At 41.4% G+C, this 57,671-nt stretch carries 48 protein-coding genes (1 of these 48 running past the window's edge); 16 read left to right on the top strand and 32 right to left on the bottom strand.

Annotated features, from left to right (window positions below; genetic code table 11):
• The 6 genes from BGP78_RS19010 to BGP78_RS18985 form a co-directional block, all read right to left on the bottom strand.
• Positions 1-26: the beginning of a hypothetical protein gene (locus BGP78_RS19010; RefSeq protein ID WP_119862866.1), read on the bottom strand. The gene continues 238 nt to the left of window position 1, outside the view; the window shows 26 of its 264 coding nt (coding positions 1-26); its start codon is at positions 24-26; its stop codon lies off the left edge, out of view.
• A 162-nt stretch (positions 27-188) separates the two neighbouring features.
• Positions 189-440, bottom strand: a complete 252-nt coding sequence (locus tag BGP78_RS19005; RefSeq protein WP_119862865.1) for a hypothetical protein — start codon at positions 438-440, stop codon at positions 189-191.
• Between the two features lie 4 nt (positions 441-444).
• Positions 445-849 carry a DUF1761 domain-containing protein gene (locus BGP78_RS19000; RefSeq protein ID WP_119862864.1) on the bottom strand — a complete coding sequence of 135 codons (405 nt, stop codon included), beginning with the start codon at positions 847-849 and terminating at the stop codon, positions 445-447.
• 85 nt (positions 850-934) lie between these two features.
• The gene (locus BGP78_RS18995; protein WP_119862863.1) at positions 935-1,456 is read right to left on the bottom strand and encodes a response regulator transcription factor; all 522 of its coding nucleotides are present in this window, start codon (positions 1,454-1,456) and stop codon (positions 935-937) included.
• A gap of 4 nt (positions 1,457-1,460) precedes the next feature.
• Complete coding sequence (locus BGP78_RS18990; RefSeq protein WP_119862862.1) at positions 1,461-2,684, bottom strand: sensor histidine kinase KdpD; 1,224 nt, start codon at positions 2,682-2,684, stop codon at positions 1,461-1,463.
• Between the two features lie 100 nt (positions 2,685-2,784).
• A complete protein-coding gene (locus tag BGP78_RS18985) occupies positions 2,785-3,186 on the bottom strand; it encodes a DUF4440 domain-containing protein (protein ID WP_119862861.1) in 402 nt (133 codons plus the stop codon).
• A 144-nt stretch (positions 3,187-3,330) separates the two neighbouring features.
• Between BGP78_RS18985 and BGP78_RS18980 the strand changes: the two genes are divergently transcribed.
• Entirely contained in the window at positions 3,331-4,395 is a 1,065-nt protein-coding gene (locus BGP78_RS18980; RefSeq protein ID WP_119862860.1) for a ketoacyl-ACP synthase III, read from the top strand.
• A 65-nt stretch (positions 4,396-4,460) separates the two neighbouring features.
• Complete coding sequence (locus BGP78_RS18975) at positions 4,461-5,930, top strand: aminoacyl-histidine dipeptidase (protein WP_119862859.1); 1,470 nt, start codon at positions 4,461-4,463, stop codon at positions 5,928-5,930.
• A gap of 84 nt (positions 5,931-6,014) precedes the next feature.
• On the opposite strand, the gene BGP78_RS18970 is transcribed toward BGP78_RS18975, so the two are convergent.
• The 3 genes from BGP78_RS18970 to BGP78_RS18960 all read right to left on the bottom strand — a co-directional run bounded on the left by BGP78_RS18970 (position 6,015) and on the right by BGP78_RS18960 (position 8,413).
• The gene (locus tag BGP78_RS18970) at positions 6,015-6,452 is read right to left on the bottom strand and encodes a BLUF domain-containing protein (RefSeq protein ID WP_119862858.1); all 438 of its coding nucleotides are present in this window, start codon (positions 6,450-6,452) and stop codon (positions 6,015-6,017) included.
• Positions 6,453-6,614: 162 nt separating this feature from the next.
• Complete coding sequence (locus BGP78_RS18965) at positions 6,615-7,982, bottom strand: M17 family metallopeptidase (protein ID WP_119862857.1); 1,368 nt, start codon at positions 7,980-7,982, stop codon at positions 6,615-6,617.
• Positions 7,983-8,041: 59 nt separating this feature from the next.
• The gene (locus tag BGP78_RS18960) at positions 8,042-8,413 is read right to left on the bottom strand and encodes a hypothetical protein (protein WP_119862856.1); all 372 of its coding nucleotides are present in this window, start codon (positions 8,411-8,413) and stop codon (positions 8,042-8,044) included.
• A gap of 88 nt (positions 8,414-8,501) precedes the next feature.
• On the opposite strand from BGP78_RS18960, the gene BGP78_RS18955 reads away from it, so the two are divergent.
• The 3 genes from BGP78_RS18955 (at position 8,502) to BGP78_RS18945 (ending at position 13,134) form a co-directional block, all read left to right on the top strand.
• Positions 8,502-8,672 carry an oxidoreductase-like domain-containing protein gene (locus BGP78_RS18955; protein ID WP_404936059.1) on the top strand — a complete coding sequence of 57 codons (171 nt, stop codon included), beginning with the start codon at positions 8,502-8,504 and terminating at the stop codon, positions 8,670-8,672.
• A 252-nt stretch (positions 8,673-8,924) separates the two neighbouring features.
• Entirely contained in the window at positions 8,925-11,570 is a 2,646-nt protein-coding gene (locus BGP78_RS18950; RefSeq protein WP_119862854.1) for a TonB-dependent siderophore receptor, read from the top strand.
• 97 nt (positions 11,571-11,667) lie between these two features.
• The gene (locus BGP78_RS18945; protein ID WP_119862853.1) at positions 11,668-13,134 is read left to right on the top strand and encodes a sulfotransferase; all 1,467 of its coding nucleotides are present in this window, start codon (positions 11,668-11,670) and stop codon (positions 13,132-13,134) included.
• Here the strand turns inward: BGP78_RS18945 and BGP78_RS18940 are convergent.
• On the bottom strand, positions 13,076-13,996 hold the full coding sequence (locus BGP78_RS18940) for an alpha/beta fold hydrolase (RefSeq protein WP_119862852.1): 921 nt from the start codon (positions 13,994-13,996) through the stop codon (positions 13,076-13,078). The two genes, BGP78_RS18945 and BGP78_RS18940, sit on opposite strands and share 59 nt — an antisense overlap.
• A gap of 146 nt (positions 13,997-14,142) precedes the next feature.
• Between BGP78_RS18940 and rlmF the strand changes: the two genes are divergently transcribed.
• Complete coding sequence (gene rlmF, locus BGP78_RS18935) at positions 14,143-15,030, top strand: 23S rRNA (adenine(1618)-N(6))-methyltransferase RlmF (protein ID WP_119862851.1); 888 nt, start codon at positions 14,143-14,145, stop codon at positions 15,028-15,030.
• A 113-nt stretch (positions 15,031-15,143) separates the two neighbouring features.
• Here rlmF and BGP78_RS18930 read toward each other — a convergent pair whose 3' ends face one another.
• The 12 genes from BGP78_RS18930 to BGP78_RS18875 all read right to left on the bottom strand — a co-directional run bounded on the left by BGP78_RS18930 (position 15,144) and on the right by BGP78_RS18875 (position 30,138).
• The gene (locus BGP78_RS18930) at positions 15,144-16,544 is read right to left on the bottom strand and encodes an ATP-binding protein (protein ID WP_119862850.1); all 1,401 of its coding nucleotides are present in this window, start codon (positions 16,542-16,544) and stop codon (positions 15,144-15,146) included.
• Between the two features lie 57 nt (positions 16,545-16,601).
• The gene (locus BGP78_RS18925; RefSeq protein WP_119862849.1) at positions 16,602-17,183 is read right to left on the bottom strand and encodes a thymidine kinase; all 582 of its coding nucleotides are present in this window, start codon (positions 17,181-17,183) and stop codon (positions 16,602-16,604) included.
• Between the two features lie 94 nt (positions 17,184-17,277).
• The gene (locus BGP78_RS18920; RefSeq protein ID WP_182912336.1) at positions 17,278-18,057 is read right to left on the bottom strand and encodes an amino acid ABC transporter substrate-binding protein; all 780 of its coding nucleotides are present in this window, start codon (positions 18,055-18,057) and stop codon (positions 17,278-17,280) included.
• An 86-nt stretch (positions 18,058-18,143) separates the two neighbouring features.
• Positions 18,144-19,508, bottom strand: a complete 1,365-nt coding sequence (locus BGP78_RS18915; protein WP_119862847.1) for a DNA-3-methyladenine glycosylase 2 family protein — start codon at positions 19,506-19,508, stop codon at positions 18,144-18,146.
• A gap of 115 nt (positions 19,509-19,623) precedes the next feature.
• Positions 19,624-20,232 (bottom strand): superoxide dismutase, encoded by a 609-nt coding sequence (locus BGP78_RS18910; protein WP_119862846.1) that lies wholly within the window; start codon positions 20,230-20,232, stop codon positions 19,624-19,626.
• A gap of 21 nt (positions 20,233-20,253) precedes the next feature.
• Positions 20,254-20,760: a hypothetical protein gene (locus BGP78_RS18905; protein WP_119862845.1), complete on the bottom strand. Its 507-nt coding sequence runs from the start codon at positions 20,758-20,760 to the stop codon at positions 20,254-20,256.
• 187 nt (positions 20,761-20,947) lie between these two features.
• A complete protein-coding gene (locus BGP78_RS18900) occupies positions 20,948-24,043 on the bottom strand; it encodes an efflux RND transporter permease subunit (protein WP_119862844.1) in 3,096 nt (1,031 codons plus the stop codon).
• 10 nt (positions 24,044-24,053) lie between these two features.
• Positions 24,054-25,181, bottom strand: a complete 1,128-nt coding sequence (locus BGP78_RS18895; RefSeq protein ID WP_119862843.1) for an efflux RND transporter periplasmic adaptor subunit — start codon at positions 25,179-25,181, stop codon at positions 24,054-24,056.
• A gap of 51 nt (positions 25,182-25,232) precedes the next feature.
• The gene (locus tag BGP78_RS18890) at positions 25,233-25,598 is read right to left on the bottom strand and encodes a hypothetical protein (protein WP_119862842.1); all 366 of its coding nucleotides are present in this window, start codon (positions 25,596-25,598) and stop codon (positions 25,233-25,235) included.
• A gap of 325 nt (positions 25,599-25,923) precedes the next feature.
• A complete protein-coding gene (locus BGP78_RS18885) occupies positions 25,924-26,118 on the bottom strand; it encodes a bacterioferritin-associated ferredoxin (protein WP_119862841.1) in 195 nt (64 codons plus the stop codon).
• A 271-nt stretch (positions 26,119-26,389) separates the two neighbouring features.
• Positions 26,390-29,158: a hybrid sensor histidine kinase/response regulator gene (locus BGP78_RS18880; protein ID WP_119862840.1), complete on the bottom strand. Its 2,769-nt coding sequence runs from the start codon at positions 29,156-29,158 to the stop codon at positions 26,390-26,392.
• Positions 29,159-29,247: 89 nt separating this feature from the next.
• Complete coding sequence (locus tag BGP78_RS18875) at positions 29,248-30,138, bottom strand: cation diffusion facilitator family transporter (protein ID WP_119862839.1); 891 nt, start codon at positions 30,136-30,138, stop codon at positions 29,248-29,250.
• 347 nt (positions 30,139-30,485) lie between these two features.
• Between BGP78_RS18875 and BGP78_RS18870 the strand changes: the two genes are divergently transcribed.
• The 3 genes from BGP78_RS18870 to BGP78_RS18860 are packed head-to-tail and all read left to right on the top strand — an operon-like array spanning position 30,486 to position 34,799.
• Positions 30,486-31,670 (top strand): response regulator, encoded by a 1,185-nt coding sequence (locus BGP78_RS18870; protein ID WP_119862838.1) that lies wholly within the window; start codon positions 30,486-30,488, stop codon positions 31,668-31,670.
• A gap of 17 nt (positions 31,671-31,687) precedes the next feature.
• Positions 31,688-34,456 carry an ATP-binding protein gene (locus BGP78_RS18865; protein ID WP_119862837.1) on the top strand — a complete coding sequence of 923 codons (2,769 nt, stop codon included), beginning with the start codon at positions 31,688-31,690 and terminating at the stop codon, positions 34,454-34,456.
• Positions 34,449-34,799: an Hpt domain-containing protein gene (locus BGP78_RS18860; RefSeq protein WP_119862836.1), complete on the top strand. Its 351-nt coding sequence runs from the start codon at positions 34,449-34,451 to the stop codon at positions 34,797-34,799. The genes BGP78_RS18865 and BGP78_RS18860 overlap by 8 nt, the downstream gene beginning before the upstream one ends.
• On the opposite strand, the gene BGP78_RS18855 is transcribed toward BGP78_RS18860, so the two are convergent.
• Complete coding sequence (locus BGP78_RS18855; RefSeq protein ID WP_119862835.1) at positions 34,796-36,628, bottom strand: diguanylate cyclase; 1,833 nt, start codon at positions 36,626-36,628, stop codon at positions 34,796-34,798. The two genes, BGP78_RS18860 and BGP78_RS18855, sit on opposite strands and share 4 nt — an antisense overlap.
• A gap of 244 nt (positions 36,629-36,872) precedes the next feature.
• On the opposite strand from BGP78_RS18855, the gene BGP78_RS18850 reads away from it, so the two are divergent.
• Entirely contained in the window at positions 36,873-37,742 is an 870-nt protein-coding gene (locus BGP78_RS18850) for a GyrI-like domain-containing protein (RefSeq protein ID WP_119862834.1), read from the top strand.
• Positions 37,743-37,871: 129 nt separating this feature from the next.
• On the opposite strand, the gene BGP78_RS18845 is transcribed toward BGP78_RS18850, so the two are convergent.
• The 6 genes from BGP78_RS18845 to BGP78_RS18820 all read right to left on the bottom strand — a co-directional run bounded on the left by BGP78_RS18845 (position 37,872) and on the right by BGP78_RS18820 (position 45,856).
• Positions 37,872-40,325: a TonB-dependent siderophore receptor gene (locus tag BGP78_RS18845; RefSeq protein WP_119862833.1), complete on the bottom strand. Its 2,454-nt coding sequence runs from the start codon at positions 40,323-40,325 to the stop codon at positions 37,872-37,874.
• Between the two features lie 244 nt (positions 40,326-40,569).
• The gene (locus BGP78_RS18840) at positions 40,570-41,700 is read right to left on the bottom strand and encodes a PepSY domain-containing protein (RefSeq protein WP_119862832.1); all 1,131 of its coding nucleotides are present in this window, start codon (positions 41,698-41,700) and stop codon (positions 40,570-40,572) included.
• A gap of 145 nt (positions 41,701-41,845) precedes the next feature.
• On the bottom strand, positions 41,846-43,171 hold the full coding sequence (locus BGP78_RS18835) for a hypothetical protein (protein ID WP_119862831.1): 1,326 nt from the start codon (positions 43,169-43,171) through the stop codon (positions 41,846-41,848).
• A gap of 96 nt (positions 43,172-43,267) precedes the next feature.
• Complete coding sequence (locus BGP78_RS18830; RefSeq protein WP_119862830.1) at positions 43,268-44,263, bottom strand: WD40 repeat domain-containing protein; 996 nt, start codon at positions 44,261-44,263, stop codon at positions 43,268-43,270.
• Between the two features lie 3 nt (positions 44,264-44,266).
• Complete coding sequence (locus BGP78_RS18825; protein WP_119862829.1) at positions 44,267-45,256, bottom strand: WD40 repeat domain-containing protein; 990 nt, start codon at positions 45,254-45,256, stop codon at positions 44,267-44,269.
• A 147-nt stretch (positions 45,257-45,403) separates the two neighbouring features.
• A complete protein-coding gene (locus BGP78_RS18820; RefSeq protein WP_119862828.1) occupies positions 45,404-45,856 on the bottom strand; it encodes a DUF4920 domain-containing protein in 453 nt (150 codons plus the stop codon).
• Between the two features lie 213 nt (positions 45,857-46,069).
• Between BGP78_RS18820 and BGP78_RS18815 the strand changes: the two genes are divergently transcribed.
• Complete coding sequence (locus BGP78_RS18815; RefSeq protein ID WP_119862827.1) at positions 46,070-48,274, top strand: TonB-dependent receptor; 2,205 nt, start codon at positions 46,070-46,072, stop codon at positions 48,272-48,274.
• Between the two features lie 106 nt (positions 48,275-48,380).
• Here BGP78_RS18815 and BGP78_RS18810 read toward each other — a convergent pair whose 3' ends face one another.
• Positions 48,381-49,553: an AraC family transcriptional regulator gene (locus tag BGP78_RS18810; protein WP_119862826.1), complete on the bottom strand. Its 1,173-nt coding sequence runs from the start codon at positions 49,551-49,553 to the stop codon at positions 48,381-48,383.
• Positions 49,554-49,730: 177 nt separating this feature from the next.
• Here BGP78_RS18810 and BGP78_RS18805 point away from each other — a divergent pair, with 177 nt between their 5' ends.
• Positions 49,731-50,444, top strand: coding sequence for a DUF2306 domain-containing protein (locus tag BGP78_RS18805; RefSeq protein WP_119862825.1), 714 nt, complete (start codon positions 49,731-49,733; stop codon positions 50,442-50,444).
• Positions 50,445-50,541: 97 nt separating this feature from the next.
• Positions 50,542-51,423, top strand: a complete 882-nt coding sequence (locus BGP78_RS18800; RefSeq protein ID WP_119862824.1) for a DUF3859 domain-containing protein — start codon at positions 50,542-50,544, stop codon at positions 51,421-51,423.
• Between the two features lie 64 nt (positions 51,424-51,487).
• Here the strand turns inward: BGP78_RS18800 and BGP78_RS18795 are convergent, their stop codons facing one another.
• Positions 51,488-52,372, bottom strand: coding sequence for a LysR substrate-binding domain-containing protein (locus BGP78_RS18795; protein ID WP_119862823.1), 885 nt, complete (start codon positions 52,370-52,372; stop codon positions 51,488-51,490).
• 107 nt (positions 52,373-52,479) lie between these two features.
• Between BGP78_RS18795 and BGP78_RS18790 the strand changes: the two genes are divergently transcribed.
• Positions 52,480-52,800 (top strand): hypothetical protein, encoded by a 321-nt coding sequence (locus BGP78_RS18790; RefSeq protein WP_119862822.1) that lies wholly within the window; start codon positions 52,480-52,482, stop codon positions 52,798-52,800.
• A 22-nt stretch (positions 52,801-52,822) separates the two neighbouring features.
• Here the strand turns inward: BGP78_RS18790 and BGP78_RS18785 are convergent, their stop codons facing one another.
• Complete coding sequence (locus BGP78_RS18785; RefSeq protein WP_119862821.1) at positions 52,823-53,863, bottom strand: hypothetical protein; 1,041 nt, start codon at positions 53,861-53,863, stop codon at positions 52,823-52,825.
• 513 nt (positions 53,864-54,376) lie between these two features.
• On the opposite strand from BGP78_RS18785, the gene BGP78_RS18780 reads away from it, so the two are divergent.
• The gene (locus BGP78_RS18780) at positions 54,377-55,348 is read left to right on the top strand and encodes a hypothetical protein (RefSeq protein ID WP_119862820.1); all 972 of its coding nucleotides are present in this window, start codon (positions 54,377-54,379) and stop codon (positions 55,346-55,348) included.
• A gap of 58 nt (positions 55,349-55,406) precedes the next feature.
• A complete protein-coding gene (locus BGP78_RS18775) occupies positions 55,407-56,957 on the top strand; it encodes a hypothetical protein (RefSeq protein ID WP_119862819.1) in 1,551 nt (516 codons plus the stop codon).
• The last annotated feature ends 714 nt before the right edge of the window (positions 56,958-57,671 follow it).

Below are 57,671 nucleotides of genomic sequence, written 5' to 3'. Positions count from 1 at the left end.
ATTACATCAAACAATATGTCGATCATGTTTTTTCCATCTGTGCAGTCGATAATATGTCGTATCGACTAAAAAAGTCACCCAAACTGACTGGCCCACTCCATGGGAAGGGTTGTTTTCAATCGTTGAAACAGCACAAAACCGCGCAATCGTAACATTGAGGGCACTGAAAGAAAGGTCAAATGTCCGCTCTACTTAAATGTGACTTTACCACCAATTATTTTAAGTGCAGGTGTTCCCCGTATTAGTGTTTGCCGTGAAAAAAGTGTATCGCATTCAGGGCAATGAGTTTGGTTGTGTGTAAAGTCTTTGCTGATCCGTTCAATAAAGCATTTTACCAAAGCACCTTTCCCGCCTTTACGATATTTAAACAACGCAGCTCGACATTTAGCACATGCGATATCAACGGTACGCGTTGGGCCTACTTTGTTTGGCTTCGCCATTTCATTACCCTGTTAAACTTAATACAACGGCATTTAGTATAAACTGAACCACATGGTAACCGCCATTGACTAAAAATAACTTTAATGGCTTTTGTTCAAAAATGTAGCTGATACCAAACGCTGCACAGACAAAACCCAACCCTGTGAGTAGTCCTAACAATATGGCCTCAACTAACGTTGGGTCTTGACCTAACAATACAGCCATGGAAAAAGCTATAAGCAAAGACAGCAGCAGTACCACCCCGTAAATCATTTTGGGATCGCTATTTTTTAAGTCTAAGTCGGTTAAACCGCAGCCTTCCATCCACACCCGCCCAAATAACCAAGGAGAGTACCAGATGCCTCCCAGCATGAATGAAGAAAGTGCGGCCAATAGCACTGCCCAATAATTTAGTTCTAATATTTCCATGGCCCATATCTCTCACTGTTCATTATTCCAATTTAGTTAATAAACAGACCGTATGCAACCATACAAATGTTCAAGTATTTGGTAATTACCTTTGCGCAGGTTTTTTTTGTAATTTACGTTGTAACGTGCGCCGATGCATATTGAGCTGTCTGGCTGTTTGCGAGACATTGCCCTCATTATGTTTTAAAACTTGTTGGATGTGCTCCCATTCTAGTCGCTCAGGAGACATTACCGTATCTGGTAATTGTGTGACAGCACTCTTACCTATCAGCGCCTGTAAAATCACCTGCGTATCAGCAGGTTTAGTCAGATAATCATCCGCGCCTAACTTAACTGCTTCTACCGCCGTTGCAATACTGGCAAATCCAGTCAATAACACTAACTTACTATTGGGGCAAATCGCTTTAAGCGGTTCAATAAAGTGTAAACCTGATTGTGTCGTAAGTTTCATATCCAACAATATGTATTGCGGTAAAAATGACGAGCAAACCATTAATATATCATGCTCATCGTTTACAACTTTGCAGTCAAACCCATACTTGTCCATTCGCCTTGACAAGGTATTTGAAAACGCAATGTCATCTTCTATTATGAGTAATTTTTTCATATCTTTATATTTTGGTAGGAAGGTGTAAATGTGTTTGCGCCCCTAAACTAGGGTGATTTTTAATGGTTAAACTGCCATTAAGTCTCTCAAATGTAGCGTGTGATAACAGTAGCGCTATACCCATTCCTTTATCACTTTGCACTATTTCATGGCCCAGTTCACTTAATTGCATAGGGTCGATCCCTTTGCCGTAGTCAATAATTGTTAAAGACCAGAATTCTTGTTCAGCCTTACTGCACAACTGTATAATATTGGAATGATTTTGCTGATTAGCACGTGCTGCATTATTTAAAATATTCAATAATGCCGGCAACAACATCGGATCTCCGCTCACTTGTAAATTAGGCGACTCATCCGTTATCTCAATCTTTTGATCTGGGTATTGTAATGCCATAAGTGTTGCCAATTCCTGTAGCACATCCGACACGGCTTTCCCGTGTTCCGTATGGCCTGATTTTAAATTTTCAGTTTGTGTTCTAAACCCTGCAAGCTGTCGCTTACATTGCTCAAGTGCTATCTCTATATCTGGAATTGCAGGGTGCTCAGGGCAATCTTCTGCTATTTCTTCAAATAATAAATTTAAGTTAGCAATGGGTGTTGCCAGTTGATGTGTCGCTTGGGCTGCGGCACTGCCTAGCGCCATTATTTGCTCACTTTTTAATTGCTGCTCTCTCGCTTGCGCCAATTTATGCTCTTTACGCTGAATCTGATTTACCAGCGCCATAACAACCGCAACAATCACAATGACGCTAAAAACAAAATTGACCAACATACCGGTTAAGTGCTGGTGCATGTCCATATGATGCACGTGATGGCTAGGCAGTGTAAAAAATAAATAGCCGTAGCTTGCCAGTGCACACAGCGCCACGATCACAACGTAGTTTTTAGGCACAGTTACGGCTGCTATAACAATGGGTAACAATAATAATGAAACAAACGCATTACTTGCGCCGCCTGATAATGATAATAAAACAGTCAAAAATAATAAGTCAGCTAAGAGCTGCAATAACATCCCAGAAGGGGCAGCTTCACTTGTATGGCGGTACGCGTAGACACTCATTAATTGGAATAACGATTCAACACCAATAACAAGAAAAACAGGGAATAAATTAATGTCTTCTTCAAATAAGTAAGCACCGCTGCACACCATAACCAATTGCAGCACGATAGCGATAGTACGAAGTAATAATAGCCTCCCAATGGATGAGGTAGGAGAAAATACCAACATAAAACCCTAATAGACCGAACGTGATTGTTGCTGCACACTCTAACGCCATTTCTATAAATGGCAAGTACCAGCGGGAGGGTTACCGTGTTATACCAATGTATTATTCTTCAAATAGTAACTCAAATTCAGGACAAGGTGTTCCTTGATGATAAATAAGCTCCCAATGATTTTGTGTGCGCTTCCAAATCGACATACGAATAGAGTAATGCAGTGGCGCTTTAGCACTGTGCCGATACGCAGCATGATAAGTTAATTGTGCAAGGTCGTCGCTTAACATCTGACCTTTAAAAGATTGATTGTAAAATTGCGGTACCTTTTCATTTGGTAGCCGTGACATTACATGGGCCTTGTTAAACATCATACCATTGGCCGATATTTCATGAAAATATGGGCTTAGTAATTTATCTAAACTCGATGATGATTGTCTGATACTCGGCTCTAACAGTACCCTCTCCTGCTCAATTAAATGCCCAAGTAAAGATTCAGAGATTTTTATCGTCATGATAAATAGTCATAATAATTTGAACAATCGTTATTAACAGCGTAGTCGAGAGCGAGCGGCATAACAATAGCTGCTGGCTTTGAAATACAATTTTTGCTATAAATGCCTGCAAGGCCAGCTGGTCAGACAAGAATAGAGAACCTTATGATTTATGCCAAAATTACTGGTTGGGGTAAATGTATCCCACCAGCCACACTTACAAATGACGATATTAGCCAAGTTGTAGACACAACTGACGAATGGATAAGTACCCGTACAGGTATTAAAGCGCGCCGTGTTAGCCATGTCAGCACCGCAGAGTTAGCCACTGTTGCAAGTAAACATGCCCTCGCGTGTGCCGGCCTTGATGGCAAAGAGATTGATTTAGTTTTATTGGCAACCTGTACTCCGTCAACCATGGTGGCAAACACCGCATCACTGGTGCAAAAGAACATCGGTGCAGAAGGTGCCGCTGCGTGTGATACAAATGCGGCATGTTCTGGCTTTTTATACGCACTACAAAATGCCACAGCACAAATTCAAGCAGGCATGATCAAGCGAGCTGTCGTTGTTGCTGCCGAACGTATGACTTGGTATGTAAATTGGTCAAAACGAGATAGCGCCGTACTATTTGGCGATGGAGCAGGCGCAGTTATACTCGAAGCGAGTGATGAACCTTGTGGTCTGCTAAGTACTAAAACGGGCTGTGATAGTACTGATCGTAAAATACTGCATATAGAAAACTATGGCACTGATTTAAGTAGGTACGAGCCTCCGGGGCCATCCGAGCTGCTCTTTGAAGGTCGAGAGATATTCAAGCGCGCTGTAAAAGGGATGAGTGATGCATGTGATGACGTACTTAACCATGCTCAGCTTTCTCTCAGAGACATTGACGTCCTTATTCCACACCAAGCAAACTTACGTATAATCCAAGCGATACAACAACGCTTAGATATCGATGATAATAAAGTTATGGTCAACATTGATAAGTATGGTAATACGTCTGCAGCAACTATCGCGATTGCCCTATGCGAAGCCGTTGAACAAGGGATCATAAAGCCCAACGATAATATCATGTCTGCAGCCTTTGGGGCAGGACTAACATGGGCTGCAAGTTATATAAAGTGGGGTGAACGCGTTACACCGATTAATATCAGCGATGCCACATTACCAGCCACAGATAAAACAGGCTTAGAGCTCATCTCAGGATCAGTGAACGCATGCCAATAAAATGATTCCTTGTCCCCTATTACGATGATAAAATAACAACAATTTTACTTATCTAGGGGACTGTTTTGTTCACCCAATACTCTGATATCGCTCAACTAGAACCAAAAGAAATTTGGCAGTTTTTTGACCAAATCTGTGCCATTCCCCACCCATCTAAACATGAAGAAGCCTTGGCACAATTCATTATAAATTGGGCAACCGAACAAGGGTTGGCCGTTCGTCGTGATCCAACGGGTAACGTCTTCATTAAAAAGCCTGCCACAGATGGCATGGCGCATATCACACCTGTAGTGCTGCAAGCGCACATTGATATGGTGCCGCAAAAAAATGACGATACAGTACACGATTTTACAAAAGATTCTATACGCCCTTATGTCGATGGTGACTGGGTAACAGCAACAGGCACAACGCTCGGTGCCGATAATGGCATGGGTATGGCGTCTTGCCTCGCAGTACTTGCTGCTAACGACATAAAACACGGCCCTCTTGAAGTACTACTCACAATTGATGAAGAAGCAGGCATGACTGGCGCTTTTGGCTTAGAAGCAGGTTACCTAGAAGGCGAAATATTGCTCAACACTGACTCTGAGCAAGAAGGTGAGATCTATATGGGCTGTGCCGGTGGGGTAGATGCAACAATGTCACTCCCTATCCAACGTACTCAAGAAAATCAAAACCATATTGCCTTTAACCTAACATTAAAAGGCCTCAAAGGCGGACATTCTGGTGTAGATATACACACAGGTCGAGCAAACGCCAATAAGCTATTGTCACGCTTTTTAAAAAACCACCTTAATGACATCCCATTTCAACTTATCAACTTTAAAGGTGGCTCATTACGCAACGCTATTCCGAGGGAAGCATATGCGCAAATTTCAGTCGCACCAGAGCATGAGCCGCTATTAGCAACACACATCAGCGACTACCTTAAGTTAGTGTCGGCAGAACTCGCTTCAATAGAAACCACCATCACATTTGAAGCGACCCCTGCGACTTTAGACGATAAGCCAATGACAAGCGACTCAGCAGAGCAAGTACTTGCTCTACTAAATGCATGCCCTAATGGTGTTATCAGGATGAGTGATGATATAGAAGGCGTAGTAGAAACCTCCCTAAATATGGGCGTGATCAATACCCACGACACCGAGTTTGAAGTGCTTTGTTTGGTCCGTTCATTAATTGACTCGGGTCGCGCTGATGTAGAAGGGCAATTGCAATCTTTAGCTCAATTAGCAGGCGCCAATGTAACTTTTTCAGGTACCTACCCTGGCTGGAAACCAGAACCTGACTCTAAAATATTGCATATTTTCCGAGATGTCTATGAAGGTATATACGGCAAAAAACCACATATCATGGTAATACATGCAGGCTTAGAGTGTGGTTTGTTTAAAAAACCGTACCCAGACATGGACATGATCTCGTTTGGCCCAACCATCAAATTTCCACATTCACCTGACGAAAAAGTCAAAATTGATACAGTGGGTCTTTACTGGCAGCAAATGAAAGCCATACTTGAAAATATACCTGCAAAATAAACAATATGAGCCCACGCCTTTATCCTGTAATGACACTCGCATGATAAAGGCGACTATTTAATTACTAGCTCAGTAATTGCAGACTTAACATGCACTATGGAATAGATGATCTGACGAAAATACCTTAAGTAGTTTTACCGCAGGTGATAGCCCCTCGACTAACCCACCTCTGGTGGCGGCTTTTATTACATCGACCAAAATATCATATTTGCTATCACGCTCTTTCTCTAGGTTAATCATGTTCATAGTCCAGCGAGAAAAAACCCGGCAACTTGCTGGCTCTAGATAAATAACCTGACTCTGTAGGTGTCTCTCATCTTGTTCGATGCGGCGATACAAGCTATTAATAACCGTTACGTCACCTTCTAACACCTGCAAAAACCATCCACCGTTATAAAAAAGGCTACCCGTGACTCCTAAAGATGCGTTATTTCGTTTGGCGACTTCTAGGATTTCCAAAAAATCAACGCTTGTAAGCGCTCTACTCGCTTTACTAAGATAAATTAATTGATGTAGTGACATATCCCATTCCCTGACGTGAATTTAACTTAACGTATAGAGAATGAATAAAAATTTGGCAAGGTAAAGATGCAATCAGTTGATGTATTTAATAGTGAGGCATAAAAAAGCGCAGCTAAATAAGCTGCGCATTTCACATGGTATGTTAAAAACCAAAGTGGTAATCTAAGCGCTATAACGCTTCTCAAGATATGAGAACGTCGCTCTGAGGCCTAAGCCTTCACCACCTGCGGGTCTACCCGGCAGTGGACGAATATTCCATGCCATTACGTCAAAGTGAACCCATGGGGTTTGCGATGGCTCAACAAACTCTTTCAAATACAACGCTGCTGTGATTGCCCCACCAAAAGGGGTTGAACCACAATTCGAAATATCTGCCACATCACTTTTGAATAACCCTTTATATTGATCAAACAATGGCAGTTGCCAAACTGGATCTTGATTTAACATGCCCTGTTCCACCAACCCACTTGCAACGTTTTGGTCCGTACTGAAGAAACCCGGTAATTCAGTACCTAGCGCGATGCGACATGCGCCAGTCAAAGTCGCGAAATCCAGCAATAAATCAGGTTGATCATTTTGTGCTTCAGCCAATGCATCACACAAAATTAAACGGCCTTCAGCATCAGTATTATCTATTTCTACCGTGATCCCTTTACGTGTTTTTATCACGTCGCCGGGCCTAAATGCATTACGTGACACTGCATTTTCTACCGCTGGTACTATTACCCGTAATCTCACTGGTAAATTTGCAGCCATTATCATTTGTGCTAAGCCAAGAACATGGGCTGCTCCACCCATGTCTTTTTTCATATTACGCATACCCGCAGCAGGTTTAAGATCCAAACCACCAGAGTCAAAGCACACCCCTTTACCAACTAAAGTAAGCTTTGGATGTGATTCTTCTCCCCATACCAAGTCAAGTAGCCTTGGTTTGTTATCGCTGGCACGGCCAACCATATGAACTGTAGGATAGTTATGCTCTAATAACTCATCACCCACTAATTCATCAAACTGACCGTTAAACCGATCCGCAAGTTCACGCATTATTTCAGCTAAATGCTGGGGCATCATATCTGCCGCAGGCGTATTAACTAGATCCCTAACTAAATAAATTGATTCAGCTTGCTGAGCCACTTTAGTGTAAGTTGACTCATCGCTGATAGCTAAAACCGCTTCTACAGGGGGCAATGATTTATAAGCCGAAAATTGATAAGCGCCCAGCACAAAACTCAGTGCTTGTTGGTCAACAAATTCATTGCTACCTTCAATTTTATACAGGCCCTTTGGTAATTGTTTTGCCAAGTCACCCGCTAGCCACATATCATCTAACGTATCAACCGTACATAACACTAATAGTAACTCACAGCTGCCTTCTGCTGCGAGTGTAAATACCGGTGATGATTGCCCTCGACATGCTTTAATCGCATTGGAAACATATGGTGTCTGCTCATCAAGCCAAGAGTCTAAGTTTGCCTTCTCGACAAAATGTAATGGTGTTCCTTGATCAGAGTGGATCAGTAGTCCGCGCATAATACTCTCTATCTGGTAAATTCTAGATTTAGAATACCAATTTACACCTTCAAGGTCACTTATTTACGGTTTTGATTTGACTTGTTATTAATAGAGAAAGAGCTAGGCAATACGTCAACCCCAACCCATTGTCCTAATTTTACGATTAATGGAATAGTAATTGGTGCAAACGGCAAAAGTGCAAATACACCAAGTCCAAGTCCTTTGCAAATATCGACCAGCTGCTTATTCGCCACTTTTAATTCAGCTTTTTCACCTTCTCCCATTGTGTAGCGTTTATAAATGCTCAGCATCTCTTTTGTTTCTTGCTTTTCTTGAGCTAAAGCCACTTTTAACGCAAGCATAGAGCGCCGTAAGCGAACTTGTTGTTTTCGCTTCGAGATCCTTGCCACTCGCAACGGAGCCTTGTGAACAACTTTGATAAGGCGCATTATCACCAATAATTTAGTATGTATATTGAGAACAGTGTAGCAAAATATACGAGTATGTTACTATGCGATTTTAGTCTTTATTGTTGCTATGTTTATGTCTCAATCAAATCATGAAAATATCAATCAAATTCCACCTGAACCAAAAAAACCAGAGTCAGACGATTGTTGCGGTGGCGGGAGTTGCTGCCCCTGTGTTTGGGATACCTATCGACAAGCACGTAAAATATGGTTGAAAACCATATCTGATGCTTCTGAATGAACAATACAGCGATTTTCGCATCGTCTAATTCCGATTAAAAACCCACCCAAAAGTTCAAAAAACAGCCAAAAACCCCTATTTATTACAAAAACTTATCAAATAGTTTGCCTTTGATAAAAACGCTGCTAAGTTTGGAATAATGCAAATTATGTTTGCATCTTAAGTTAATGATATGTATATATTCAAAAGCGCAAATAATAATACCGAGCGTTATTTAACTTATGACAACAATAAATCAACTGGGGAAACAGGATGAAATTACAAATAAATAAGGTAAGCCGTGCTATCACGTATGCGCTTGCGTCTACAGCCTCGATGGGGATGTTAACTACCTCGGCATTTGCCGCAGGTGAAGATGAAGCTAAAGAAAAAAATATTGAAAAGATTGCGGTAGTCGGTTCACGAGCTGCGCCGAGATCTGTTGGCGATTCACCAGTGCCAATAGATATCATCGGCGGAGATGAATTAGCAAAAGGGGGTGGCGATGATATGCTTGAGCTACTTAAAGGCTCAGTGCCTTCGCTTAACGTGCACCAAAACCCGATTAGTGATGCAGCATCACTCGTTCGACCAGCAAACTTACGTGGTTTACCAGCAGATAGCACATTAATTTTGTTAAATGGTAAACGTCGTCACCGCTCATCTGTTATCGCGTTTTTAGGCGGTGGTATTAATGATGGTGCCCAAGGACCTGATATTTCAACTATCCCGAGCATTGCTTTAAAGCAAGTAGAAGTGCTTCGTGATGGCGCAGCAGCACAATATGGTTCAGATGCGATTGCCGGAGTTATCAACTTCGTGCTAAAAGATGCCGACGAAGGCGGTAGTTTTTCAGTGAAAAAAGGCCAGTTCTTCGAGGGCGACGGTGATACTACAACCTACGAAGGTAATGTCGGCTTACCTTTTTCTGATAACGGTTTCGCAAATTTAAGCTTTCAATATAAAGAAGCCGATGCGACAAGCCGCAGCGTGCAACGACCCGATGCACAAGCGTTTACAGACGCAGGATTAGAAGGTGTTAGAAACCCAGCACAAGTATGGGGTGCACCAGAAATTAACGATGATATTTCGCTATTTGGTAATGTCGGCTTAGAGCTGTCTAACAATGACCAATTTTACATGTTTGGTAACTACTCAGAACGTGACGTTAAAGGCGGCTTTTACTACCGTAACCCAACAACACGACCAGGTGTATATGGTGGTGTCATTAGAAATGTGAATGGTGCACCAACTCGCCGAGATCCAAATGACACTGAACAGCAGAAATTGTGGGATGCGGCTAACCCAACAGTATTAGTCGGCTCGCTCGATGGCTACGACCAACAAATCAACTGCCCCGTGGTTGAAATTGGTACAAATGGCTTACCAGATCAAGCTGCCCTTGATTCCCTAACTGCAGCTAATTGTTTTGCATTTAATCAGGTACTGCCAGCAGGCTTTACCCCATTCTTCGGTGGTAACATCACAGATACGTCGTTCACTGTGGGTACCAAAGGTGAAATTGATGAAGGGTATTTTGAAGGTGCCTACTTTGATGTGAGTGGCTCTGTCGGTCGCAATGAATCACGGTATTTCATCACCAACACAGTGAATGCATCACTTGGTCCTGATAGCCCGCAAGATTTTAGCCCAGGTAAATATATTCAATTAGAAAAGAACTTTAACGCTGATATATCGAAAGGCTATGATTTTGACTTAGCCTATGAAGTTAATGTTGCAGCCGGTCTTGAATGGCATGAAGAGTCATTTGAAGTTATTGCCGGTGATGAAGCTTCATTTATTCCAGGCCCGCTTACTCAACAAGGCTTTGGTATCGGTTCTAATGGTTTCCCAGGTTTTCAACCATCTGCTGCGGGTGTATTTACACGCCGTAACTATGGTGCCTACGTAGACGTTGAAACACCATTTACAGATGAGTTTTTAATGGGTTGGGCATTGCGATACGAAGACTATGACTCATTTGGTTCTACTACAAACTATAAAGTTACTGCTCAGTATCAAGCAACTGATGATCTATCGTTCCGTGGCTCAATCAGTACTGGTTTCAGAGCCCCGACAGTTGGCCAAGCAAACGTCAGTAATGTACAAACAAACTTAAGCAGTGGCGTACTAGTAGATTCAGCACTATTACCACCGACTAACCCGATTGCACAGCAATTGGGGGGAACTGAGCTTCAACCAGAAGAATCTGAAAGCTATACGTTAGGTGCGGTCTATCAGTCAGGTGATTTATTCTTAACCATTGATTACTACAACATCGAAGTCACTGACCGCATTAGTCAATCTGAAAAAATTGCACTATCGCAAGCAGATAAAGATGCGCTAAAGGCAGCGGGTGTTCCGAATGTTGACGGCTTAGCTCAAGTGAGCTTCTTTACCAATGACTTTGATACCACCACGCAAGGTGTTGACGTTGTCGCTAACTACTCTATGGACTTATTAGACGGGTATTCGACTTTCGCATTTGCATACAACTGGAATGAAACGACTGTTGATAAGTTTTCTGCGATCACCGGTGATTTTAAAGTAAAACGCTTAGAAGAAGACTTGCCTAAACATCGTTCATCTATTACTTGGTCATCACAATGGGAAACGATTTCGTCATTTGTTCGTGCTAATTACTATGGCGAATACCAAGGTGTACACGTAGATTATGATGCAACCGCAAAGACCGCAGATGCGTCTGTGACCATCGATGCAGAGGTAACTTACTTCGCAACTGATTCAATTAGTATCAGTGTGGGTGCCAACAACCTATTTGATCAAGAGCCTGAAAAGCTAGATTTTGTTGGTGCAACCGGTATTCCAAACAACAACTGGGGTGGTAAATATTATGAAACATCACCATATGGAATTAATGGTGGTTTTTACTACGTAAAAGCAACATATACGTTCTAAAAAAACTGTAACCCAGCAGTAAAGGCGAAATGGCATTGGCTATTTCGCCTTTTTATTTTTATTATCTATCCATTGACTCTATCTTCATACAAATCACATGTTACTACTAAAAAGAGCCAACGAACTATTGGCCGACGATAAATTACGCGAAGCCGAGTTTATGTTTAAGGCGGTGTTGAAAGAAAATAATAAAAATGGCCCTGCCCTTTTTGGCCTTGGCCGAATATGTATGCGCCTTGAAGAATATGACAGTGCAATCTATTACTTAAAAAGAGCCTGTGAATACCTACCAAAAATGCTCGACCCATTATTTGCGCTTGCTGATGCATTTATTGAGGCAGGATCACCAGTTGACGCTAAAACAGTATTAGAATACACCTTGACCGTTGCTAGACACAACGCGCAAGCACATTATGAATTAGGTCAATTCTATTTAGATCATGGCTTTATTGATAATGCCAAACGGACTTTTGAAAAAGGCATCACGTGCCCAAAAGGTGCTGTAACCGCATTCATGCTGTATGAATTAGTGCAAATTGCACCAAAAGCAGATTTAGAAGGATATTTAACCCCGCTACATGAGTTGTTAAATGAATATGATAATAAACGCCTCAAGGTTGTCGTTTATTATGCGCTTGCCAAATGCTGCCATCGTTTAGCGGACTATAACCAAGCATTTGATTACTTTAAATTAGCCAACAGCACACAGCTAGAATATTGTGATTTTAGAACAGAATATATGCAGCCTTTTTTCTCAAGTATCAAAGCGCGCTGCAATACAGATTTCTTTGCGACGCCAAAAGACACAGTAAATACTACATTTGTACCTACATTTATTCTTGGACTACCTCGTACAGGCTCTACCTTGCTCGAGCAAATGCTCATTCAGCATACAAACATTGGTAGCATGGGCGAAAGTACAGTGATCAGTGATAAGCTAGTCCCCTTCTTAACGCATCGTTCAGAGTCTCCATTCCCTGATTGCTTGAATAACCTAACGACCTCAGTGCTCGACCATTGTCGGTCGTTGTACATCGACGAAATCAAAAAACTTCGTGTGGGTGAGCAAGCCGTTATCAATAAGCTCCCTGCTAATTTTCAAAATATAGGTTTAATATACAAGTTATTTCCAGATGCACGTATTATACATTTAACCCGCAACTTTCACGCTACAGCTTGGTCTGTATTTAGCAATCACTTTGCTGAAAATGAGCCTTACTTTTGTTCTCTTACGGAATTCCAGGCTTATGCACAGTTCCATGACGATACTATGTCGCATTTCAAAGCAATGATACCGCGTAATATATACAGTGTAAGCTACGAAGATTTATTGGATGAACCCGCCCTTGAGATCCGTAAAGTATTAAACTTCATGTATCAAGAGTTTCAACCTGAATGCTTAGAGTTTCATAAAGCCCGCCACAAAGTAAATACACTGAGTAAGGCCCAAGTCAGACAACCGTTAAACCAAGCACCACGCTCTAACTGGCGTCACTACGAAAAACTTATGTCAACGATTCTTCCGGCTGATCATAACGCTCAAACCACGACAACAGATCCTTAAACTGATCATCACACGCACATTTATGCGTTAACATATCAATATGGCCATAATCATGTTTATGTCCATATTGACGCCCGTACACCGACAGTTGCTGTACACCACAACCAGACTCATCTATAAACTTTTGAATATCTATGGGTTGTGCCAGCGCTTTATCTTTCACGCCAGCAACATGTAAAGTAGGCGGCAGTGCTTTACCCTCCAACTTTTTCCCATAATCAAACCCATCATCACTGTCTATCCAAGGCGCTCTTTTTGCCCATTGTGCACTTTGCTTGTGAGACTTTCTCGTTTCATTATCACTCCCCCACTTCAATGTCTTAGCCGGCAAATAACCATGTTTTTTAGTGTAGAAATGAGCCAGTCCAAACCACAATAAATTGGCCTGAAAATATTTACTAACATGATGGTTATATAAACTGCGTTTAGAGCCAAAATACACGCATGACGCCACTTTATTCACCGCCTCAGGAAAACGAGCAAAATAACTATTCATGAGTACGCCACCCCAAGAATGAGCAATCCAGTATTTAGGGAAGTCACCGTGGTGTTGTTCAATAAAATTTAACATAGCGGGCAAGTCTTCAATAATCGATTCACTTTGGCCATACTCAGAACTTGATGATATTGCCGGTAAGCTTTCGCCCCGCCCTCTTAAATCAGCCACATAACAATGAAAGCCATGAGAGGCTAAAAATGGCGCAAGTCCTTTATTTTTTTCTGAATAAAAAATCTTGCCATTTTCAACTGCACCATGCATGAAAAAAACACTCGGGCCTTTTGCACCTTCTTGATAAATATGGCGTAAGTGCAAAGTTTGTTTATCACTCAACTGAGTATGCAAAGAGTTTTGTATAATCATTTTTTATTCATTGTTATTATATCGACTTACCTCATCGTACCAGTTGTTTTTTATTACAGCAACAGCATGCCAATCTCTAATTCAATACTAGGCGAGCAGACGATGATTTCGCTATAATAGAGGCAACATTACTAGTCTGAACTTTTATGCACCCACGAAATAAACATAAGCACGGTTATAATTTTGAGTCTTTGGTCGTCGCACTGCCATCATTATCTAAATTCACCACAGTGACACCAAGGGGTGACACTAGCATTGATTTTTCAAATAAAGTAGCGGTAAAAACGCTCAATAAAGCACTGCTAAAACACCATTACAATATTGAACACTGGGACATCGCCGATGAGTTTTTATGCCCACCAGTTCCCGGTCGAGCAGATTACATTCACGCAATTGCTGACCTATTAGCAAATGATTTAGACATACAGACTACCAAGATCACAGGGCTCGATATTGGTACGGGCGCTAATGTCATTTACCCTCTATTAGGATGTGCAGAATACAAATGGCAATTTATTGGATCTGACGTAAACTTAAAAGCCGTGAAAAGTGCACAAACAATTTGCTCTGCTAATAATTTAAACGTAAAACTGCGCCATCAGGTCGAGCCACGCTCTATTTTTAAGCATATTATCTCAGCCACCGACACCCTCAGTTTTAGCATGTGCAACCCACCATTTCATAGCAGTAAGCAGGCAGCACAAGCGGGTACAGCACGAAAGTGGAAAAACCTAAAAAAAGCCCCCCCTAAAACACTTAACTTTGGTGGTCATGCGCCTGAACTCTGGTGCGAGGGCGGTGAATTGCGCTTCATCAAAACAATGATTGCTGAGAGCAAATTATACTCGCAGCAATGTGGCTGGTTTACCTCTTTAGTCTCAAATAAAGATAACCTACAACCACTTAAAAAAGCGCTAAATAAAGTAACCCCTTCAGAGGTTAAAGTGATTAAAATGGCCCAAGGTCAAAAGCAAAGCCGTTTCTTAGCATGGTCATTCATGACTCAAGCACAGCGCCAAGCTTTACATAAATAGCAGTGTTCGCAGCGTATCACTATTACTTAAATGATGCGCTCTAGACACACAAGTACAATAAACCTTAACGCGGTGATGTATCCTCGCTCGCGTTTAACAAGGCTCCACCGGCTTTACCAAAATGGAAACGTAAGAGTAAACGTACTACCAAAGTCAACTTTGCTATCAACATGAATGGTGCCATTATGACTTTTCACAATGGAATTAGCGATAGTCAAACCAAGCCCTGTCGCGGAGCCAATCGGCTTAGACGTATAAAATGGGTCAAATATCTGATGGATACTCTCTGCTGAAATTCCACATCCCCTATCAGTGATGGCTACCTCTAAGCAGCGCTCTTTACGTTTTGCAAATATTTCAACACGGTGGTTCATACTACACTGTGATTCTAGTGCATTTTTGACGATACAGCTTAAAGCTTGGCTTAGCAGATCTGGGGCCGCATTAAACGCATCGTCACACTCAATGTGCATTCTAAATGAGGCTGATAACTCAATGTTTAGTTCACCAAGCACAGTATTTAAGACCTCACCAATATAATTTCCCGATGTAACCTGCTGACTTGAGTTAGTGAAAACATTTAAGTCTTTTACAATATGCGCGATTCGAGTTAGCCCTTGTTTAGTTTCGTTCACTAAGTCTTGGCTTTCAGTTTCGATCCAAAGTAAATCAAACTGGCCTTCAATATCCCTCACAAGTGCGGTCAGTTCCTGATGCTCTTGTGTGGCCAAACGTAACTGTGACCATGCACCATTTAACTTATCAAAATGCTCTGAGATAAACTCATTATTACTACTTATCGCACTTAACGGATTATTAATTTCATGGGCGATCCCAGCCGCTAACTGCCCAACAGAGGCTAACTTCTCTTGTTGCACTAGCACCTGCTGCTGCGCATCAATCTTTTGTTGCGCAATCAATAGCGCCGCATTACGCTGTTCTAACTCATTGGTTCTTATTGCGACACACTCTTCAAGCTCCTCATTAAATGAGGCTAACTTTTCTGCCATATTTGCTAATTTAACCAAGTGTTCGTATGAACGTAACGAAGCGGTTATCACGGTGTACAAACGTTCTTTAGTCAATTCAGTTTTGGTTTTATAGTCATTAATATCATACTTGAGCATTAGCTCATGCTCTGGGATTGAACCTGGCTGGCCTGTTCTGAGTACAATTCTCACCGCCTCATTACAAAGCGTTTGCCTGATTTCTTGAGCGCATTCTAACCCTGCCTCATTTGTCTCCATAATGACATCAAGTAGCACTAAGGCTATGTCTGGTGAGTCTTGTAATATGGTAAGCGCTTCAGATTTACTGTAAGCGTGTAATAGTTTAAGAGCGCGTTGCTCAAATTGGTAGCTTCTTAACACCAGCGTAGACAACTGATGGACAGACTCATCATCATCCACAATTAAAACTAACCATGGGGCTAATGTTGTATCACGCGCTGATTGGGGTTTATGTTGTTTAGGCTCACTGCTGAACAATGCCAGTGGTTCATTTTGATTCGTCATAATAGCCCAAGAAGTTTTACCTCTAAGCTTGGGCTCTATAACGTTATTTTTCAAGTTTTAAACTTGATTTAACGCCGCTTTATAATGGGTGCGGCACACTGAAACATACCGATCGTTTCCGCCAATTTCTACTTGAGCACCATCGGCAATGGCTTTTCCATGTTCATCAGTACGCAAGACCCGATTCGCTTTGCGCCCGCAATGACAAATGGTTTTTAACTCGATCAATTTATCAGCCCAAGCTAATAAATATTGAGACCCTTCAAACAGCTCACTTCTAAAGTCAGTCCTGAGTCCATAACACAAAACAGGGATCTCAAGTTTATCAACCACATCGGTTAACTCATCTACTTGCTGCTTAGTTAAAAACTGGCATTCGTCAACTAAAATACAATCGAGTTTAGCCTGCTCATGATGGCTTTTAATGAGACTATGTAAATCCGTATCGTTGGCATAAACATGTGCATCAGCTTGCAACCCAATTCTCGAAGCAACTTTACCGACTTGTTCACGGTTATCTATTGCAGCAGTCAATATGAACGGGTTCATACCACGCTCACGATAATTAAACGCAGATTGCAATAAAGTTGTCGATTTACCAGCATTCATTGCTGAATAATAAAAATAGAGTTGAGCCATACCAAACCGTTACCAATGATAAAAATGAGCTGTAGTCTACCCAACCTCTGTGCAATTTTCTATGGTGACATGGTGGCTCATCAAAACGAAGTGCTTATTCCAACGCATCTTCATCCATTTCAAGGTAATTCATATAAAACTCAGCAACTGGCATTGTAGCTAAAAGCGACCAAACTGTTTCAATTTCACTCTGATGCTGGGCGAAAAATTCTTTTGAAAACGTTAAAAACCCATAACTCATATCAAATGGTGGGTAAACTGACACAAGCTCTTTTGAATAGGGATACGCACGTACTTTCTCTCCGTTGATCAAACACAGTCCTATTGTGCCATCAACCACATCTTTCATTACCAATTCATAAGATTGCGTTTGAGAACTGGTATTTACTATCGCAAAGCGCTTAGCATCTAGACTCGAGGCTGCTGAATATCCCGTAGGAATAGCTAACGAGAAAGCCTTGTCTTGTTGCTCCATATGTTGATAAAAAACCTGCTTTCCTACCAAACAGCGCCCAAACCGACTGATAGCCATCGCTGGATTTATTTTAGAATCGGCTTTAATTGGGTACTGCATAAATTGTGTTCGCTCTGACCTATAACTGGCGATCACGGCATGTACTTTATTCTTTTTCAATTCATGTAGGCATCGTTGCCAAGGCTTACGTACATATTTAATGGTTATTTCTGGTAGCCTCACATCCACTTGCCGAAGAATTTCAATTGCAGCACCCGGGTTGTTACGTGGAACACCTTGTCCGTTCCCCATATAGGCTGGCGACAACTCTTTATCTTCATAGCAAAAGGTCACTTCAACAGCAAAACACAGCGATGAACTCACACTAATAACGGCATAAACCAAGCTACGTAATAACAAAATCAGGTCCAAACAATCACTCTCTTAGTAACAGTATACTCAAGTGAGTCAATTTTGCTGCCCTAAACGAAGTGCGAACCTTATAATTAAAGGGTACTCCACAATTGAAATGTGAGATAGCTTCGAAAAGGCGCACATTTTTCTGTATCTAGATGACCAACCTGTGCAAACGCTTTCTTTACACCCAAATCGCCACCTAAGTAAATATCAGGGTTGCTTTGACCCCGCATTCTCGCGTAGTCAACAGTCCAAGGGCCAATGCCTTTTATCGACAACCAAGCACTTAAATCATCGTTTTCAGCATGCGCTAAACAGAAGCTCGCTAAACTCTTTAGAGCCGATTTTCGTGATGCTGGCATTTTAAAAAAGTCAAAATCACAAGTATCCAATATCTCTGGGGTTGGGAAGAGGATATCACCCAGTCCCCCCACAGTCCCCTTATTTTCAACTAATTTACACAACAAGTTCTTAGCCGCCTTTACACTTACCTGCTGGCCTAAAATTGCCCTTACTCCCGCTTCAAATGGGTCCCAAATACCAGGTAAACGCAGCCCCTCTACCAATACAACATCTTCCGACAAGTGTTGGCTAATGTGTTGGTTAATAAATTCAGGGTCAGCGTCTAAATCTAATACTCGACGAATGTTAGCGACAACCAAATGTAAACCACGTATATCATTAATCGTAATGTCTACCTTAAAGCCATGGCGTTGTGCATCAAAATATGCGGTAAACGCACCACTATAACCTGATAAAGAAAAGCTCCTTCCATAACTTGTCTGTGTGAGCCACTCAACAGGTTCGATTAACCGCACACTTAAAAACTGGTGAAGTGCTTTCCAATTATAAGGAGGTCGAAACGCCATAAAAAGGCTGATCGGAGCATCAGATACATCACGTTCTTTACGAAACTGACTTGGGCTCAATGAAAACAGCTTTCCAAAAGCATCATTAAAGCGGCGCAGAGAATTAAAGCCACTGGCAAATGCAATTTGAGCCACTGGTAAGCGGGTTTGCTGCAGCAATTGCTTCGCTAAGTCACACTGCTTATACAAGCCATATTGCTTAGGGCTGGTGCCATAGTATTTTTTAAATAAGGCGTTCAAGTAACGCTGAGAAATACCAAGTCTATCAGCTAGCAGTCCAACAGACATGCTGCTTAATACGCCTTCATCAATTAACTTTTTCGCTCTGACGGCCGTTGTTTCAACGCCTAACCACGCATAACTGCCAGGGGCAGAGTCGGGCCTGCACCGAATACATGGCCTAAAACCAGCATCAGCTGCATGATACGCATGCTCGTAATAGGTTACATTTTTTTCATGGGCTGTGGGGGCTGGACAGATAGGACGACAATAAATACCAGTACTTTTTACGGCAACAAAAAAGAGCCCATCGAACCGATGATCTCGACTTTTTCGTGCTTGCTGACATACTTCTGGAGAATACATAAACCACCCATTACAATACAGATACCGAGTATAATAACGTATATTTTTTGTATTGGGTGGCCGGAAATGGTACTGAATATAAATACCCAGAACCACTTATTCATTATCTAATTGATCATAATGCGCCTAAAAAGCGACGTTCAACGTCTTCCCAATTTACAACATTATAAAATGCTGCAATATATTCAGGGCGACGGTTTTGATATTTCAAATAGTAAGCATGTTCCCATACATCTAAACCAAGTATCGGCGTGTGCTGATCCATAAATGGGCTGTCTTGGTTTAAGCTGCTAGTCACTTGTAGTTGCTTATTTTCATCAACAACAAGCCACGCCCAACCACTCCCAAAGCGACTTACTGCTGCCGCAGTGAATAGCGCTTTAAATTCGTCAAAACTGCCAAATTTCTCGTCGATTGCAGTCGCTAACTTACCCGCTTGCAATGTGCCACCTGTTGGGCTCATTACTTCCCAAAACAAGCTGTGGTTATTATGACCGCCAACGTGCTCTTGCACTGCTTTTTGTAACGATTCTGGAAGTGTTTTTATATTATTTAAAAGCCACTGAGTGGGTTTATCTGCAAACTCAGACCCTTCAAGTGCCGCATTTGCTTTATTAATGTATGTTTGATGATGCAACGTATGGTGAATCTCCATCGTTTTTGCATCAATGTGTGGCTCTAATGCATCGTAAGCGTATGGCAGTGCCGGTAGAGTAAAAGCCATGATTATTCCTCGTTTTTTGTACTAATGTAAAGTAACTGAACGTTCAATATGTATGTTAATGCTACTATTAACTTGCACGATCAGCTCTGGAAAGTGGGGATGGTGACTTGCAAAATGCAGTAATTCTTGCCTCGTTTTATTCAAATGATGGTAAGCAATACGAGCAATATCTTCATCAGGGTGTTGCCTCAACTTTGAAACTAACTCATGGGCATCACACAACTTGTGACACGCCGGAGTTGCTTGCCCCATAGCCAAATAACAATCAGCTAAATTATGCGCTGCAACAACAACCGCAGGGCAACAGTGCTCAATAGCACTTAAAACATTATGATCAACATGTGCTTTACAAAATTGCTCTAACAAATGTGTGGCGAGCGTCCAAGCAGCCATGTATTTGTCTCTCGCCTCTAAAAAAGCGCCCCGTTCATAGGCATGATTTCCTGCCAATATATTACTTTGCCAAGGGCTCAGTGCTAAATCGACATAATCGTTAGGGTACTTTTTAAGTTGCTCAGTCAATGACATAAATTCAAATCCAATAACAATGCAATTTGTAAACCAGCGGCCGTAATTTAAGTACGTAACACAGCGCGAGATACACAATGGGTATGAGGTATAGGGAATATACACCGCACAAACGTTATTGCAAATGATTTTTATTTATATTGTGATTAATAAACGCATAACAAAAAGCTTGCTATGCGTTCTAGAGTTACTTATGAGCTCGAAAATATAAGTTTGGTAAAATATAGAGGGTTAATATCGTTGCCGAGAAAATGCCGCCAATGATGACTGTTGCGAGTGGTTTTTGAATTTCAGCACCTGTGGTGGTAATGAACAGGATGGGCAATAGCCCCAATATCGACGTAATTGCGGTCATTAGTACTGGAGCAAAGCGAGACTTCGCACCTTCTGCTATTGCCTTTGTTAATGCATATTCACTGCGCTGACGGTTTATGCTGTCGACTAACACCACCCCATTTAACACGGCTACCCCAAATAAAGTAATAAATCCGACCGCACTCGCTACAGACAAATAAAGCCCTGACCAATAGAGGGCGATCACGCCACCAATCAATGACAATGGAATCGCACACGCTACAATCAACGTTTGCCTGAGTGAGTTAAATGCCAAATAGAGCAGTAATAAAACGCCCATAAGCGCCATCGGAATAACCAACATGAGCTTAGCGTTTGCGCGTTGCTGGCTTTCAAATTGCCCACCAATACTGACGCTATATCCCGGTGGCAGTGTCATTGCATCCAATTTATTTTGTATATCATCAACTACCCCGCCCATATCTCTGCCAGCGACGTTTGCTTGGATCACAATACGCCTTTGTACATCATCTCTCCTAATTTGAGCGGGACCTTGCTGATAATTTATATTTGCCACTTGTGACAAAGTTAGCCATGCACCCGTCGGCGATAATAGCTTAATGCGACCGATGGCTTCAGGGCTCCTTCGCTCATCTGCCTGCAAGCGCACTTGAATATCATATCGTTCATTTGAGACGATGATCTGCCCAGCAGATGCTCCCCCAATACCTTGGGATATAACATTCATAACATCTTTAACTGCTAAACCATAACGAGATAATATTGCACGTTTAGGCGTAATAATAAGCTGCAATTCTCCGCCTAATTGCTCAGCGGATACATCAACCGCCCCTTCCACACCTTTTACAGCTTCGGCTATTCGCTGCGCATGTTCACTCAACCCCTCTAGCTCAGGCCCACTTAACTTAATTGATAGCTGAGCTTTAACCCCTGATAACAACTCATCGACTCTCATCGCGATAGGCTGAGAAAATGTCAGTAAAACCCCCGGGAATATAGCTAACTTATCAAACATGGCTTTTTCTAACTCTTGCCGTGTACGACCACTTTGCCATGTATGCTTTGGCTTTAGTCCGATGTAAATTTCAATATTATTTACTGGTTCAGGATCGCCTCCCAACTCAGGACGGCCCACACGGCTGAGCGTGTACGTCACTTCAGGAAACGTCATGAGTTGTTGTTCAATTTTGGGAGATAACGCCAAAGAAGTGTCTAAACTCGCGGATGGTGCAAGTGTGACGCGTAAATTCAGCGTCCCCTCTTCCAAGGTGGGTACAAACTCACTGCCAAGCTGCTTAAATGAGTACACTGCAGCGATGCTTGTAACGAGAATAAACATGAGCATGGCTCCTAAGTGATTCAAACTCCAAATCAAGCTCAATTCATACGCTCTAACCAATTTACGCAACCATTTTGGTTCACTTTTTGATTGTGTCGTTTTGAGTAAAAAAGCAGCCAATGCTGGCAGTAAAAACAACGCCACCAACAATGCAGCAATGAGTGCAAAGATAATACTCATTGCCATAGGCTCAAACAGCTTAGCTTCAACACCCTCAAAACTAAATAATGGCAAAAACACCGTTATAATAATGCTCGTTGCAAATAATATAGGCTTAGCGACTTGCTGAGCACCCAACTTAAGACGCTGTATATCATTTCCTTTTCCTTGTTTAGCTTGATGAAATAAACGCTCAACCATGACAACAGAGCCATCAACCAATAACCCAATTGCCACAGCCAGCCCACCTAACGACATTAAGTTGGCGGAGATCCCAAATACATTAAGCATCATCAAAGCCACAGCAATTGAAATTGGGATAGCCAGTAGCACCAAAACTGTGACCGTTATATCAAGCATAAAAAGCCATAACACAAAGAAGATCATAATAAACGCACTTAATAATGCTTGAGTAATGGTCATAACAGCAGCATTAACTAAATTAGACTGATTGTAGATAGGCTCGACAGTGACACCGTCTGGCAACGCTTTATTTATCGATGGTATAAGCGCACTCACACTCGCAATCGTAGCGGAAGTATTTGCTCCCATTCTTTTCAAAATGATACCGCTGATCACTTCTCCGTGCTGTGTCACAATACCCTCTTCGCTTTTTGAAGACAGTGTGACTGCCCCTTGACGAATTTCAGGGCCCAGTGTCACAGTAGCAAGATCGGCAATTGTAACCACCGTACCATTTTGTACCTTTACTGCCACATTGGCGATCTCCGCGAGGCCTTCCTGATCGCTTTTAAACCACCCACTGCCTCTAATACTCACTTGTTCTGCGCTTCTAGGAAGATACCACCCACCAGCATTTTGATTATTATCAGATAGTGCTTCCATCACTTGCGACTGAGCAATCCCGTAGGCAAGTAACTTCTCGGTGTCTAATAAGACTTGATATTGTTTAACTTGCCCACCGAATGACAGTACGTCGGTAACACCATCGACTGGCATCAATAAGCGTTTTACCAACCAATCATTCAGGCTACGCAGCGTCATTAAATCAACCTCTGCTCCTGGGCTAGTTTTCAACACATACTGGAATACTTGCCCCAATCCAGACGTGTTAGGGCCCATTCGAGGTGTACCAATATCACGTGGTATGAGGCTTTTCGCTTCTTGTAACCGCTCAAACACTAACTGTCGAGCAAAATATATGTCTACACCTTCTTTAAATACCACAGTGATCCCACTGAGCCCTGTTTTAGAAATTGAGCGAACTTGCTCTACATCAGGCAGCGCATACATCACCGATTCAATCGGATATGTAATGAGTTTTTCCACCTCTTCTGCACCTAAACCTGGCGCTTGCGTATTGACGGCGACTTGAATATTGGTCACATCCGGAAATGCATCAAGACTAAGTTTAGATGCTTGCATCACGCTCAATATCGTCGCGGTTAAAAAGGCAGCTAATACCAACACTCTGTGCTCAATAGCCATGCTTATCAATCGATTAAACATAAGGTCCCCCTCAGTGGTTGTGGACATCAAAGCTAGACTTCTTAGCCTGAGCGTTTAGGAAGAACACACCGTGCGTGACAATTTTTTCACCAATACGGATCCCGGTTATGGCTACCTTCTCACCATGTTCCTTGTTTACACCCACTTCTTTAGCAATAAAATGGTTTGGCTTTGACTCAATAAATACTTGCCAATCACCGTCTGTACTTTGACTTAATGCATCCCGAGGTATGAGTAACTGTGGCTGTGTACTGGTGACGGCAAATTCAGACATAACAAACATGCCAGCATGAAGATCATGATTGGGGTTATCTACAACCAATTGCACAATAGCGGTGCGCGTTGTCGGATCAATACTATGCCCAGTTTGCAATAACTGCGCAGTAAAGGTTTTATCTTCTAGTTTAATACGAATAGAAGCATTCTTTAATATCGTTAAATCTGTGTTTTGTGGAAATCGAGCTGCTACCCATACTTGCTCTTCATTACTCACTTTCGCTATCACATCTCCTGAAAAAAACCGGCGTCCTATGGTCAACTCTTCTGCTAAAATACTCCCGCCAATCTGCGCATAGACGCTATATAGACCAAGTAGATGTGGCGCCTTCAGTCGGGTTTTTTCGATGTCTTTTTCACTAAACCCATACTCCCTTAACTGACTTGCGGCAGCCTGACGTTCGGCTTTACCCAACAGAAACTCTTTATCGCTCACCGCCTCTCCTTGTAACAAGGTTACTCGTTGCCATTCATCTTCGGCTAGGCGATAACGGATCTGTGCTTTTGCGACTTCATAACTGTATAATGTTGCGAGCTTCTGTTGTGGGGCAACCTCCTCTCCTAAACTCACGTAGCGAGACTTTACTTGTGATGCGACAGCAACACTCACCAATTCAGTGGTAAAATCATTGCTCACAACTTCAGCTGGTGCCATCAGTAACGTTTTTCCTTTGCTTAACGCTAAAGCTTGACTCTCAATACCCGCAGTTAACTGTTGCGCGGGAGTCAGTTCAATCTCGGGATTTGGCTCGTGCTTATGCTCATTTTCTTGGGCTTTTAAAGAAAGCGGCAGTAATAATAAAAAACAGACGCAAAGAGCGCCTATCATGGACATAGTGCCCATATAGCTTACACTTTTCATATTTTTGACTCTTAGTAATTATTAAAATAAACGTTTGGAGGTGTTTAATTACTAAGAAATAGGAGGGCGTAACAGTACAGTATACTGTGCATTGATAAACGCTGACGTACTTTGATAATTGAGTACAGACCGATAACCAATGTTAGATGTTAAGATATCGAGCCATAATATATGGCTTATATGGCAGGCGTGGCAGTGTGCTTCGTCTGCAGCTTCTGAAAGTTGGCTACTTAAATTGTCATGCTGAAGTGTATGACGCTCATGATCATTAGCAGCTGCGCAATGCGCCTCTAAGGTTTGTGCCGCACTCAGTAAATGGGTCGTTAAATGGAAAGCATCATTATTATTTTCAACATCAAAACTGTCCAGCAGAGGCTGGCATAGTAAAATGATGATTAAAAAAAATGATTTATGCACAAAATAATCAATGAATTAAATATTTGCACACCATAACGAACTCCATGACTGAACTCAAGGAATTAATTTACCGAGGTAATAACCGGATCACGGTACATGTTGACTAAAGTGCAGGCCTGTTCATACTCCAAACCTGTTGTATTTAGTATGTTGGTTTATGAGGGAGGTATATTATATTGGTAAGTTTTATTTTAGCACCAAGCGCGTAAAATACATGCTCTGATAATAGAAAGGTTAAATACGTAAACACTCAGCGCTTCTCGTCAAACGCCCACTAAAAAAGGGCCTAAAGACCCTTTTCAAAAATAACCATTTACAATAAATTTTAAGCCACTTGCTCAGTGACATTAACAATGTCTATAAGCTGTTCATTCAGTATTTTCTTGGTGCAATTTGTGCATTTACCACACTGTGTGCCAACACCTAATTCTCTACTGAGCTCACGCATGCTAGTTGCCCCATCTTCAATGGTTTGAACTATTTTTTTGTCTGTGACGCCGTGGCATATGCAGATATACATGAATGAAAACCAATCTCAATAACATTAACTAAAGCTAAGTTTAATCTAAACAAAAATAGTTATCAACCGCATGAATGTAAAAAATGAGAATTATTGCTATTATCATCACATTAAGGTTTAAAGCCATACAAAGCTTTAACATTGTTTATATACGCATTACCCCTTTTACAGTATCAGTGGAGTATCAAGAGCAGGGTTAAAGCATGACCAAACGTGTTCTTGCGCATCATAAACATAAATAATGGTAAACATAGCAGTTGTTGAAAGGTTTTTAGCTATTATGCCAATGGGAAATAGCTTTAAATAAGAGTTGTTCATCAATGGGTTTTGCAACGAAATCATCCATGCCAAATTGCAGGCACTTTAACCTGTCTTCATTATATGCATTCGCAGTAATAGCTATAATGTAAGGGGTTCCATATTTATTTGGCGCATGTTTGATCTGGTGAGTACACTCAAACCCGTCCATATTTGGCATCTGGCAATCCATTAAAACTAACGTGGTCGGGTGCTTTTCTAAGTGAGATAAAGCGTCAAGTCCATCACTGGCTTTTGACAAATTACAGCCCGTTTTACCCAGAATCTTCGATGCTACAATTTGATTAACCATATTATCTTCAACAAGTAGCACATCAATGCCACTCAGATCCGGCACTACATTCAACGTGGCTGTCGATTTATCAGCAGTTGTTGGCGTTGCGGGCAGAACAATGGTAAAGGTACTCCCCTTTCCCACTTTACTTTCTAGAGAAAGAGTCCCCGCCATTGCTTCAACCAAACGCTTAGTGATCGTCAAACCAAGTCCTGTTCCGCCATACTTTCTTGTTGTTGACACATCAGCCTGAGTAAACTCCTGAAAAAGTAATTCTTGCTGAGCATTCGATATCCCGATCCCTGTATCTATAACTTGCACCTCAATATGCTCATTGTTAAATTTAACAATGAGGCTGACGGTGCCTTGCTCGGTAAATTTACCCGCGTTACTGAGCAAGTTATTAACGACCTGCGTGGCCCGTAATGAATCAATAAGCACATACTCGGGTAGCTTTGCATCAATTTGATATTCAAAAGACACCCCATTTTTAATACCTGTTTGTCTGAATACAGCGGCCAAACTATCAAACATTCTAAAGGGATCTGTGGGATGTAAATCCAACGACAATGCGCCCGCTTCAATTTTTGAGTAATCAAGAATATCATTCAGAATAAGCAATAAATTACGCGCAGACGTTTGAATAATGCCTAATTGGTGAGCTGACTCTTCATCGTTTTCAAGCTGCTCTTTTAACAGCCCAGTTAAGCCTATGATCCCATTGAGTGGCGTACGTATTTCATGGCTCATATTCGCCAAAAACTGGCTTTTTGCCTTACTCGCATTATTTGCTGCGGCAACGGCTGCTATCAACTCTTGTGTTTTTTCATCTACCTGCTGCTCTAACTTCGCGTTAAAGTCTGTCAATTGTCGATTAAGCGCCTCATTTTCACCACTGGCCATCTGCAATTTTGAAAAATTCATAGTGAGCTTAAAAGCCAACTGATTAAACTGTTGTTGTAAGGCAATAACTTCTAAACAACTTGTTTCAGAATGAGATGAGTCTTCTATTAACTTATCGGGTTCAAAACGGTGAATATCATCGCTCAACGCGGCTATTGGTTTAACTAACATGCGTGTAAGTTGACTAACAAAAATACTACTTAACACAATGATAAATATTGCCAACAACAAAGACTGCCCCCATGCAGCCGCCGCCGCAAGGTTGACATACTTACGTTCAAGCATCGTTACAACCGTCCAATTCAACGCTTTTGATTTAAATGCTTGTCGGTAAAATACTTGGCCGTGCTGCGTTGTAAATAGTTGCTGTTCACTAGACAGCCAATCGTTAAAAACCTCTTTCGGTATCATATCCAGTGTATTGAAATCGCTCTTCAATGAGCTGTAAACCACCTGGTGACGCGCATCAAGCACAATCAACTCACCCCTTTGCGACAACAGCTTAGGAATAAACTGCTCAAGGGACTCAAATATTAACGACGCCTCTACGACCCCTTTAAATTGCTCATCAATGAAAATAGGCGCAGAAATGCCCACGATAGGATCGTCACCAAACCCCCGCCCTTTAAATATATGAGAGACATATCCATCAGGGTGAAATGGCGCTTGTATGAAGTAATCACGATCGGCAATAGAGGGCATGTCGCCAATCAAGCTTTCTTTCAAGGCTTGCGGGTAATAATGCGACACATAAGCTTGTTCATCTGAAACGATGGCTGTGCGCAAGCCAGAATGCATCGAAATCAACCGCTCTAGCGCAAAGCTTTTATCAATACCGTGGGCGATCCCCTTTGCCGTCATTGAGATTGCTCGAACATAGCTTTGTAAATAGTCTTCAATTTGCTGGTTAATTGTCTCTGAAGTCTCATCTAGTTGAGCTTGTACTTCAAATTCAATACGGCTGTAGTGATTGTTTGTCAGCACAATCGACGTGATAAGTACCACTAATACAACCAATAAGCTTATTGTGTAGTTTAAAATGGCGTAGAGTGGTTGAGCACGCCATAGCGCTCTCACTAAAAAAAAGCTGAGTAAATCTATCACCGCTAAATAAAGTGTGGCATTAATAAAATACTTAGCTAAGGCGGTGAAAATGACTAATAAGGGTAAGTTTAGAACGTAAAAGCCAAAGACAAAAAGTAAAGGCAGGCCAACAACGAACCAAAAGCCTATTCCACGAATGAAAAAAGGTTTTTGAGGGCGGACACACAAAAACTGAAGCCACAGTATTTCTAGCAAGAACACCACAGATGGCCAGCTATGACCCCAACGATAAAAGATAAAACTGCCCGTAATACACGCAGCTAATACTGCGTATTTCCAGCCAAATAAGACCAAACAACTTAAAACAAAAAGTTGGCCAAAAAGGAACTCAGAACTATCCAAGAACCAAAATGGTAACAAATTAACAAACCCACCGATCATTGCGAGTATCACAGTGAACGCAACAGGTTTGTATTTATTATTCAATCCGAACAATGGCATGTCCTTTAACTTAAGTCTCTTAAAGGTAAAAGAAAAAAGCTATTTTGCCAAGTTATAAACCGCAACAATCAGATTTAATTTAACTACACCTAATGATCAGGGCAATCATGGCTCTCAATTTGTAAAACACAACTTGAAATATCAAATGTTTGCTTGAGTAGCGTCTCGATTTGAGCTCGGCACGACTCATCGTGTTTATCTATCGTGCAATGATGCTTTAACACGATATGTGCACCAACAGCCAACTTTCCATCCAGTTCACTTATAGCCACGTTGTGTACACTTTCTACATGCTCTGTACTTAATATTTTCGTCTCAATATGCTGTATTTTCGGCAGTTTAGGGGAAGAAAAGAACAGTCCTATCACACAGCTACGGATCACTTTTACCCCAGTAAACAGCACAAACAATGAAATGAGCATACTTGAGATAATGTCTATCACTTCATAGCCTGTTACATAAATCAGTATACCTGCAATAAAGGTCGATACCGTTGATAGCAAATCAAAAAATGAGTGCAAAAATACCGCATAAACGTTAATGCTGTCTTTTCTGCCTTTATACAGTACCCATGCTGATGCGCCATGAAATAAAAACCCAATCGCTGAAATCACAGACATTAAATACGTATTTACTTCAAAATCATGCCCTTGACTATGATCTATAAAGCGTTCTGAACCTTCAAGTAAGATCACCAATGAAATAATTAAATACAACGAGCCATTAATTAATCCACCAACATACTCTGCTTTTTTATATCCATCGTGAAATGTCTTAGCTAAATGGATTGCCAATGTTGATGCAATAAGCGCAATAAATAAACTGCTATTATGGACAAACAAATGCCCAGCATCTGCTGCAACAGCTAAAGAATTAGAAAAATAGGCACCAATTAATTGGATCACCATAAAGGTACAGGTAATTGCCAAAGCAATTAACAAGCGAGCACGAGAGGCACGGTGTGTTGTTATGTCCGTCATTAAAGAAACTGGAAACCTTAAACTTGTGAAATGCTACCGCAAGGGGTAATGATATACAGTCGCAATTGTAGCGTGAATTTCATTTTGACGCATTAAAAACCTCACGCCGCACACACATTCCTTATTTTGTGGGTACAACCTAAAGACCGCATTTTCGTGAGCATGCTATCAAAACAAGAACTTTGAATACTTTTTAAACCACTATTGCTTTGCACCATAACCTTACTATAGTCAGAGAGTACATAGTAATAATGGCTTAGTTCTCAGCCTGAAAAACACAGTGTGATTAACCCTCAGTGCTGACTATAGCAGTCGGTTTAAGGACAGTTTATTTATGGAATTTCACTATGTCTCGTAAAGAAATTGAACATGTCGAACGCCACCCTAAAGTCATACTAATTTGTGACAAAGTGGATGAACTGGGTGGCGTCAGTGATGTTATTAGTTCCCAAATAACTGCATTTCGCGTTTTAACTAAGTTTCGGGATATAAAAGATGTCATCATTGACTCTGCTCCTCATGTTCTCATTCTTGCCATGCCCAGTGTCAGTGCCAGCATTGAATTATATAAAACACTCGTCGAACAGGGTTTATTAGACTACCCCCATGAAAACATTTTATTATGTGAAAATAAAGAATCAGGGGTTGGGTTTCGTTGCTGTATGAAACATATATTCTGCGATTACTTCGTATATAAACCCATGTATGAAAATTACCGCTTGCGCATGATATTACACAATGCATTGTTGCGCTGTGAAAATGCTCATGACACCACCCACATTAGAGAAGAGCACTTTGGTAACATAGACGAAAGCTTAAAACAGCTTATCGACGATGCATCTGCTTACCACACAGATGCACAGCATACACTATCCACAGCTCGGAAAAACATCGACCAAGCAAAGGGCGTTAACGATATTCAAACCGCACTTATGAACGAACTTAAAGCACAGCATATCAACCCATTGCTCGACCAACTTGAACAAAAGTTGGCCATGAGTATTGAAGAACTCACCAACAGCCTTAAAAACAAGCAATTGTCTCTTGCTGAGCTTTCTGCACTGTTGATTGAAAAATCTCTGCCAGAAACAAATCAAAAAGTAACAGACTATCAGAATGATAAACCAGCTCAAAACAAGCCTGAGGCAGAGAGCCAGTATATAAAAATTATGGTCATAGAAGATAACGAAATCTATCGAGAGATGATCAGTAAAATACTAATTAATGCGGGCCATAATGTAGAAGCTGTATCTAGTGGGCTCATCGCAATAAAAAAATTAAAAAAACAAAAATACAATATGATTTTTATGGATTTGTTTATGCCTGAGTTAGATGGGTACAACACCACTCGCAATATTAGAAATATCAGCCATTGTAAAAACTTACCCATCGTTGCGCTTACCAGTAACAAAAACAAAGATCTGATCCGCAAGTGGGCAACGCTTGGCTTAACCGCCTATATTGCCAAACCATCCACTAAGCAATCAATACTCAAAGCGGTTGAAAAAGCAAAAAGAGCTATTGCTAGCTAGCAACAAGGATATTGTCTATGCAACCGCTTCTCAATGCACTGCCATTAATGAAAATAACCAGCACCGGTGATATTAGTACTATTAATGAAGGTTGCAGAACATTATTACAGCTATCTGATAAAGAAGTAAAAAATAAGCCTCTGAGTCATTTTTTCGCATTTTCAGTCTATTTTGACTATCGCGACATAACATTAGGTGATTCTGCAACGGTGACCGCCTATTACAAAAATAGGTTTGCATACTCACTGCAGTTTTATCATTGTGAACCGAACAGTTACGATATTCTTGTAGTCAATAATCACACAGAAACGCCTCACCTATCCTCTTTGAGGTCTACCTATATTTTAGACACCGCAATTTCTTGCGCAAACATAGGGATTTGGCGCTTTGATACCTCTTTTAATAATGTGTATTTCTCCGATAGCTTTTATCAACTTATAAAACAGCTGCCCAGTGAGGGGTTGTCATGGGATAAATTTACATCGTTGGTACACACAGATGATCAAGCACAACTCACACGCCTCTTCATTGAATCGCAAGCCAATACGCCTCTGAGTTTTGAATTTAGAATGACGATTTCAGGTCAACTACATTGGTACCAAATACTCGCAAACCAACCCAATAACTACAAAAAATACTGGTACGGTACGCTACAAGAATGTAGCCAAGAAAAGCAAATGGCCAAAGCACTCAATGAAGCCAACGAAAACCGCCGGATCGCGTTAGAAGCAGGTAAAATAGGGAGTTGGCGAAGCGTTAAAAAAGATCAACACTGGGAATGGGCATGGGATCAGCAAGCCAATGCTATCTTTCAGATGAATATGAGTGAATCGACCCAAATTAGTAGCTGGTTAAAGAATATTCACCCCGATGATATATCAAATGCATTCAAAGCATTTCGGCATGCGCTAGAAACAGGCAAAGAATTTGAACACGAATGTCGATACCTTCAACCCTCGAATAACATCATACATCTCCTTATAAAAGGCTTAGTTACTCAAAACAACGTGGGTGACAGCATACGGGTTGACGGCGTTGTTATTGATCAAACAACCGCATTTAAAACAAAAGCGCAATTGCAAGAAGTAAACCTCAACCTAGAAGAAAAAGTAAGGGCGCGCACCGCAGAACTTGATAATGCACTAAAGCATGCTGAAACGGCTAACAAGTCAAAATCAGACTTTTTATCTATGATGAGTCATGAATTACGCACACCAATGAACGTTATTATTGGTGCATTAGACCTGCTCACATTGCAAGAGAACAACCTAGAAGAGCAAGAGTTATTAGACACTGCCTCTATTTCTGCGAATAACCTAGTCTCTATCCTCAACGACATTTTAGATATAACCAAAATTGAAGCGGGTAAGTTAGAACTAGACTGCGTAGATTTTGATTTATCAGAGCTCATTTATAACATTCTTGTGGTGTTTGGCCCAGTTGCGCGTGCAAAAGGCGTCAACCTATCTGTGTTTGAGTCCACTCAATTACCGGCTCTTATTAATACCGATGACAACCGTGTCAGGCAAGTGTTATTCAACCTGATCAGTAATGCGATAAAGTTTTGTGGAAACACCGACGACAAAGTAGGTGCTGTGGCAATTAATATTGACTGGCAGCCAGAAAATGAGCTTATTCATACCCTTATAGTTTCAGTTCAAGATAACGGTATTGGCATCGACAAAGACACACAAAAAAAACTCTTCACGCCATTTACTCAAGCAGACAAAACCACAACACGACGTTTTGGCGGCACGGGGCTGGGTTTGGCTATATGTGGTCGACTCATAGACCTGATGGGCGGCCAACTAAATCTAAAGAGTGAACCCCATGAAGGAAGTACTTTTACGGTTCGTATTCCGATTTGGCACAGTCAGCCGCGAGCCCAAGCATTGCCATTAACAGACATTACCCTCGTCACTAACGATGAAAACGAACTGCATACTCAACACCTTGTCAAAATACTCAACACCATACGTATCACAAAGCTCACTCCCTGGAGCAGCTTAAAAGGGTTAGATTCACAGCAAACTTATATTTTTATTCTCACGAGTGTATATGAGCAAACTCAATTAGATACCCTGAAAAATATACAAAGCAATGCGATTATTTTAGTCAATGGTAACGACTTAGCGCCAATCAAGCAGCTCATTCACAACGTGCCAGTAGCATTTTTGAATACACAAACTTTTTTCTCCATTAAAAAGTTGCTTAATCGTTTAAACAATATCGCATCACCTGCCCCACTCAGTTTGTCAGAGGCTGATTTTGACTTAGATCTAGAACTAGATTTTAATGCCAACACAAACAAAGAACCATCACACTACAATAGTGAACACAGCACCAATACGGCAGATCACAATGCGCAATCCTCCGCGCTTATTAACCCTACATATAATGAAAATACACAGTCTAATGCCACTATTTTGCTGGTGGAAGATAACCCTTTTAACCAAAAGCTAATGACAAAGCAGCTCACGAAACTGGGCTATACTTGCGATATTGCCGAAAATGGCGAGCTTGGTCTGAGTCAATGGCAAGAAAAGTCGTACACATTAATTTTAACTGACTGCCATATGCCAGAAATGGATGGCTATGAAATGACCGAACTGATCCGTCAAAAAGAACAACATTTAGGCAAAGCGCCCATCCCTATCATTGCCGTCACAGGAGCCGCGATGAAAGGCGACAGAGATTACTGCTTATCAAAAGGCATGTCAGACTTTATAAGCAAGCCCATTACATTAGACAAATTTAAAACGGTGATCGGGAGGTGGTATGCATAACAAAGAATTAAGCGATCTAAAAACCATTAACCAACAAGTCATGATAGATTTAATTGGCGACGATAAAGCTGAAATTGCCCACTTCCAACAGCAGTTTTTACGCCAAGCAAAAACCAGCTTGCAACACATTGCCCAGCTATATCGACAAGAGCAATTTAATAAAATAAAAGATGAAGCACACTTTTTAAAAACCTCAGCAAAAGCCATTGGTGCCGAACTATGTGCTTATCATTTACAAACGCTAGAACACGCCTCTTTGGCGCAAGACAAAGTAAAATGTAAACAACATATTCATAACCTTAGCAACGAGTTAAAGCAAGTATATTTGTCAGCATCTGGTTAATTTATATGCCTAATAGCCCCCATTTCACTGGCTGTGACGACTTGGTTTCTACCATTATGTTTGGCTGTGTATAACGCCTTATCGGCCAACTCAAGCTGTGTGAGAGGCATATTACTATCCGGTTGATGCCCTGCAACACCAATACTCACAGTTAGCTCAATGGCCCCAATATTAGTGAGCATAGGCTGTGCTGCAATACTAACACGTATTTTCTCAGCGATTACCGCACCATCATGCTCTTGCGCATACGGTAACACAATGCAAAATTCCTCGCCTCCATAGCGAGCGACCAAATCACCAATGCGGGTTATTTCACCAGTTATACGCGATGCGACTAATTTCAAGCAGGTATCGCCCACTTGATGTCCATACTCATCGTTCACCTTTTTAAAAAAGTCGACATCGATCATTAACAAGCAAATAGGATAATTAAACCTCACCGCTCTGGCATACTCTACATCTAGAAATTCATCTAGCCTACGTCGATTTGCAACGCCGGTGAGTGCATCGGTAATTGCCGACTGCATAAGTTTGATATTCGCCTCTTCCAGTTCTGCAGTGCGCTGATGAACCTGTTGTTCTAATGTTTCCTTTGCATTGGCTAAATGTTTCATCAACGAGTCTTTTAGCTGCAACTTTTCTTTTCGTTCAATTTGCAGGCTTTTAGCAATCGCAAATGACAAACATAATATTTCAAAGCTAATACCAAACATCAATGCATGCTCAGTAAACCAATTAAATGGCACTAAACTGATCTTCGTTGCCACTAACACTAAACCACCAAACAAAGCGCCACCCCATGCCACGCTATAGAATTTGGCAACCTCTAATCCATCTTTAACGCGCACATATCCAACCACAAGCCCGAGCACACAACATGCCAAACTAAAATAAATAGTAGGTGCTAATAACATTTCATACGGTAGAGTGAGTGAAACTGCCCCCATCAAAGCAACTGCCGCAACCAAGTATCGTAAAGCCAGATTAAACCGTGGATAAGCTTGCGCGATGTTAAGCAAGCTTTTGCTGAAAAGAATGCCAAAAAACACAATAACATAAAGGATGAAAATACTAGATTGACCATTCCACCAAATACTGTTTGGCCAGAAATACTGAAAACTCAGGCCCGATAAGTTACACAACAATAACGTCATGCTACTGATATAACCGAGGTAATACCCATAAACTCGCTTTCGTGTAATAATCGCACAAGAGCACACATAAACGAACAGCAACGCCATCAACCCAAAGTACGCACCTAAAATCAGTGTATTGATCTGATTTCTTTCAGTAAAATCAGACGCTTTCCATAATTTCACAGGAAATATCATCACACTTGAGGTTTTTAACCGCGCGTAAAATTGTACATTCTCATTGGGTGTGATGGTAAACGGAATTAAAAAAAAGCGATGCTTTATTGGCCGGCTGGCAAAACGTTCCAAATCGCCTAATTGATAACTAAACAGTTGACCTTGATGCTCTATATAGACTTCTAAGTCATCTAATAAAGGGTAACTCACTTCAAAAATAACGCTTTGTTTTTGAGACCCATGTAACGAAAATGAATGCCTAAACCAATAAACTTTGTCAGTTATCCCTAAATTTAAATTGTCTTTTGAGTGGGGCTGCCATTTCAATTGCTTTGACGTCGCTACATAGTCAAATGTTGCAACTTCTGAAGTGACGGTATAAGAAAAACTGCGACTTAACCCTGCACCACCATTAGATAGATCATATTTGGGTTGTCCTGCATTCACATAAGTACTAAACACCGCTAGTACAAAAATAAAGCAGTATAAACATAGAGTTTTTTTTACAACATTCATCATATGAATAACTCAAAACCCAGTATAGAAAAAGCCCTAACCTCACCGCCACCACTATTGCAATAGCATCAATTAAATGTATGTTAGATCTTCTAGGTTTACAAATTAATTTCAAACACACCGAAAAAAGTTGTACTTTAAAAAGCGCAAACATTATCAACCCTACGTCATGTAAAGTAGTAACCGTTGCATAAGCAAATACATTTATATAAATTCATTGTGACCAGAAGCAGGACATGCCGTAAAAATGAAAGCCATAACACGCAATTTATATCAACAACGACTATTAGCTGTTATTGATTACATGTATGAAAATACGCATATGGATCTCGAGGTAAATACGTTGGCCGATAAAGCATGTATGTCTGTTTATCATTTTCACCGTATCTACCGCACGTTCACTGGTGAGCCAATCAATGTAACAGTAAGGCGCATGCGCTTATTGAAAGCTTCTGTAATGTTACTGCGTAGTTCTATGAGTCAGCAAGATATCGCTAAACAGGTCCGATATGGCAGTGTAGCTGCGTTTAATCGTGCGTTTACCAAGCACTATGGCGAAACACCTGATGCATATAGAAAGAAGCGAAACTCTTGCTTTACTTGTCCCACTGCGTTTTATCCACCTCAGCAATCAGAGTATCAAATTATGTATAACGTAGAACAACAGACAATGCCCGAATTAACCCTTATTGGTCTTGAACATCGTGGTGATTATATGCAAATCGGCCAAGCGTTTGAAAAGCTCAGTGTAATCGCCAACAGCAAACAACTTTTGGATGAGCAAACCCGATTTTTTGGCTTATATTATGACGACCCAAAGTCAGTAGACGTATCAAGCCTTCGTTCTTGTGCCTGTATCAGCGTACCAGCGGGAGCTTCTCTCTCGTTAGACCCGCAACTCAAAATAATTACCATACCCGCAAGTCAATGCGTAACCTTACTGTTTAAAGGAGATTACGCTGAATTAGAGCAACCGTATGAGTGGCTATTTGGGCATTGGTTACCTCAAAGTGGTTTGGAGCTCGCAGATTTCCCGCCATTTGAAGAGTATTTAAATGATTTAAAAGACACACCGCCAAGCGAACTGCTCACAAATATATGTTGTTTGATTAAATAGTCTAAGCGCTAAAATAGCTAAGCACTAAAATAGCTAAGTACTATGGCGTGTATGCACTCTTTGAGCTGCATAAAAAATGCCCTGAACTCAGTTCAGGGCATTAAAAATATGACATAGTGTCACGCCGCGTTAGAATGTATAAGTTGCGGTGAGCTTCACATTACGTTCATTGCCTGGTAAACCGCCTAAAAACAATGCTTTAGAGTAGTAACGCTCATCTGTTAGATTTTCAAGGTTCAGTTTTACTGAATAGCTATCAGCTGCATACGTTAATGCAGCATCCCATCGCGTAAAGCTGTTAATTGTTGCCTTTGGTAAACCAAAACTGGTTGAGTTGATGGTTCTCTCCCCAACATAGTTTACCCCTAAACTGACTTGTAACGGGGCACTCAGGCTATTAAACATAAAATCATAATTCAGCCACACGCTACTTAACTTTTTCGGGATCCCTTTTCGTTGCCCTGAGGCTTCTTGGCTGCGAATTTCAATTGCATCTTGCCAAGTTGCATTCGCATTCATACTCAGTACATCGTTAATTGCGAGGTTTATATCGACTTCAACTCCATCAGACTTATTCTCATCATCAAAAAAGTATTGCGGCACATCTACATTGTATTCTGGATCATCCGGGTTATCGTTAAATAATTCATTCTCGTAACGTAGATTGGTTCGACGCGTATCAAACCACACAACAGAGCCGATTAGGTCTTCATTTAAAGCAGTAAAGCGCAGCCCTAAATCAATTGATTCAGACTCAGAATCAGGTCTATTTTCGATATTAGATGTACTCGCTGTATTAACTAAACTGCCAAGTACACTATAAGCAGTACGCCCTTTAGCAAAGTTCACAAATGTCGATAATTGCTCTGAGAATTGGTAGTTAATACCCGCATTATACGTAAAACCACCGTCATCCGTATCGGCTTCTACGCCAATGTGTGGTGCTCGATCTGTGCCTTTGTGTTGATACTCTTGTTTAATCGCCGTGTACGCAGCACCGAGTCTGACTGTCAGCTCATCTGTCACATACAAAACTTCTTGAGCGCTTATGCCATAAGCAGTTAACGTCTTGTCATAATTACTGCGCAATACAGGGCTATAGTCTTCAAAGTTACCCGTCGGCCAATTTGGGTTGCGAATATCTAAAATATATGGCACCGCATTATTACCCTCTGCGGCCCCATCGGCATCATAAATAGACCAGCTCTTATTGGCCATGTCGCGGCGCTCATAATTTGTGCTGACAAGATGCTCACCGACAATTGAACCATAATCCCAGCTCAGTTTTAAGTCGGCGAAATACTGCCACGTTTTCTCACTGGCAATTTGCTTTCTATATTCTTGACGTCGTGCCGAATAAGGATAGACATTACCGTCTTGCAGAATTGGGGCACGAGGGTCAGCGTTGATCTCACCTCGACGGTCCCAATACACGTAGTTATACGCACCGGTTTGGCGCGTTAGGTTTGAATCATACTCTCGATACAATACCTGTTGCGTTAAGCTTGACTTATTATCAAAATACCAATCATGACGCAGCTTAATTCGCTTCTCTTCGCCTTTATTTGGCTTTGATAAGGGTGAAATTAAGCTACTCTCGCCTAAATTCAACGGGTGAAGCCCATCGTTTGCTGAAATAGAAGCCGCTAAAACAGCACGCTGCTCATCCGTTAATTGAATACCTAAATTGCCATCAGCATCGGCATCACTATCATTAGGCAATAAATCTGCGCTCACCATGCCTGGTTCACTATTGATACTATCCCAATTTAAAATTCGAACTGGGTCACCGACTGAATCAACCTGTACTTCATCGTCAATATAAGCTGTTGAAAACAGTAAACGGTGGTTAGAGTTTGGTTCAAAGCTCAGCGTCGCGTATAACTCATTGCGCTCTGAGCCAAGGCCTCTAAAGCCATCACTGCTATCATGATTAGCAACAAGTCTATATGCCCATTCTTCAGACAGCACATTGCTCGCGTCTAGCATTAGACCGTAGGTATCCCATGCACCTGCAACCGCTTTCACTTCATACTGTTCAATCGCCAATGGTTTTTTCTCAACTAAGTTGATCACACCACCAGCTGCACCAATGCCATACAAACCTGTTGCTGGACCTTTAAGAACTTCAATACTTTCAATGTTACTAAGCGTTCGTGTCGGGTTAAAACTATTACCAAGATCTGCACCACCGTACATACCATCATACGTGTAGCTCACACCTAACCCACGTAAAATCAAGTTATCGCCAATGCCATAATTATTTCCGGCTTGCGATAAACCACTTACATTGCGAACAGCATCTTGTAATGTATTTGCAGCTTGAACAGAAAGCAGGGCTTTATCCACCACCACAACTGCAGCCGGAGTCTGCATAAGCGCCATGTTGGATTTTGTCACAGTACCTGAGTCCAAAATAAGTTGATTATGACGACCATATACGCTGATCCGTTCAACATTTTTAACACTGTCTTGCTGCTCTTGTGCAACAACACTTGTTGAAACTGCCATACCTGCAGTCAATGCTAATTGAACTGATAAAGCCAATGAACTTACACTAAAACCAAAACGAGAAAGCTGCATACAAACTCCTAAAAATACAACTGTAAGAGGTGGTTACCTCAAAATAGGGTGCGCATACTAGCAACAAACACAAATGATAACAACTCTCATTTGTGTTTTATAAATGTTTATCTTGTTATTTTATATCGAGATATAAATACACAAAGGAATAAATAATCAATTTAAAAACAATGTAAGAACATCAATAACACTTTCTTAAAATGTAATGAAAATAAAGTGGCCATACTCGTCATTAAAGACGAGGCTATGAGGTTATTTTTACGCTATTTCGCTGGTGGATTCTTTTACGACGACGAAAATACCAAAGGTAAATCCCTGTTCCACCGAGTAAAAGTGGTGACAAACCAATAGTGGCGTATACTACCTTACTAAATAAGCCAGCAAAGTTACCAAAATGAAGCTTGCGAAATGTATCAACCAAAATTGTAATAAAACTCTGCTCTCGAATATCATAGTGGCCCAAGTAGTCACCCGTTTGAGCATGGAAATTGACTGTACTGCCATAGTCACTTAACAGCGGATTTACGGTAGGCGCTTGCCCAAAAAGTATGATTGACTCATTGGGTTCGGTCGGAAACAAAATGTAGGTCGTATTGAACCCTGAAATATGAGTTGAAGCTGATTTCACCATATGAGTTACGCTAAGCTCACTATTATATAGGCTGCTTGTCATAATATGATGTTCTGGAGTTTGCTGGTGTTCCTGCCATTCATGAATATAAATAGACACATTATAATAGCCACCCGTGATCCCTAAAACCAGCAGTACTGGAGAGCCCAATGTACCAACCAGTTTATGTAAGTCACTCACCACAACAACCGTTCTAAACCCAAGACGTAAAGTAAACACGCGACGCCAAAACCGCCTATATATGATCAGTCCCGAAACGCCTAAGAAGACTAATAATATGGCAAAGATACTTGTAAAGGCTGTGCCTAAATTCTCATCTATGCCCTTAATATCATTCAAAAGTAACGTGTAATGCAATTGCACCAACCAGTCAGTAAAGTAATGGTGCAGTAATTCAGGTTCACTTAACACGTCGCCAGTGTATGGGTTGAGATAAGATTTAAACCAAATATTGGTTTCTTTTTTGACTAAATATATTCTATCGGCTTCTGCATTTTCACCAAGTAACTCCCAACTGCCTAATGCATAGCCAGGTAGCTGTTCGTTAACTAAGTGAATTAACTGGTCTTCACTTAACCGAGCCGAAGAGGGTACTACCACACTTTTATTCGGAAGCAACACTGAGTCAATCTCAGCTTTAAATACCAGTAGGCTCCCTGTTAAACAAATTAATATGAATGGAATAAAGCATATGATCCCCGCCCATCCATGCAACTCAAATAGTCGCTTTTTCGTTACTAACACATCGACTCCCACATAATAAAGTGTTGCTGTAAGCACAGCGTGTAATAAAATTATCGTTATACTATTTTAAACAATAATAATTATCAAACGCATTTATTATGTAGCCAGTATTCAACTATGCTTAGTTAGTCCACAGTTTGAAGCATTATTTTAGCGCTTCATTAAGTGACTCAGTCGACAAGCGGTTCACCCCACTAGCCTGAGTTTCATGTTTTTCATTCTCAGAGCTATGCACAAGTAATAGGCTATTGATAACATCTAATTTCTTCTCATCAAATACGATACTTTGATAACACTCTATGCGACTGACAAGTTGGCTTATCAAGCAGACTTCCGTAGGAACAGGTGTTTTGAACTGAACGTCTTGATTAAACACAACCAGCCCCACTACATTATCTTCTATCCCCAGTACATCTTGTAAGCGTGTTTTTTGGTGAGTGCTTGCAACAAGTGGGTTAACGAAATGTGCTTCTTTCTTTTTGTTTTTCTCTATCCACGTTTCTGACTGTCTATCAGCGTAAATAGCATCTAGCTGTGGTTGGCTCATCATAACAAAAACGCCATAGCGAGAAGTTACGACTTGTTCAATTGATACATGCCCTTGTGGGCTAGAAAACACGAGATTGCGATATTGGGTATAGCGTGCTTTATCGAGGTTGCGCTTTAAAACCATGTTCATGTAGTAAGGGCTAAATTGACGCTTTGCAATACGGTGTCCATACGGTGCAATGACCTTTGCCGCAATAAAAATGCCAATACATAAAGCAGCCATCAGCACGTATTCACCAATATACTGCCACAAAGGTACGAAACCCGCTGAGTGACTTTCTTGCATTGGTGCTGACGAGACATATAAACTGGGATCTCGCAAGTCAACATCCTCTCCTCGCTTCTCTTGAGTGGCTTCTGACGCCAAATGAGCATGAGATTCAGCTACATCGATTTGTTTTTTATTTACTTTTTGTTTATTTGCCATTTTAACTGGGTGGCGAAGTGCCCAGTCTCGCTCAAAAAGCAGTTTTTGCGCGGCTTCTTCATCACTACACCGAACCAGTTCGGCCATGCTATTTTTATACGACGCACAATGTGGAGGCTTACGGTAAAATTGCTGCCAAGCAGTCTGTTTATTCTCATTTTTATAAGTCGATAAAGACGATACATGCCCTGTATTCTTAGACTTTAATTGACCGCTTATGGCTAACGCAACAGGTACTTTTAGTGCAACAACAATTTGTGGTTCAATATCCGTGGGGTTTTGACAAAATACCTCAATGCGCTCTTTTAACCGCCCAGCACGATTAGACAACTGTTGATGACGAACACCTGATGTCGCTGCCAATAACGCTTTAATATTACTGGCTTCTGTACTAAACCGATTACATTGATTAACTGAAAGTTGGGGGTCAAAGCTTACTGCCGCATTGCTTAAAAATGCAATGCTTAAGATAAAAATATTTAAAATTAACCGCATTTTTCAATCCATTTAAAACCCGATTTGAATAATATCAACTTAACGCCGCTTGTTCACCTTTTTGATACAAAGCACATAAAATAATATCATCTCTTATTATTGAGTCGCATAAAACTGCACTTGATTAATGTCCCAAAGCTCAACAATACCTTCGCTATTTAATGTCAGCACATTGGTGTTATCCAACTCCACCATATCTAGCACAGTTGTGCCCATCGAATGCGTTTCTACATCCCAACTGTTCACCTCTTTACCCGACTGCATATGCCATAAACTGAGTTCTGACTTAGCAGAAGAAGTCAGCAAATACGGCGCACCTTTTATAAACAAAGCATGCCTAAACCACTTAAATCGCGACAAATAATCAAACTGAGTTAACACTTCTCCGTCGTGGGCACCCATGATCAATTGTGTTTTTAAACTGTCAGACGCAAACAAGCGGGTATTGTCGTGATTTAACGCAACCGTGCTAACTCGCGAGGGAAAACTAATTGAGTATAGCTCATTACCAGTCAGTGCTTCCCATGCTCTCAGGTAACCGTCATGAGAGGCACTGATGATGGTTTTATCGTCGTCTATAAATTTCACATAGGCAATATTACTGGTATGCAATACCGTTCGATGTGCTTTTTTATCATCTACATTAAATAGACTTAAAGAGCCATCTGTCATACCCACAGCCACTAAACTACCAGAGTCTGACAAGCCTAAAGCTGACACCCTTGCTAACTCATCAAAGCCGCTCACTTCAAACTGTTCTCGTAATGAAGCGTGTTTAATATCCCAAATTTGCAATGTATTGCTACCTGCAACCAATATAATCCCCAGCTCCTTGTTCATCAGTACAGCTCGCACTGAGGTAGGTAGCACAGCAGCGTCCAGCATCAGGATCTGATTTTGCGATCGTATGTCTAATAGATATATATCAGCCTTTTCAGTCAATAACAACGCCCAGCTTCCGTCCTTCGAGAGCTGTCCACCCAATAGCAATCGGTCACTGAGCACATAGCGTTCACTCGGTATTATCCTTGTAGGCTCAGAACAGCCAAAAAATAACAGTGTTGCCAACAACAGTGCCCAATGTTTCTTCATCTGCTAAAGTGCCTCAAGTAAATCTAAATTCCAACGTTCAACCATTCCATCTGAATTAAACGTCAACAGCTCCCCCACATCATCACCGTGCATCGCGACAATACTTGCACCTTTACTTTTAGTTTGAATCGTCCAAGTACCAATTTCTTCTCCGGTGCCAACATGCCATACCGACAAATGGGATTTAGACGACGAAGTCGCCAATAACGCCCCGCCTTGCACAAACAATGACTGCCTAAATATCTTAAACCGCGCACTGTAGGTTAACTTTGCAACTTCTTCGCCAGACGTTAACTTCTTAATGTGTTGCGCACTTAGCCCATCCGACACAAACAGCATTGAAAAATCATCATTGGCGGTCAAGCTTGTGATCCTGTGTGCAAACTCTTGCTCAAACAAGGCGTCAGAAGACGCAAATTGCCATAGTCCAACTTTGCCGTCGAGGGCACCAGACATATATAGCTCACCTTGAGTATCAAAACGCAAAAATCGCACAGGCTGTGTATGTGGCTGAAATCGGTTATTCAAGCGGGTATTAATATCAGCCATGTTGATAGAGCCATCAGCCATTCCCACTAACAACCGGTCTTTGTGAGGCGATAATGCCAATGCAGTGATCGTGGCATATGCGTTTACACCTGAAAAATTAACCTTACTTATCATTGCTCTAGCAGGTACTGACCACAACCCAACCGTCGTATCATTTGCAATAAGTAAAAGGCTATTATCTTTTGATAGTGCAACATGCTTAACTGGCTTAATTACTTTATCTGCGGGGATTTCTAGCTCTACCTGTTTCGTGTCCATTCTCCATAACGTCACGACGTCTGAGTGAGTCACGCCAAGTAATAGCTTACCATCGTCAGAAAACTGACCAAAAGAGATCCCCTCTTCTGAAAATGAGTGAACAACACCATCACTTATCTTTACTTCTTGTTTGCAACCAATTAAAAGCATAGATATCAATGCTATAAAAACGACTGGCCAACGCATTTTTTTGCTCCAAAACTATCTTGAGTCAATGTTCTCAAGCTTAAACTTATTAAGCAAACATTTAAGCAAGTTTAATGCCGCGTCAAACCCACTGCTCATTACAATGATAGTAAATACAGGCACAGAGTTTAAAATGAAATAGGGTGACTAATGCGAAATTGTCACTGCGCTGGGTTTAAGTATATTCACTGACATAGGGGTTTTTACTGTTGACGCATCAAATGCCTCGCCATTTTCTAATGCTTTGTGTGCGAGGTATTTTTTGGTTTTATCTAAGTCCATTTTGTTAGCTGTTATCACCCCTGTCGCATACGCTTTTTTACCTATTGCCGACAGTGGAAACACCATATCTCCATCTTTTACTTTAACGGTTATTTCGTCCTGTTCTGTAATTTTTAGCGACATCCAACAACCTCGTTTTTTACACACCTTCATCACCGTGCCGGTCAACGTGATCTCTGTCCCGTCAAAACGACTGATATCAGCTAAAACCTCTTTGGCTGTGACCAATTTACTCATGTCTGCGCCGCCACTAAACTCCGTACCATTTACTATCAATGGCATACAACATAATACCCATACACATAAAAACCGCTTCATTATCAATTTCCCTTTTATTAATTACACAAAAATTAGCCACTAACGACTGAAAAACAACAAACTACCAAATATCATGCCAAAAAATCAAGGTTTCAGTATGATTAAAATACAAAAATATAACCATAAGTAATTAGTTATTGCTTTTGGTTATCAATATGCGTAGCATGCGCCCCGCAAACGCAATGAGAACTATTATTATTAAGGATTAATATCATGAAGTACTCTGCCCTTTTCCTATGCATCAGCGCTGCAATTCATACCCAAGCGCACTCTGAACCAAAAAAAATAACGCCTGACGAAAGCATTGAAGTACTAGGCCATAAAATTACCGCACACAATCATGATGTAGCTGCGTCTGTTTCTGCACTCAGTGCAGCAGACATACAGCGAAGTCAGGCATCTGATTTAACTCAAATACTAAAATCTCTTCCTGGTGTTGATGTCTCAGGCAGTGTCGCCCCACTGTCAGGCCAACCACGTATACGGGGTTTACACGGTGAGCGAATACATGTGTCTGTAGATAACGTAAAACGCAAAACAGACTCAGATGGTAGTCAAACCCTCACAAACATTAGTAGTTTAGGCGTTGACCCGAGTCAACTGAAACAGGTGCAACTACTACGTGGTGCAGATTCATTAACCGTAGGCTCTGGCGCTATTGGGGGAAGTATTAGAATTGTCACCAAAGATGCTGCCGACTATCTAAATGCGAACGGTGTAGGTGCGCAGATTTCAGCCACACACCAAACAGTATCTGACTCGGTGCAAAGTACATTAAATGTATTTCAACTCACCCATAACACCGACACTATCGTCACACTCAGCCATATAAAATACGATGATGTGGATGTGGTTGCGGCGCCAAATAGCGATAAAGAGGTCGCTAACATTGATAAAGTACTCAATCGTTCAGAGCGCAATAACGTCACGGTTAAAAACACCTGGTATCTTCACCCGCATCATTTTATAAAGAGCAAGCTAGACTACAGTGAAACAGAATCACTCGACCAGCCATACAATCAACGTTTAGATCTAGCCGTCAGGTATCCCGCTCTAATGGAAGACTATAAAAACGACTACTTAGAAGGCATGATGAATTATACCTATCAGCCTGTAAGTGATCTCATCGATATGGATGTTCAGGTCTTTTACGCAAAAAAAACTTACGACAAAATAACCAAAGGCTACATTCCTAGAGGGGAGCGAAAAATAAGTTATGATAGACAAAGTTATGGTGAAAGTAAGCGCCATGGCATACGACTCGCTAACCTCTCTGATTTTGATGGCCCATTTAAACACCTTCTGGCATTTGAAATAAATTATGAGCATGAGTCATTTGACCAGCACCAGTTCGAAAAACAAGATCGCAGCAGCTATTATGGCCAAAGCGATGCCAATAACTTATCCATATCAATCATCGACCAAAGTACCTTTTTTAAAGATACACTCCTTATTACTGCAGGGATTCGATACGATCAGTACGACCGTAGCTCTGACTCATTCACAGGATATGGAAAAAACGATGACAATGCCACTTCAGGTGAGCTCGGGCTCACATTCAAAGCAACTGAACATATCAATATATACTTAAAAGCAGCCGAAGCATTTCGAGCGCCGTCTTTACAAGAACTCTATAAGAGCGACTTATGGCGTTGTCATATCGGCAGCAAAATTTGTTATAGCGAGCCACAACCAAACCTCAAAGCTGAGAAGTCAAAAAACTACGAAGGTGGGATAGGTTTTAATATTACGGATAAGCCATTCATTGATGAGTTGAGTATAAAAGCCATTTATTTCAACAATAAAATAGACAATTACATCGATAATATTCCATTTATGTACTACGTTGACGACTCTGGCAACAAGCAGTTTGGTTCACCTGGGCCTGACCCTGTTAATGGCATACCCGTTGCTACCCACCGTGATTACAGTGCAAAAAACATTGGCCGTTTAGAAAGCGAAGGCGTCGAAGTTGAGGCCCATTATCAATACCAGCAACTAGCAATATATCTGGGTTATTCAAAAATGAACATGGATGTGATTGGCGTGCCAAACTTCTTTTTAGGCAACATCGACTATCAAAAACAACCTTACTCTGAAGCCCCCGCAGATAAGCTTACATTTACGACCAACTATCAAGTAACTGACACGCTAAATCTTGGCATACAGGCACGTCATCACCGTGGTCAAATGCGCTTAAACGACATGTATTTAGAGCGGGGATACGGGACACCAGCAGCAACTATCTATAACTTGAATGCGCATTACCAAGGCAGCGGCCCACTTGACAACTTCAGTGCCCGGCTCAGTGTTGATAACGTCACTGACAAACGCTATTTACGCGCGCCAGCCAGCAGTGAAAATGACGCCAGTGAACTAGGTCGAAATTTTAAACTGAGTGTCAGTTACCAGTTTTAAGCTTATATACCAAAACGTCATTTTATAAGGTTTTATGCGTTAGGGCATTATCGCTAAAAATGGATATGCCCTAGCGGGTTTAACATACGTAGGTGAGTTTTCATAACTATGGCTCATCTACTGTTTCATGAGTTGCTTGCTTTCTAAATACACTGGGCGTGGTGCCCGTACGAGCTTTAAATGCTTTATAAAACGCTGACCGAGAATTAAACCCAACAGCCATCGCCACATCCAGCACACTTGTGTCACTTGATAGCAGCTGCTTTTTAGCTTGTTCAACACGCGCGCGATTGATCCAATCAAAAAATGAGGTATTCATCGTTTGGTTTAACGTTTGAGAAATATAATGTGCTGGAATATGTAAATGTTCAGCAAGCCCATACAACGTCAGGTCACTATTGAGGTACAATTGTTCATCTTGCAATGCCACATCAAGCTTTTTCGCGATCCGTTGTGCTTGCGCGGCACCTATTGCTGACTTTTCATATTTAACCCGGCTCGAGATCATGGCGATAGGTGCTTGAGCAAGCTGCTTATATAACCCCATAAATGCTGGCTTTTGCGTCAATGCCCAGAATGAAAATAGCCATACCGCAATAAGGTTAACGAGCATTGCTATTGCGCCACTAGTGTCATATTCAGTTTCTAACAGGCTAGTGAAGAGCCCTCCGAGTAACCACAACCAGCTCATGACCAAAAATGCCAGCGCAGCATTTACCCAATACAAAGCCCTATTTCGCTCGTCAGTAAACACCTGTTTCAGATCTTTACGATACCGAGTTAATTGACCTGCAATTTTATAAATATATAGTGCGCTTTGTATGGGCCAAATCAGTAGCAATATCAATATTAAAACAGCAACTGTCACTTCAAAGCCCGCTGTCAGTTCGCGCCCTGAATTAGAAAACAATGCAACCTGAGAAGAGTCAGGTAAAACTAAAATTGCCGCGCCAACCAATAAAGCAAATAGGCTTGGCCAACAGTGATGCCATTCTTTTTTTTGCCACTGCCAAGCGTAAGTCGCGGTAAGCCCTTTAATATAAAGCCATAAGCTTGGCATCATCAACATCCACACAATACCACTCAAAGCGATATAATATACTTCTAAATAGTGAAAGCTATAAAATACCAATGGTTCAAGTGCAATAACCGCTTGGATCATGATAAACAGCGCTAACGGCATTACATAGTGTTTTTTTCTGGTTAAGGGCAACAATAAAGACACACTAAAAATAGCGATGCCAGCCGTGACGAGCCCTAAAGCAATATCAAATGTCATACATCCCCACTCAGTTCTTTTCAGCTTATATTTTTTATAAGTTTAATATTCAATTAGTTAAACTGCGTCAAGTTTGTTTTTGGTAACCATAAAATGTCTTTGCCAATTGAGCAGGACGACATCTACGCTACCTTGCAATACCCTGTTTACTTCAATATACAACCATAAGTGAAACACATGACCCTATCCCCTTTTATGCTACTACACATAATAACAGGCTCTATTGCCGTCATTGCAGGTCTGCTTGCTTTAATACTAAAAAAAGGTCAAAAATACCACCGCTTGTCAGGAAAAGTTTTTGTTATCTCGATGGCTATAATGGCATTATCCGGTGCCTATATTGCCTACATTAAGCCAATGATGATCACACTAATCGCTGGGGTCTACACGTTACATTTAGTGTTAACCGCATATGTGGTCGTCAAAACACCAGAAAAAACATGCACTCAGTTTGATTATTATACCCCGCTATCGAGTGGTGGTTTGGTCTGTCTGAGTATGTACTTTGGTTTGCAAGCACTTAATCACGAAAACGGAACGTTTCAGGGGTTTTCTCACGAACCTTATTTCTTTTTTGCCCTACTATCAGCCATTGCGTTAATCGGTGATATTAGATTACTCATTTGTAAAGGGCTCACGCACGGCCACCGTCTTGCGCGGCATATATGGCGTATGTGTTTTGCACTATATCTTGCTATTGGCTCTTTCTTTGGTCAAGGCGCTAAGGCACTACCAGAGACGATAAGTCAGTCCGTTTTGATTGAGCTCCCTGAACCGCTCATACTGCTTATTATGACCTTTTGGTTACTAAAAACTGCTATAAAAAGCCACAAATTCGCATCTACAACCACTACATCTAAAAGCACTAAATGTAAAACAACATCATCCTAGGTATAAAAAACCACTAAACACCAAAACAACAGTAATAAAGTATTGAAAAACATCGTAATGCCATTTACACTGCGCGCGATTTCATAAGGAGACTGAAATGAATCGACACAATACTCTCACATTTACCCTAATTTCACTCATCGTCCTATTAAATGGCTGCGCAACCCCCCCAACTCTTTCAAGTGATGCACAAACCAATGTAGAACAAGAGCTGGTGCCAAAAACGTTAGATGTTAAGGTTGCCAAAACCAAAGCTAAAAAGTCAGGTTTAGGGGTACCACAATATAAAAACGGTCAACTTGTTGGTTACCAATTTCAGCGCAGCTTTGCTATTCCCGCGCAAATTGGGAACTTTTTTGGTTTTAGTTACACAACAAACCAAGTATTAGCTATAAATAATGCCGATAAAGCGGCCACCGGCGAAATCGTCAAAAAAATACCTGTTATGGTCACTGTGACCCACCCAGAGATCATAACCAATGGCCAAGCAAGTACTCAAAGCGCTTGGCAAGACACTCTTTACTTTGGTCGTGATAATTTCGCAATGTGGCACTTTGAAAGTAACAATGAGTTAGTCAGTGGTAAGTGGACCATCGAAGTTAAACATCAAGACACCGTTGTGGCGACAAAAAACTTTTTTGTGCAAGTTCCTCCTCCAATGCCTGCTAAAGTAACAACCGTATGTCAGGTTGAAAGTGAGAAATTTCCAAAGTCATTACAAGCGTCGAACCAAAAATGCTGCGTGGAAAACAATGCGAAAGCATGTTACAACTTTGCTTGGCGAGGTTTAGAGCGCATTAAAGACACACACGGTGCTGCGCTTTACTACGCAAAAAGCTGTGAACTTGGCGACATATCAGGATGCAGACTCGCAGCAAAGCTTGCTTCAAATGAACAAACTCGCAGTGATTTTTATCACAAAGGCTGTGACCTAAAAGACATGGATAGCTGTATCGAGGTCAACCGTTTACCAGAGTAAAAAGTCTGTTTACACAATAAATGGGTATAGCACCGAATAGTGCGATTACCCATCATTCCTGAGGTTAAAGGCTATTAAACTGTCCCAATAACCAAGTTCGAAATAGCTTAACCTTATGCCAATTGAAATGCCCAACTGGCCCTGCCAAATAATACTGATAGTCGCATGCAATCTCAAACTCAGGGTGTATCTCTAATTGACCCAACGCCAATTGCGGCTGAATTAACTGCCGACGCAGCATACCTACGCCTTGCCCAGCAAGCGTTGCTTGCATCACTAACGCGGCATTATCTATTTCTAAAAAGTGCGGCTCATGTACACCAGTTAAAGCAAGCTTATCAAATAAAATACCCCATGCCCGTTCAGCATCAGGGCAAATATCCATGATCAAATGGTTACTTTTTATTTGTTCTTTAAGTGGCTTTGAGGGGTCAATCAAGCCAGGTTTATAAGCCAAAAGCATGTCATCGCTTGCCAGTAACTCACTGTGCAACCCTGGATAGTGACCTTTCCCAAAACGGATCCCTAAATCAGCTTCACCCGCATCAAAATCAACCAAGCTATCGCTTGGGTCAATGCGTACCCTAATATTTGGATGCTGCCGTTGAAAACTGCTTATTCGAGGTAACAACCAGCAAGTTGCAAAAGAAGGCAGCACAGATAAGTTTAAACCCGCGGGCTGTGGGTCTTCTTCAATAACCTGCACCCCGTGGTGTAAGTACTCGAACGCTTTACGAATGTGAGGTAGCAACAACTTACCTTTTGCCGTTAAACATATTTTGCGAGTGTGGCGCTCAAACAACACACACCCAAGATGCGTTTCTAAACTGCGGATCTGCTGACTAATTGCCGCTTGCGTCACATACAATTGTTCAGCCGCCAGCTTAAAACTACCCAGTTCAGCCGCATGCTTAAAATATAATAGGCTTTTTAATGGAGGGAGCTGCATTTGATTTCACATTAGAAAAACTTAAGCATAGACAAATTTTAATCGTTTGTCAGTAAGCATGATCAGCTCAATACTTATTCTGTACTTAACAACAAAAGGTTTACCTTATGAATAAGTTAATAATCATTGGCATGGTCGTTTTTACAAGCACTCTGTCAGTCAACCTTGTATCTGCCTCTGAAAAAGTCCTCGATAGAATAGAGACACAAGAAGGTTATCCATATAAAAACTTAATTATGAAAGCAGGTAAGGTTGAACTGCTCTACGTCACTCAGTCCGAGCATACAACCTGCCGTGTTAATGTGTCTTATGCCAACGAACAATATCAAGGCAGTCGTTTTACGGTGAGTAATACTAAGTTCGAAAAATCCCCAATGGCCGCCTGTTTAACACGGCCTGTTGCGAAAAAACTGTTATCTAAGCTGTAAGCGCTCACATGCTCGACAAGGGTTAGTGCGTCGTGTCTTGAATTTGTGCCACCTTATTCACTCGCCATTGATTAAAGTCTTGCTCAATGGTCGGGTGAGCTTCTTCCAATATTTGCGTTATTTGTTCGCCATTTAACATACTACACATCTGTACTTGTTCTTGAATAAGCAATTGCTGTAGGGCATGAGAATCTTTATTATTCAATAAATAATGAACCCATGCCCAGCCGCTAAAATAGAGGTAGCCGGTGTCAATACTGCCCCATTGGGTTTCTGAACCTATCACCGAATACAATTCCATTGGTCGCTGTGCAAGTGCCGTATGTGGCATATGAAACCCATTACCTGCTTGATTTGGTGCAATGCGTTCAAATGTTTCGGCTAACCCTTCATTTAGCCACCGAGGTATACGGCCAAGTAACTTTAAATTAATTGCGTGTACGGCTTCATGAATAGCCGTACGTAGCGTGATCTCATCGCCTTTATATTCAACAAACGCAGAGTTACTGCCATGAAAAAAAACCCCTTGGCTCATACGCGGATCAAAGCCCGATTGCGAGGTAGAATCTTCATAGGCAGCACGATCGCCAAGAATAATAATGTTGACATCGATTGCTTGGGCAGCGCCATCCCCGAGCATAGATAAATAGTAATTATGTACCGCGCCCAATTTATTAACTAAGTTAGCCACAAACTGATCACCTATCTTTCCCTGATGATACAAGGTTAAGTTAATAGCCTGGTTTATTTGTGCTTTAAATACCGAAAAATCATCACCTAGTCCGTCGGCTAATTGCGCCGCTGATCGTTTTTGATAGGCAAACAACCAATCAAGATTACACGCTTTTGACACTAGTTCACTCGATATAACTCCAGCGCTATTTTGATGACTTGTAGGCTCGTTCGACTCAACGACTTTCAGCGGCGCAGCATTCGATGCTTGCGGTGACGGTAATGCAGTGGGCTGACGTTCAGCTTCTCCTGTTAGCCACCATATAAAAACCAAAATAACGAGCAGCAAGGGGATTAAACGGTATTTCAATCGAGGATTATCGCGCTTCATAGGTCAAATATGTCCTTTACTTATACTAAGGGCTGTATGCCCTATGCATGCCCTTAGCTCAAAATTCATCGTCAACATACAACAAATAATAATATGTCCCTATTACATCATAAATCACTGTAGTTTTTGAATAAAAAACGACCTCACCAAGCTCGCACACCAGCATTTCAACCCAAAAATTCATCAGTTTTAGCTTAGAGCTCGTCATTATCAACATTACATCTATGTATACACAGTTAAAAATAAAGCATTATTAAACATGCACTTGAACTAAAAAATGACTAAATGAAAAATCACAACACCAGTTGGGGACACTCTATATCGTATAAAAAAAATACAAAAATATAGCGCTGTCATAAAACTTGCTGTACATTACTTTCGAAACAAGGTGGTTACATATATTTTACACAATTACCGGTACAACTGTAATTATTTTGTAAATATCAGTAGGTATGGTGCTCCTCGTTGCGCAACACACAACACATAACGTTACAATAATTTTACGAGGAAATCATGAAAACACTATCCGCCATTTTGGCAACCGCGTTGACAGCGCTGACATTTGCACCCAACGCTAATGCCTATTTGTATAAAGATCCGGGATATGTCGAGCAAAACGCACGTGTTATAACAAAAAATAATGCCATTGGTCGCTCACACCAATACAGAGATCAACAGGGTTGGATGTATGTTGATGAATCCAGCAATGGCGCTACCAGTGGGTTTTATCAAGCTGGCAACTGGCTAAAACTGCACAATCGCAACTTTAAAGTTTCAGTCGGTTCAGTGGAATTTTCTTTTAACCCAAGTAAGTTAGATTGTACGCAAGGCATGACTTTCAACTTAACAGTGGGTGAAGACAGCGTCGCAGCGTTTAAACCAAACTGTGATGACTTACTTAATGCTTCTGTCACTTACCCAGTAGAATACTATTTTGATTTAATTCCCGATGTAGTTAAACCCAAAGTAGAGGTTCCGCTTGATCCACTAGGATTACTAAAACTAGGCGTTAAATTTGGAGCAGGCATTGAAGCGGGTGCAGATTTTACCGTGGGGGGCGTGATTGGCGGCCATAACAATGAAGAGCCGTTTGTGGTCGATGGCGTAAGACGACCTGATTATATTTATGCCGAAGTAGCACCTTACGTTGGGGGAGTGGTATCTAGTTCCGCATATGCATCATTTGGTCATGGTATTTCTGAAGCGGGAGTAAAAGGCAAACTTAGCCTGCTCAAAGTAAAAGGCAAAGGATATGTTGAAGCCGGTATTCGCCGCGTAAAACACAACGATCAAACCGTTGAGCAAGGGTTCTTAGAGCTGAAAGTCACTTCGCAGTTAAGCGGTGGTGATGGAAAAATCCAAGCTTATTGCAAAAAACTTTGGGGCTTACTGCAATTTAACGTAGATGTCATGAAATGGGATCCGCTCTACACACGTGAATTTACGTTGTATGAATATGCGAGCCCACAATGGAACAACCTATAACCAATATATAAGCAGCAATTTGTGGTGACTCTCGCAGTCACCACTACAAGGATAAATCATGAAGCTAAAAGTCACCGCGTTAATACTTATATGTATGGGGATCGGTATCTTTTATTTTACTGGCAATAACACAGCACGCCCAATTGCCCAAAAAACCACACAACAATCACCGTCTAAAGTTACACTGCCGTCTCAATCAAGCTCTTACTCTGTCACCATTGAGTCGGCCGTTTTATCACAAAACAGTACACCCGTTACGCACTCATCACTCAACTGGAACATGCATTTTAACGGCACGGGTGAGCAACAAGGTTTACTCACTGATATTGAGTTTTCAAACAACGCTAAGCCGCAAACTTTGGTGAAGGAGCTACCGTTCAAATTTACCGAAAATAACGGGGTATTTTCACACGTTGACTTATTAGCACTGCCATCAGATCACACCCTAAATGTATTGCCAAACATATTGGACTTATTAAGCTTCTCTGAAGCGAGCCCATTAACATTTAACGATGCACACGGACAAAAGACATATACCTATCAACGTATTAATAACGAAGTGCAACGTCAAATCACCTCGCATCTCAATAAACCTATAACAACGAAAAGTGATACGTCTGAGCAGTGGCACTTAACGCTCAATACAAACCAACAACCTCTGCACCTTAACTATTCATCTGACAGTATCTGGCATAATAACGACCAGCAGTATCACATAATCCAAAAGGTAGATATTCAAAGGCTAACGACCCAAGGCCGTACATTTGCCAACGTTTCATCCAATAAAAACGCCGTATTAGCGAGCCAACAAAAACAAATAGCAGCACAGACAATAAATGATGAAACGTCGTTGTATGTGGCTATCGCAGAGTTACAAACAACTTTAGACCCAACTCTTGCCAAGCTCATTGGCGAATTTTTACTACAAGAATATGATTTAACCGAATTAATTACATTGATAGAGCAAGATTCATCATTGAGTTCCGCCATTATATACGCCTTACAAAAAGAACAAAGCCCACTGGCCGAGCAAATGCTTGCCGACTTACTAACAACAGACAGGCTCACCACACACATAAAGCAAAAGCTGTTAATTGCGCTTGGCCGCTTTGGAGCTTCGTCTACCGTATCATTCAATGCCCTTGCAGCACTGGCAGACAAGCCGAACAACCCACTCGCAAAAACAGCCCTACTTAATTTAGGCTCTATGGCTAAATTCACGCCAGAGCAAAGCAACACCGTTGAGCATTACTTATCAGAGCAGCTACAGTCCGAGCAGCATTTAAGCACAGCCATTTTAGCGTCGGCCAACAGTAAAAGCACCGCCCTGCTGCCACACATTGCAAAATTACTAAGCCATCAACAAAAAGGCGTAAAGCGCGATGCCGTAAAAGTCTTATCGTCAAAAGCGCAATATCACGATCAAGTTGTGGCCACCATATTGAGTAGCCCAGATGTGCAAATTGTGGACGCGTTCACGCGTGCTATCTCTGATTCGGGTTTAGTACTCAGCCAATACAACAAGGCAAGACTGCAAACACTTTACAACACCACTCAAAACCCGATCATTCTTAAACGGCTAAAAACATTAGGTATTAAAAGCACATAACAGCAAAGCAACTAGCAATACGCCTCTGCTCTGCTTCTATTCAATATAGGCCAGAGGCTTTTGCCCCCCCTAAAACTTCACTCCCCACCATCGTCCCCCTGACGCAGGTCAGGGTCCATCTCAATTAACCCCTAACGCCAAGACGCAATACAAAACCTAGACCCTGAAATAAATTCAGGGAGACGAAAAGCGGCAACATCAAACTCTTTAGCCACCTCGTCACGCCATACCCAAAACCATGCTAACTAATAACACCAACCTCGCCCCCACCACAGTCTCCCTGACGAAGGTCAGGGTCCATGCTAATTAACCCCTAATGCCAAGACGCAACACACAACCTAGACCCTGAAATAAATTCAGGGAGACGAAAAGCAGCAACATCACACTCTTTAGCAGTCTCATTACACCATAGCCAAAACCATGATCACTAACTCCAATCTTCACTCTCCCACCACCGTCTCCCTGACGAAGGTCAGGGCCCATGCCAATTAACCCCAATCTTTACTTCCCCACCACCGTCTCCCTGACGCAGGTCAGGGCCCATGCCAAGTAACCCCAATCTTCACTCCCACACCATCGTCTCCCTGACGCAGGTCAGGGTCCATGCCAATCAGCCCCTAATGCCAAGAAACAACACAAAACCTAGACCCTGAAATAAATTCAGGGAGACGAAAAGCGACAACATCAAGCTCTTTAGCAGTCTCATCACTCCAC

It is taken from the genome of Pseudoalteromonas sp. MSK9-3 (assembly GCF_003590335.1).
Classification (GTDB): Bacteria; Pseudomonadota; Gammaproteobacteria; order Enterobacterales; family Alteromonadaceae; genus Pseudoalteromonas.
This window is presented reverse-complemented; position numbering and strand designations above follow the sequence as displayed.

What these genes read in the sequence shown, in the direction of transcription:
- BGP78_RS18910 (WP_119862846.1), bottom strand. Translation starts at nt 20,232, where the DNA reads ATGGCTTTTACTCTACCGGCACTGCCATACGCTTACGATGCATTAGAG.
- BGP78_RS18925 (WP_119862849.1), bottom strand. Translation starts at nt 17,183, where the DNA reads ATGGCTCAACTCTATTTTTATTATTCAGCAATGAATGCTGGTAAATCG.
- BGP78_RS19005 (WP_119862865.1), bottom strand. Translation starts at nt 440, where the DNA reads ATGGCGAAGCCAAACAAAGTAGGCCCAACGCGTACCGTTGATATCGCA.
- BGP78_RS18850 (WP_119862834.1), top strand. Translation starts at nt 36,873, where the DNA reads ATGAAAGCCATAACACGCAATTTATATCAACAACGACTATTAGCTGTT.
- BGP78_RS18905 (WP_119862845.1), bottom strand. Translation starts at nt 20,760, where the DNA reads ATGTCATTGACTGAGCAACTTAAAAAGTACCCTAACGATTATGTCGAT.
- BGP78_RS18955 (WP_404936059.1), top strand. Translation starts at nt 8,502, where the DNA reads ATGTTTATGTCTCAATCAAATCATGAAAATATCAATCAAATTCCACCT.
- BGP78_RS18795 (WP_119862823.1), bottom strand. Translation starts at nt 52,372, where the DNA reads ATGCAGCTCCCTCCATTAAAAAGCCTATTATATTTTAAGCATGCGGCT.
- BGP78_RS18960 (WP_119862856.1), bottom strand. Translation starts at nt 8,413, where the DNA reads ATGCGCCTTATCAAAGTTGTTCACAAGGCTCCGTTGCGAGTGGCAAGG.
- BGP78_RS18775 (WP_119862819.1), top strand. Translation starts at nt 55,407, where the DNA reads ATGAAGCTAAAAGTCACCGCGTTAATACTTATATGTATGGGGATCGGT.
- BGP78_RS18830 (WP_119862830.1), bottom strand. Translation starts at nt 44,263, where the DNA reads ATGAAGAAACATTGGGCACTGTTGTTGGCAACACTGTTATTTTTTGGC.
- BGP78_RS18785 (WP_119862821.1), bottom strand. Translation starts at nt 53,863, where the DNA reads ATGAAGCGCGATAATCCTCGATTGAAATACCGTTTAATCCCCTTGCTG.
- BGP78_RS18985 (WP_119862861.1), bottom strand. Translation starts at nt 3,186, where the DNA reads ATGACGATAAAAATCTCTGAATCTTTACTTGGGCATTTAATTGAGCAG.
- BGP78_RS18880 (WP_119862840.1), bottom strand. Translation starts at nt 29,158, where the DNA reads ATGCCATTGTTCGGATTGAATAATAAATACAAACCTGTTGCGTTCACT.
- BGP78_RS18870 (WP_119862838.1), top strand. Translation starts at nt 30,486, where the DNA reads ATGTCTCGTAAAGAAATTGAACATGTCGAACGCCACCCTAAAGTCATA.
- BGP78_RS18990 (WP_119862862.1), bottom strand. Translation starts at nt 2,684, where the DNA reads ATGTTGGTATTTTCTCCTACCTCATCCATTGGGAGGCTATTATTACTT.
- BGP78_RS18855 (WP_119862835.1), bottom strand. Translation starts at nt 36,628, where the DNA reads ATGATGAATGTTGTAAAAAAAACTCTATGTTTATACTGCTTTATTTTT.
- BGP78_RS18900 (WP_119862844.1), bottom strand. Translation starts at nt 24,043, where the DNA reads ATGTTTAATCGATTGATAAGCATGGCTATTGAGCACAGAGTGTTGGTA.
- rlmF (WP_119862851.1), top strand. Translation starts at nt 14,143, where the DNA reads ATGCACCCACGAAATAAACATAAGCACGGTTATAATTTTGAGTCTTTG.
- BGP78_RS18835 (WP_119862831.1), bottom strand. Translation starts at nt 43,171, where the DNA reads ATGCGGTTAATTTTAAATATTTTTATCTTAAGCATTGCATTTTTAAGC.
- BGP78_RS18915 (WP_119862847.1), bottom strand. Translation starts at nt 19,508, where the DNA reads ATGTATTCTCCAGAAGTATGTCAGCAAGCACGAAAAAGTCGAGATCAT.
- BGP78_RS18980 (WP_119862860.1), top strand. Translation starts at nt 3,331, where the DNA reads ATGATTTATGCCAAAATTACTGGTTGGGGTAAATGTATCCCACCAGCC.
- BGP78_RS18995 (WP_119862863.1), bottom strand. Translation starts at nt 1,456, where the DNA reads ATGAAAAAATTACTCATAATAGAAGATGACATTGCGTTTTCAAATACC.
- BGP78_RS18965 (WP_119862857.1), bottom strand. Translation starts at nt 7,982, where the DNA reads ATGCGCGGACTACTGATCCACTCTGATCAAGGAACACCATTACATTTT.
- BGP78_RS18865 (WP_119862837.1), top strand. Translation starts at nt 31,688, where the DNA reads ATGCAACCGCTTCTCAATGCACTGCCATTAATGAAAATAACCAGCACC.
- BGP78_RS18945 (WP_119862853.1), top strand. Translation starts at nt 11,668, where the DNA reads ATGTTACTACTAAAAAGAGCCAACGAACTATTGGCCGACGATAAATTA.
- BGP78_RS18820 (WP_119862828.1), bottom strand. Translation starts at nt 45,856, where the DNA reads ATGAAGCGGTTTTTATGTGTATGGGTATTATGTTGTATGCCATTGATA.
- BGP78_RS18895 (WP_119862843.1), bottom strand. Translation starts at nt 25,181, where the DNA reads ATGAAAAGTGTAAGCTATATGGGCACTATGTCCATGATAGGCGCTCTT.
- BGP78_RS18930 (WP_119862850.1), bottom strand. Translation starts at nt 16,544, where the DNA reads ATGACGAATCAAAATGAACCACTGGCATTGTTCAGCAGTGAGCCTAAA.
- BGP78_RS18800 (WP_119862824.1), top strand. Translation starts at nt 50,542, where the DNA reads ATGAATCGACACAATACTCTCACATTTACCCTAATTTCACTCATCGTC.
- BGP78_RS18810 (WP_119862826.1), bottom strand. Translation starts at nt 49,553, where the DNA reads ATGACATTTGATATTGCTTTAGGGCTCGTCACGGCTGGCATCGCTATT.
- BGP78_RS18875 (WP_119862839.1), bottom strand. Translation starts at nt 30,138, where the DNA reads ATGACGGACATAACAACACACCGTGCCTCTCGTGCTCGCTTGTTAATT.
- BGP78_RS19000 (WP_119862864.1), bottom strand. Translation starts at nt 849, where the DNA reads ATGGAAATATTAGAACTAAATTATTGGGCAGTGCTATTGGCCGCACTT.
- BGP78_RS18845 (WP_119862833.1), bottom strand. Translation starts at nt 40,325, where the DNA reads ATGCAGCTTTCTCGTTTTGGTTTTAGTGTAAGTTCATTGGCTTTATCA.
- BGP78_RS18860 (WP_119862836.1), top strand. Translation starts at nt 34,449, where the DNA reads ATGCATAACAAAGAATTAAGCGATCTAAAAACCATTAACCAACAAGTC.
- BGP78_RS18780 (WP_119862820.1), top strand. Translation starts at nt 54,377, where the DNA reads ATGAAAACACTATCCGCCATTTTGGCAACCGCGTTGACAGCGCTGACA.
- BGP78_RS18825 (WP_119862829.1), bottom strand. Translation starts at nt 45,256, where the DNA reads ATGCGTTGGCCAGTCGTTTTTATAGCATTGATATCTATGCTTTTAATT.
- BGP78_RS18885 (WP_119862841.1), bottom strand. Translation starts at nt 26,118, where the DNA reads ATGTATATCTGCATATGCCACGGCGTCACAGACAAAAAAATAGTTCAA.
- BGP78_RS18790 (WP_119862822.1), top strand. Translation starts at nt 52,480, where the DNA reads ATGAATAAGTTAATAATCATTGGCATGGTCGTTTTTACAAGCACTCTG.
- BGP78_RS18970 (WP_119862858.1), bottom strand. Translation starts at nt 6,452, where the DNA reads ATGTCACTACATCAATTAATTTATCTTAGTAAAGCGAGTAGAGCGCTT.
- BGP78_RS18950 (WP_119862854.1), top strand. Translation starts at nt 8,925, where the DNA reads ATGAAATTACAAATAAATAAGGTAAGCCGTGCTATCACGTATGCGCTT.
- BGP78_RS18940 (WP_119862852.1), bottom strand. Translation starts at nt 13,996, where the DNA reads ATGATTATACAAAACTCTTTGCATACTCAGTTGAGTGATAAACAAACT.
- BGP78_RS18805 (WP_119862825.1), top strand. Translation starts at nt 49,731, where the DNA reads ATGACCCTATCCCCTTTTATGCTACTACACATAATAACAGGCTCTATT.
- BGP78_RS18815 (WP_119862827.1), top strand. Translation starts at nt 46,070, where the DNA reads ATGAAGTACTCTGCCCTTTTCCTATGCATCAGCGCTGCAATTCATACC.